Origin of the sequence: Streptomyces sp. NPDC001544, assembly GCF_042894285.1 — a bacterium.
In the GTDB taxonomy this organism is placed as follows: Bacteria; Actinomycetota; Actinomycetes; order Streptomycetales; family Streptomycetaceae; genus Streptomyces.
On record NZ_JBIAVN010000001.1, the window covers coordinates 855252 to 910863 of the forward strand.

General features: G+C 71.0%; 57 protein-coding genes, 1 pseudogene and 2 riboswitches (1 of these 60 running past the window's edge). Of the genes and pseudogenes, 39 read left to right on the forward strand and 19 right to left on the reverse strand.

All coding sequences use genetic code 11. The features are described 5' to 3' along the window. Positions 1-482: pseudogene (locus ACFY0F_RS03890) on the reverse strand (hypothetical protein); the annotation flags it as partial. 101 nt (positions 483-583) lie between these two features. Further along, positions 584-793, reverse strand: coding sequence for a hypothetical protein (locus ACFY0F_RS03895; RefSeq protein ID WP_388788389.1), 210 nt, complete (start codon positions 791-793; stop codon positions 584-586). Between the two features lie 133 nt (positions 794-926). On the opposite strand from ACFY0F_RS03895, the gene ACFY0F_RS03900 reads away from it, so the two are divergent. Continuing rightward, on the forward strand, positions 927-1901 hold the full coding sequence (locus ACFY0F_RS03900; protein ID WP_388788392.1) for a carbohydrate kinase family protein: 975 nt from the start codon (positions 927-929) through the stop codon (positions 1899-1901). Position 1902: 1 nt separating this feature from the next. Here ACFY0F_RS03900 and ACFY0F_RS03905 read toward each other — a convergent pair whose 3' ends face one another. Then, on the reverse strand, positions 1903-3282 hold the full coding sequence (locus ACFY0F_RS03905) for a cysteine desulfurase/sulfurtransferase TusA family protein (protein ID WP_388788395.1): 1380 nt from the start codon (positions 3280-3282) through the stop codon (positions 1903-1905). 283 nt (positions 3283-3565) lie between these two features. Between ACFY0F_RS03905 and coxB the strand changes: the two genes are divergently transcribed. From coxB to ACFY0F_RS03925, 4 genes are all read left to right on the forward strand, one after another. Beyond that, the gene (gene coxB, locus ACFY0F_RS03910) at positions 3566-4525 is read left to right on the forward strand and encodes a cytochrome c oxidase subunit II (RefSeq protein WP_388788397.1); all 960 of its coding nucleotides are present in this window, start codon (positions 3566-3568) and stop codon (positions 4523-4525) included. Next, the gene (gene ctaD / locus ACFY0F_RS03915; RefSeq protein ID WP_388788399.1) at positions 4522-6258 is read left to right on the forward strand and encodes a cytochrome c oxidase subunit I; all 1737 of its coding nucleotides are present in this window, start codon (positions 4522-4524) and stop codon (positions 6256-6258) included. The genes coxB and ctaD overlap by 4 nt, the downstream gene beginning before the upstream one ends. Beyond that, positions 6255-6653: a cytochrome c oxidase subunit 4 gene (locus ACFY0F_RS03920; protein ID WP_388788402.1), complete on the forward strand. Its 399-nt coding sequence runs from the start codon at positions 6255-6257 to the stop codon at positions 6651-6653. The genes ctaD and ACFY0F_RS03920 overlap by 4 nt, the downstream gene beginning before the upstream one ends. A 145-nt stretch (positions 6654-6798) precedes the next feature. Continuing rightward, on the forward strand, positions 6799-8058 hold the full coding sequence (locus ACFY0F_RS03925; protein ID WP_388788405.1) for an Ig-like domain-containing protein: 1260 nt from the start codon (positions 6799-6801) through the stop codon (positions 8056-8058). A gap of 40 nt (positions 8059-8098) precedes the next feature. Here the strand turns inward: ACFY0F_RS03925 and ACFY0F_RS03930 are convergent, their stop codons facing one another. Then, positions 8099-8500: a hypothetical protein gene (locus ACFY0F_RS03930; protein ID WP_388788409.1), complete on the reverse strand. Its 402-nt coding sequence runs from the start codon at positions 8498-8500 to the stop codon at positions 8099-8101. A gap of 199 nt (positions 8501-8699) precedes the next feature. Between ACFY0F_RS03930 and ACFY0F_RS03935 the strand changes: the two genes are divergently transcribed. From ACFY0F_RS03935 to ACFY0F_RS03970, 8 genes are all read left to right on the forward strand, one after another. After that, positions 8700-9320, forward strand: a complete 621-nt coding sequence (locus ACFY0F_RS03935; protein ID WP_388788411.1) for a heme-copper oxidase subunit III — start codon at positions 8700-8702, stop codon at positions 9318-9320. Between the two features lie 63 nt (positions 9321-9383). Next, positions 9384-10196, forward strand: coding sequence for a c-type cytochrome (locus ACFY0F_RS03940; protein WP_388788414.1), 813 nt, complete (start codon positions 9384-9386; stop codon positions 10194-10196). After that, on the forward strand, positions 10193-11251 hold the full coding sequence (locus ACFY0F_RS03945; RefSeq protein ID WP_388788416.1) for a Rieske 2Fe-2S domain-containing protein: 1059 nt from the start codon (positions 10193-10195) through the stop codon (positions 11249-11251). Before ACFY0F_RS03940 ends, ACFY0F_RS03945 begins: the two co-directional genes overlap by 4 nt. Beyond that, on the forward strand, positions 11248-12885 hold the full coding sequence (locus ACFY0F_RS03950; protein WP_388788419.1) for a cytochrome bc complex cytochrome b subunit: 1638 nt from the start codon (positions 11248-11250) through the stop codon (positions 12883-12885). The genes ACFY0F_RS03945 and ACFY0F_RS03950 overlap by 4 nt, the downstream gene beginning before the upstream one ends. A gap of 131 nt (positions 12886-13016) precedes the next feature. Further along, a complete protein-coding gene (gene trpD / locus ACFY0F_RS03955) occupies positions 13017-14081 on the forward strand; it encodes an anthranilate phosphoribosyltransferase (RefSeq protein WP_388788422.1) in 1065 nt (354 codons plus the stop codon). A 104-nt stretch (positions 14082-14185) separates the two neighbouring features. Next, positions 14186-14542, forward strand: a complete 357-nt coding sequence (locus tag ACFY0F_RS03960; RefSeq protein ID WP_388788425.1) for a PRC-barrel domain-containing protein — start codon at positions 14186-14188, stop codon at positions 14540-14542. Positions 14543-14569: 27 nt separating this feature from the next. Beyond that, positions 14570-14740, forward strand: a complete 171-nt coding sequence (locus tag ACFY0F_RS03965) for a hypothetical protein (protein ID WP_388788428.1) — start codon at positions 14570-14572, stop codon at positions 14738-14740. A gap of 76 nt (positions 14741-14816) precedes the next feature. Beyond that, positions 14817-14933, forward strand: a riboswitch (SAM riboswitch). A gap of 162 nt (positions 14934-15095) precedes the next feature. Further along, positions 15096-16457 carry an aminotransferase class V-fold PLP-dependent enzyme gene (locus tag ACFY0F_RS03970; RefSeq protein WP_388788431.1) on the forward strand — a complete coding sequence of 454 codons (1362 nt, stop codon included), beginning with the start codon at positions 15096-15098 and terminating at the stop codon, positions 16455-16457. Positions 16458-16464: 7 nt separating this feature from the next. Here the strand turns inward: ACFY0F_RS03970 and ACFY0F_RS03975 are convergent, their stop codons facing one another. Further along, positions 16465-16746 (reverse strand): Lrp/AsnC family transcriptional regulator, encoded by a 282-nt coding sequence (locus ACFY0F_RS03975; protein WP_388788433.1) that lies wholly within the window; start codon positions 16744-16746, stop codon positions 16465-16467. Beyond that, positions 16743-17453 (reverse strand): rhomboid family intramembrane serine protease, encoded by a 711-nt coding sequence (locus ACFY0F_RS03980; protein ID WP_388788436.1) that lies wholly within the window; start codon positions 17451-17453, stop codon positions 16743-16745. Before ACFY0F_RS03980 ends, ACFY0F_RS03975 begins: the two co-directional genes overlap by 4 nt. A 162-nt stretch (positions 17454-17615) precedes the next feature. Here ACFY0F_RS03980 and ACFY0F_RS03985 point away from each other — a divergent pair, with 162 nt between their 5' ends. From ACFY0F_RS03985 to ACFY0F_RS04005, 5 genes are all read left to right on the forward strand, one after another. Beyond that, complete coding sequence (locus ACFY0F_RS03985) at positions 17616-17855, forward strand: hypothetical protein (RefSeq protein ID WP_388788438.1); 240 nt, start codon at positions 17616-17618, stop codon at positions 17853-17855. A gap of 33 nt (positions 17856-17888) precedes the next feature. After that, entirely contained in the window at positions 17889-19232 is a 1344-nt protein-coding gene (locus tag ACFY0F_RS03990) for an NYN domain-containing protein (protein WP_388788441.1), read from the forward strand. Positions 19233-19445: 213 nt separating this feature from the next. Further along, positions 19446-20480, forward strand: a complete 1035-nt coding sequence (locus ACFY0F_RS03995) for an NlpC/P60 family protein (protein ID WP_388788443.1) — start codon at positions 19446-19448, stop codon at positions 20478-20480. Positions 20481-20678: 198 nt separating this feature from the next. After that, a complete protein-coding gene (locus ACFY0F_RS04000; protein WP_388788446.1) occupies positions 20679-21692 on the forward strand; it encodes an NlpC/P60 family protein in 1014 nt (337 codons plus the stop codon). A gap of 30 nt (positions 21693-21722) precedes the next feature. Next, positions 21723-22913, forward strand: coding sequence for a hypothetical protein (locus tag ACFY0F_RS04005; RefSeq protein WP_388788448.1), 1191 nt, complete (start codon positions 21723-21725; stop codon positions 22911-22913). Between the two features lie 20 nt (positions 22914-22933). Here the strand turns inward: ACFY0F_RS04005 and ACFY0F_RS04010 are convergent, their stop codons facing one another. Further along, the gene (locus ACFY0F_RS04010) at positions 22934-24178 is read right to left on the reverse strand and encodes a glycosyltransferase 87 family protein (RefSeq protein ID WP_388788451.1); all 1245 of its coding nucleotides are present in this window, start codon (positions 24176-24178) and stop codon (positions 22934-22936) included. A 120-nt stretch (positions 24179-24298) separates the two neighbouring features. On the opposite strand from ACFY0F_RS04010, the gene ACFY0F_RS04015 reads away from it, so the two are divergent. Then, positions 24299-25441: a glycosyltransferase family 4 protein gene (locus ACFY0F_RS04015; protein WP_388788454.1), complete on the forward strand. Its 1143-nt coding sequence runs from the start codon at positions 24299-24301 to the stop codon at positions 25439-25441. 83 nt (positions 25442-25524) lie between these two features. Then, a complete protein-coding gene (locus ACFY0F_RS04020; RefSeq protein WP_388788456.1) occupies positions 25525-27111 on the forward strand; it encodes a GMC oxidoreductase in 1587 nt (528 codons plus the stop codon). 43 nt (positions 27112-27154) lie between these two features. Here the strand turns inward: ACFY0F_RS04020 and ACFY0F_RS04025 are convergent, their stop codons facing one another. Next, positions 27155-28951: an AMP-dependent synthetase/ligase gene (locus tag ACFY0F_RS04025; protein ID WP_388788458.1), complete on the reverse strand. Its 1797-nt coding sequence runs from the start codon at positions 28949-28951 to the stop codon at positions 27155-27157. A 296-nt stretch (positions 28952-29247) separates the two neighbouring features. On the opposite strand from ACFY0F_RS04025, the gene ACFY0F_RS04030 reads away from it, so the two are divergent. The 6 genes from ACFY0F_RS04030 (at position 29248) to ACFY0F_RS04055 (ending at position 34352) form a co-directional block, all read left to right on the forward strand. After that, on the forward strand, positions 29248-30054 hold the full coding sequence (locus tag ACFY0F_RS04030) for a metallophosphoesterase (RefSeq protein WP_388788460.1): 807 nt from the start codon (positions 29248-29250) through the stop codon (positions 30052-30054). A gap of 154 nt (positions 30055-30208) precedes the next feature. Beyond that, complete coding sequence (locus ACFY0F_RS04035; protein ID WP_388788463.1) at positions 30209-30652, forward strand: SRPBCC family protein; 444 nt, start codon at positions 30209-30211, stop codon at positions 30650-30652. Between the two features lie 42 nt (positions 30653-30694). Then, entirely contained in the window at positions 30695-31864 is a 1170-nt protein-coding gene (locus ACFY0F_RS04040; RefSeq protein WP_388788466.1) for an ArsA family ATPase, read from the forward strand. Positions 31865-31948: 84 nt separating this feature from the next. Next, a complete protein-coding gene (locus tag ACFY0F_RS04045; protein WP_388788469.1) occupies positions 31949-32458 on the forward strand; it encodes a DUF5304 domain-containing protein in 510 nt (169 codons plus the stop codon). Between the two features lie 124 nt (positions 32459-32582). Continuing rightward, entirely contained in the window at positions 32583-33536 is a 954-nt protein-coding gene (locus ACFY0F_RS04050; RefSeq protein ID WP_388788471.1) for an ROK family glucokinase, read from the forward strand. 69 nt (positions 33537-33605) lie between these two features. Next, the gene (locus ACFY0F_RS04055; protein ID WP_388788473.1) at positions 33606-34352 is read left to right on the forward strand and encodes an endonuclease/exonuclease/phosphatase family protein; all 747 of its coding nucleotides are present in this window, start codon (positions 33606-33608) and stop codon (positions 34350-34352) included. An 87-nt stretch (positions 34353-34439) separates the two neighbouring features. On the opposite strand, the gene ACFY0F_RS04060 is transcribed toward ACFY0F_RS04055, so the two are convergent. Then, complete coding sequence (locus tag ACFY0F_RS04060) at positions 34440-35075, reverse strand: hypothetical protein (protein WP_388788476.1); 636 nt, start codon at positions 35073-35075, stop codon at positions 34440-34442. Beyond that, on the reverse strand, positions 35068-35847 hold the full coding sequence (locus tag ACFY0F_RS04065; protein ID WP_388788478.1) for an alpha/beta hydrolase: 780 nt from the start codon (positions 35845-35847) through the stop codon (positions 35068-35070). The genes ACFY0F_RS04060 and ACFY0F_RS04065 overlap by 8 nt, the downstream gene beginning before the upstream one ends. Before the next feature lie 160 nt (positions 35848-36007). Between ACFY0F_RS04065 and ACFY0F_RS04070 the strand changes: the two genes are divergently transcribed. The 4 genes from ACFY0F_RS04070 to ACFY0F_RS04085 all read left to right on the forward strand — a co-directional run bounded on the left by ACFY0F_RS04070 (position 36008) and on the right by ACFY0F_RS04085 (position 39808). After that, positions 36008-36718 carry a lysophospholipid acyltransferase family protein gene (locus ACFY0F_RS04070; protein WP_388789188.1) on the forward strand — a complete coding sequence of 237 codons (711 nt, stop codon included), beginning with the start codon at positions 36008-36010 and terminating at the stop codon, positions 36716-36718. A 50-nt stretch (positions 36719-36768) separates the two neighbouring features. Further along, a complete protein-coding gene (gene macS / locus ACFY0F_RS04075; RefSeq protein ID WP_388788480.1) occupies positions 36769-37995 on the forward strand; it encodes a MacS family sensor histidine kinase in 1227 nt (408 codons plus the stop codon). Continuing rightward, the gene (locus tag ACFY0F_RS04080) at positions 37992-38669 is read left to right on the forward strand and encodes a response regulator (RefSeq protein ID WP_388788483.1); all 678 of its coding nucleotides are present in this window, start codon (positions 37992-37994) and stop codon (positions 38667-38669) included. The genes macS and ACFY0F_RS04080 overlap by 4 nt, the downstream gene beginning before the upstream one ends. A gap of 110 nt (positions 38670-38779) precedes the next feature. Further along, positions 38780-39808, forward strand: a complete 1029-nt coding sequence (locus ACFY0F_RS04085) for a 6-phosphofructokinase (RefSeq protein WP_388788485.1) — start codon at positions 38780-38782, stop codon at positions 39806-39808. A gap of 47 nt (positions 39809-39855) precedes the next feature. Here ACFY0F_RS04085 and ACFY0F_RS04090 read toward each other — a convergent pair whose 3' ends face one another. Together ACFY0F_RS04090 and ACFY0F_RS04095 are read right to left on the reverse strand one after the other, a co-directional pair. Next, positions 39856-41718, reverse strand: a complete 1863-nt coding sequence (locus ACFY0F_RS04090; RefSeq protein ID WP_388788488.1) for an anthranilate synthase family protein — start codon at positions 41716-41718, stop codon at positions 39856-39858. A 106-nt stretch (positions 41719-41824) separates the two neighbouring features. Beyond that, entirely contained in the window at positions 41825-41935 is a 111-nt protein-coding gene (locus ACFY0F_RS04095) for a trp operon leader peptide (protein ID WP_388789191.1), read from the reverse strand. A gap of 50 nt (positions 41936-41985) precedes the next feature. Here ACFY0F_RS04095 and ACFY0F_RS04100 point away from each other — a divergent pair, with 50 nt between their 5' ends. Continuing rightward, positions 41986-43338, forward strand: a complete 1353-nt coding sequence (locus tag ACFY0F_RS04100) for a class II 3-deoxy-7-phosphoheptulonate synthase (RefSeq protein ID WP_388788491.1) — start codon at positions 41986-41988, stop codon at positions 43336-43338. A 150-nt stretch (positions 43339-43488) separates the two neighbouring features. After that, positions 43489-43701 carry a bacterioferritin-associated ferredoxin gene (locus ACFY0F_RS04105; RefSeq protein WP_388788494.1) on the forward strand — a complete coding sequence of 71 codons (213 nt, stop codon included), beginning with the start codon at positions 43489-43491 and terminating at the stop codon, positions 43699-43701. A gap of 15 nt (positions 43702-43716) precedes the next feature. On the opposite strand, the gene bfr is transcribed toward ACFY0F_RS04105, so the two are convergent. Next, positions 43717-44196, reverse strand: coding sequence for a bacterioferritin (gene bfr / locus ACFY0F_RS04110; RefSeq protein WP_388788497.1), 480 nt, complete (start codon positions 44194-44196; stop codon positions 43717-43719). Positions 44197-44373: 177 nt separating this feature from the next. Here bfr and ACFY0F_RS04115 point away from each other — a divergent pair, with 177 nt between their 5' ends. Beyond that, positions 44374-45015 (forward strand): sulfite oxidase-like oxidoreductase, encoded by a 642-nt coding sequence (locus ACFY0F_RS04115; protein WP_388788500.1) that lies wholly within the window; start codon positions 44374-44376, stop codon positions 45013-45015. Between the two features lie 11 nt (positions 45016-45026). On the opposite strand, the gene ACFY0F_RS04120 is transcribed toward ACFY0F_RS04115, so the two are convergent. The 5 genes from ACFY0F_RS04120 to thiO all read right to left on the reverse strand — a co-directional run bounded on the left by ACFY0F_RS04120 (position 45027) and on the right by thiO (position 50254). Beyond that, complete coding sequence (locus tag ACFY0F_RS04120) at positions 45027-45926, reverse strand: deoxyribonuclease IV (protein ID WP_388788503.1); 900 nt, start codon at positions 45924-45926, stop codon at positions 45027-45029. A 34-nt stretch (positions 45927-45960) separates the two neighbouring features. Then, positions 45961-47898 carry a Stk1 family PASTA domain-containing Ser/Thr kinase gene (gene pknB / locus ACFY0F_RS04125; protein ID WP_388788506.1) on the reverse strand — a complete coding sequence of 646 codons (1938 nt, stop codon included), beginning with the start codon at positions 47896-47898 and terminating at the stop codon, positions 45961-45963. Between the two features lie 198 nt (positions 47899-48096). Continuing rightward, entirely contained in the window at positions 48097-48894 is a 798-nt protein-coding gene (locus ACFY0F_RS04130; RefSeq protein ID WP_388788510.1) for a thiazole synthase, read from the reverse strand. 2 nt (positions 48895-48896) lie between these two features. Beyond that, positions 48897-49097: a sulfur carrier protein ThiS gene (gene thiS, locus ACFY0F_RS04135; RefSeq protein ID WP_388788513.1), complete on the reverse strand. Its 201-nt coding sequence runs from the start codon at positions 49095-49097 to the stop codon at positions 48897-48899. Next, positions 49094-50254 carry a glycine oxidase ThiO gene (gene thiO, locus ACFY0F_RS04140; RefSeq protein WP_388788516.1) on the reverse strand — a complete coding sequence of 387 codons (1161 nt, stop codon included), beginning with the start codon at positions 50252-50254 and terminating at the stop codon, positions 49094-49096. The genes thiS and thiO overlap by 4 nt, the downstream gene beginning before the upstream one ends. Beyond that, positions 50252-50363: riboswitch (TPP riboswitch) on the reverse strand. Its footprint overlaps the gene before it by 3 nt. A gap of 52 nt (positions 50364-50415) precedes the next feature. Here thiO and ACFY0F_RS04145 point away from each other — a divergent pair. From ACFY0F_RS04145 to ACFY0F_RS04170, 6 genes are all read left to right on the forward strand, one after another. Then, positions 50416-50766, forward strand: a complete 351-nt coding sequence (locus tag ACFY0F_RS04145; protein WP_388788518.1) for a hypothetical protein — start codon at positions 50416-50418, stop codon at positions 50764-50766. 32 nt (positions 50767-50798) lie between these two features. Next, positions 50799-52037, forward strand: a complete 1239-nt coding sequence (locus tag ACFY0F_RS04150) for an NAD(P)/FAD-dependent oxidoreductase (protein WP_388788521.1) — start codon at positions 50799-50801, stop codon at positions 52035-52037. 77 nt (positions 52038-52114) lie between these two features. Continuing rightward, positions 52115-52480, forward strand: coding sequence for an Rv2175c family DNA-binding protein (locus ACFY0F_RS04155; RefSeq protein WP_053671919.1), 366 nt, complete (start codon positions 52115-52117; stop codon positions 52478-52480). Positions 52481-52609: 129 nt separating this feature from the next. Further along, positions 52610-53281 (forward strand): thiamine phosphate synthase, encoded by a 672-nt coding sequence (gene thiE, locus ACFY0F_RS04160; protein WP_388788524.1) that lies wholly within the window; start codon positions 52610-52612, stop codon positions 53279-53281. A 114-nt stretch (positions 53282-53395) separates the two neighbouring features. After that, on the forward strand, positions 53396-54319 hold the full coding sequence (metF, locus tag ACFY0F_RS04165; RefSeq protein ID WP_388788527.1) for a methylenetetrahydrofolate reductase [NAD(P)H]: 924 nt from the start codon (positions 53396-53398) through the stop codon (positions 54317-54319). Positions 54320-54375: 56 nt separating this feature from the next. Beyond that, positions 54376-55314, forward strand: coding sequence for a hypothetical protein (locus tag ACFY0F_RS04170; protein WP_388788529.1), 939 nt, complete (start codon positions 54376-54378; stop codon positions 55312-55314). Positions 55315-55345: 31 nt separating this feature from the next. On the opposite strand, the gene ACFY0F_RS04175 is transcribed toward ACFY0F_RS04170, so the two are convergent. Then, on the reverse strand, positions 55346-55612 hold the final stretch of the coding sequence (locus ACFY0F_RS04175; protein WP_388788532.1) for a phytoene desaturase family protein. It continues 1245 nt past the right edge of the window; 267 of the gene's 1512 nt are visible here — the last part of the coding sequence; the start codon falls outside the window, past its right edge; it ends in the stop codon at positions 55346-55348.

Genomic DNA, 55612 nt, shown 5'->3' on the forward strand with positions numbered 1-55612 from the left:
GAAGGCTCCGCTTCGGATGCGGCTCGGCGCTCGGCCGTGGCTTCTTCCCCGGACTCGGCTTCCTGCCGGGACGCGCTCCCGGGTTCGGGCGCGGCTACCGGCTCCGCCGAAGGCTCCGCTTCGGATGCGGCTCGGCGCTCGGCCGTGGCTTCTTCCCCGGACTCGGCTTCCTGCCGGGACGCGCTCCCGGGTTCGGGCGCGGCTTCCCGCTCGACCGCAGCTCCCTGTTCCGGCGCGGCTGCGCCCCCCGGTTCCGGGTCCGCTCCCGGCTCGGGCGCGGCTTCGCCCTCGGCTGCCGCTGTGACCTCGGGCGTGGCATCCGGCTCGGGCACACCCCCGCCGTCCGGCGCGCTCCCGCGTTCCGACTCCGCTCCGCGTTCCGGCGCGGCGGCCTCCCCGGGCTCTGGAAGCCCCTTGTCCGCCGAGGTTCCTCCGGCGAAGCCCGCGGCCGCGTCGTCGTTGTCGGGTCGCTCGGTGTTCACCGCATCGCTCCTTGCTGGGTCGTATCCCGCATCCCCTCCTCGGGGGACGGCGATGAGACGCGGCGGGTGAGCGAGCGGTTCCCTGAGCCGGACCGGACGAATCAGTCGCCGTAGTCCGACATGGCGTCCAGCAGCCGCGCCGAGGCCACGGGAACGGTCACGCCGTGGATGAGCGAAGGGGGCACCGGAACGGACGAGTCCCGTTCCGGTACCGCCCAGTGCGGGGCCATCCGGGCGCAGTCACCGCGCAGCACCGCCAGACCGCCGTCGACCTCGACCGGAACGGGCGCGTAGACCTTGATGTTCGTCATGACGGCACCGTAGGCACGCCCGGGGCGGCGAATAAAGATCTACTATCGGGTAGTTTTCCCGCTCCTGGGCCCGGCGCCGACCGGGTAGCGTGAAGTGTCAACTGCCCTCCCGTCCAGCAGGAGAGTCCTCGCCGTGCGCATCGCAGTCACCGGCTCCATCGCCACCGACCATCTCATGACCTTCCCCGGCCGCTTCGCCGACCAGCTGGTCGCGGACCAGTTGCACACGGTCTCCCTCTCCTTCCTGGTGGACAACCTCGACGTCCGCCGCGGTGGCGTCGGCGCGAACATCGCCTTCGGCATGGGCCAGCTCGGCACCCGCCCCGTCCTGGTCGGCGCCGCGGGCTTCGACTTCGACGAGTACCGGGCCTGGCTGGAGCGGCACGGCGTGGACACCGAGTCGGTCCGTATCTCGGAGACGCTGCACACCGCTCGCTTCGTGTGCACCACCGACACCGACCACAACCAGATCGGCTCCTTCTACACCGGCGCCATGAGCGAGGCCCGGCTGATCGAGCTGAAGACCGTCGCCGACCGCGTCGGCGGCCTGGACCTGGTGCTGATCGGCGCCGACGACCCGGAGGCGATGCTCCGCCACACCGAGGAGTGCCGCACGCGCGGCATCCCGTTCGCCGCCGACTTCTCCCAGCAGATCGCCCGTATGGACGGCGAGGAGATCCGGATACTGCTGGACGGCGCGACGTACCTGTTCTCGAACGAGTACGAGAAGGGCCTCATCGAGTCCAAGACGGGCTGGACCGACGAGGAGATCCTCGGCAAGGTCGGCAAGCGGGTCACCACCCTGGGCTCACGAGGTGTCCGCATCGAGCAGGAGGGTGAGGACCCGGTCGAGGTCGGCTGCCCGGAGGAGGAGCGCAAGGCCGACCCCACCGGCGTCGGCGACGCCTTCCGCGCCGGCTTCCTCTCCGGCCTCGCCTGGGGTGTCACCCCGGAGCGGGCCGCGCAGGTCGGCTGCATGCTCGCCACCCTGGTCATCGAGACCGTCGGCACCCAGGAGTACCAGCTGCGCCGCGCCCACTTCATGGACCGCTTCACCAAGGCCTACGGCCACGAGGCCGCCGCCGAGGTCCAGCAGCACCTCGCCTGAGTCACGCGGTGCGGCGGACCACGTAGGCCGAGCCGTGGTCCGCCGGCTCCTCACCGACGTACTCCTGCCCGCGCATCTCGCACCACGCCGGAATGTCCAGGCGGGCCGCCTCGTCGTCGGAGAGGACCCGGACCGTACCGCCCACCGGCACGTCCCCGATGACCTTCGCCAGCTCGATGACCGGGATCGGGCAGCGCTTGCCCAGCGAGTCGACGACCACCTCGTCCGCCCGTACGGCCGCCGCCGCGGGCACCGGCGCACCCAGCTTCTCCCGCACCCCCGCCACCAGGTCGGGCAGCACCGACAGGAACCGCTCCACGTCCTCCCCGGGCGTCCCCGGCGGCAGCGACACCCGCACGTTGCCCTCGCTCAGCACCCCCATCGCCTTCAGCACATGGCTGGGCGTCAGCGTGCTGCTCGTGCACGACGACCCGGAGGAGACGGAGAAGCCGCTCCGGTCCAGCTCGTGCAGCAGCGTCTCCCCGTCGACATAGAGACACGAGAACGTGACGATCCCGGGCAGCCGCCGCTCCGGATCGCCCACCACCTCCACGTCCGGCACCGAGTGAGCCACCCGTTCGCGGATCCGCCGCGTCAGCTCCCGCAGCCGCACCGCCTCACGGTCGGCCTCCGCCCGCACCGCCCGCAGTGAGGCGGCAGCAGCCACGATCGCCGGGATGTTCTCGAAGCCCGCCGCCCGCCCCGACTCCCGCTCGTCCACCGGGCTCCGTGGCGCGAACCGCACCCCCTTGCGCACCACCAGCAGCCCGACCCCGGACGGCCCGCCCCACTTGTGGGCGCTGGCCGTCAGCAGCGACCAGTCACCCCCGACCCGCCCCCAGCCCAGCGACTGCGCCGCGTCCACCAGCAGCGGCACGCCCGCCGCCCGGCACACCTCGGCCACCTCGGCCACCGGCTGGAGGGTCCCGACCTCGTGGTTGGCCGACTGCAGACAGGCGAGCGCGGTGTCGGGCCGCAGAGCGGTCGCGTACGACTCCGGGGTCACCGCGCCCGTACGGCCCACCGGTACCCGCGTCACCGACCCGCCGTCCGCCTCGAACGCCTCCGCCGAATGGAGGACCGAGGAGTGTTCGACGGATGACACGATCAGGTGGCGCCCGACCCGCCGCCGACCCGCCAGCGCCCCCGCGATCCCGCTGTGCGCGGCCCGGGTCCCCGACGAGGTGAACACCAGTTCGTCAACCCGACACCCCACGGCCTCCGCGGCCGCCTCCCGCGCGGCATCCAGCAACATCCGGGCCCGCCGCCCCTCCCGATAGAGCCGAGCAGGATCAGCCCACCCCTCATCCAGCGCGGCCACGAGAGCCTGCCGGGCAACGGGATGCAGAGGAGCGGAGGATGCGGCGTCGAAATAGGACATGCGTAAACGCTATGACGCCCTGTGGGGCAGCCCCCCGAAGGGGCGCGAGACTGCACCGATATGCGGCTCCGCCGCGTGGGCGCGATCGGCCACGAACAACCCGCAGCCGCCAAACAAGCTAACCACCCCTCTCACTAGGCACCCCTCCCCGCAACCCGCCGGGAGGCGTCCAGTAGGGTTTGGTCCGCATAAACATCAAACCCCTGCCCGACGCAGGGCGGCGACCGGACCAGCGAGAAGGCCGCAGCCAACAGCGCGGGCGAGACTCTCGGGAAGGCGCTACGTGAGTCCCAACGGCTCCGACCGCTCGCCGCGGCGCCCGATGCGGCGGAAGCTGCTGCAGGCAATGACCGCGGGCCTGGTCCTGGCGACCGCGACCGGTTGCACATACAAGGACTTCCCCCGCCTTGGTATGCCCACCCCGACCACGGAAGAGGCTCCGCGGATCCTCTCCCTGTGGCAGGGCTCCTGGGCTGCCGCGCTCGCCGTCGGCGTGCTGGTGTGGGGCCTGATCCTGTGGAGCGCCATGTTCCACCGGCGCAGCCGCACCAAGGTCGAGGTACCTCCGCAGACCCGGTACAACATGCCCATCGAGGCGCTGTACACGGTGGTCCCGATCATCATCATCTCGGTCCTGTTCTACTTCACGGCCCGGGACGAGTCGAAGCTCCTGGATCTCTCCAAGAAGCCCGACGTCACGATCAACGTCGTCGGCTTCCAGTGGAGCTGGGGCTTCAACTACATCGAGAACGTTCCCGGTTCCACCGGCAACGCGAAGACCGACCCGCAGCTGAACGCGATCCCGGACCGGTACAAGGAGGCGTTCCCGGCGAACGCCGGCGGTGTCTACGACGTCGGCACGCCGGGCACCCGCAACCCGGAGACCCACAACCCGGGCCCGACGCTGTGGCTGCCCAAGGGCAAGACGGTCCGCTTCGTCCTGACCTCGCGTGACGTCATCCACTCCTTCTGGGTGCTGCCGTTCCTGATGAAGCAGGACGTCATCCCGGGTCACACCAACGCCTTCCAGGTGACTCCCAACGCGTACGGCACCTTCCGGGGCAAGTGCGCCGAGCTCTGCGGCGTCGACCACTCCCGGATGCTGTTCAACGTGAAGGTCGTCTCCCCGGCAGCGTACGAGCAGCACCTCAAGGACCTCGTCAAGAAGGGGCAGACCGGTTACATTCCCGCCGGCATCGCGCAGACGAGCCACGAGAAGAACCGGGAGACGAACAACCTGTGAGCATCCTCAACGAACCCCAGGGTGCCGCGGCGGCTGACTCTTACGAGAACGAGCTGCCGGTCAGGCGCAAGCAGCCCGGCAATGTCGTGGTGAAGTGGCTGACGACCACCGACCACAAGACGATCGGGACGCTCTACCTCGTCACGTCGTTCGCGTTCTTCCTGATCGGCGGCGTGATGGCACTGCTCATGCGTGCCGAGCTGGCCCGTCCGGGCCTGCAGATCATGTCGAACGAGCAGTTCAACCAGGCGTTCACGATGCACGGCACGATCATGCTGCTGATGTTCGCGACGCCGCTGTTCGCCGGCTTCACGAACTGGATCATGCCGCTGCAGATCGGCGCTCCGGACGTGGCCTTCCCCCGGCTGAACATGTTCGCCTACTGGCTGTACCTGTTCGGCTCGCTGATCGCGGTGGCCGGCTTCCTCACCCCGCAGGGTGCGGCCGACTTCGGCTGGTTCGCCTACGCCCCGCTGTCGGACGCCATCCGCAGCCCCGGCATCGGCGCCGACATGTGGATCATGGGTCTGGCCTTCTCCGGCTTCGGCACGATCCTCGGCTCCGTCAACTTCATCACCACGATCATCTGCATGCGCGCCCCGGGCATGACCATGTTCCGCATGCCGATCTTCACCTGGAACGTGCTGCTGACCGGTGTCCTGGTCCTGCTGGCCTTCCCGGTCCTGGCCGCCGCGCTGTTCGCCCTGGAGGCCGACCGCAAGTTCGGCGCCCATGTGTTCGACGCCGCCAACGGCGGATCGCTCCTGTGGCAACACCTCTTCTGGTTCTTCGGCCATCCAGAGGTGTACATCATCGCGCTACCGTTCTTCGGCATCATCTCCGAGGTCATCCCGGTCTTCTCCCGCAAGCCGATGTTCGGCTACATGGGCCTGATCGCCGCCACGATCTCGATCGCCGGTCTGTCCGTGACGGTGTGGGCGCACCACATGTACGTCACCGGTGGCGTGCTCCTGCCGTTCTTCTCCTTCATGACCTTCCTGATCGCGGTCCCGACCGGTGTGAAGTTCTTCAACTGGATCGGCACCATGTGGAAGGGCTCGCTGAGTTTCGAGACCCCGATGCTCTGGGCGACCGGCTTCCTGATCACCTTCACGTTCGGTGGTCTGACCGGTGTCATCCTGGCCTCGCCGCCGATGGACTTCCACGTCTCGGACTCGTACTTCGTGGTGGCGCACTTCCACTACGTCGTGTTCGGCACCGTCGTGTTCGCGATGTTCTCCGGCTTCCACTTCTGGTGGCCGAAGTTCACCGGCAAGATGCTGGACGAGCGCCTCGGCAAGATCACCTTCTGGACGCTGTTCGTCGGCTTCCACGGCACCTTCCTGGTCCAGCACTGGCTGGGTGCCGAGGGCATGCCGCGCCGTTACGCGGACTACCTGGCCGCCGACGGCTTCACCGCCCTGAACACGGTGTCGACGATCAGCTCGTTCGTGCTCGGCCTGTCGATCCTGCCGTTCCTCTACAACGTGTGGAAGACGGCCAAGTACGGCAAGCCGGTCGGCGTGGACGACCCGTGGGGCTACGGCCGCTCGCTGGAGTGGGCGACGTCCTGCCCGCCGCCCCGGCACAACTTCCTCACCCTGCCGCGGATCCGCAGCGAATCCCCGGCGTTCGACCTGCACCACCCCGAGATCGCCGCTCTTGAGCAGCTCGAGCACGCCGGTCACGGCAGCGGCAGCGCCATCGCGGGCAGCAAGGAGGCCGGCAAGTGAAGATCCAGGGCCGGATGTTCATCTGGCTGAGCTTCTTCATCCTGATCATGGCCGTGGTGTACGGCGTGTGGTCGAAGGAGCCGGCCGGTACCACGGCACTCTTCCTGGCCTTCGGCCTGAGCGTCATGATCGGCTTCTACCTGAGCTTCACCGCTCAGCGGGTCGACGCGGGTGCCCAGGACAACAAGGAGGCCGACGTCGCGGACGACGCGGGCGAGCTGGGCTTCTTCAGCCCGCACAGCTGGCAGCCGCTCGCCCTCGGCACCGGTGGCGCGATCGCCTTCCTCGGTGTCGCGGTCGGCTGGTGGCTGATCTACTTCGCGGCACCGATCATCATGGTCGGCCTGTTCGGCTGGGTGTTCGAGTACTACCGCGGTGAGAACCGCACCCAGTAGTACGTACATGCTGTAGCAGCGCCGAGCGCACCGGGAGCCCGGACACTCCGTCAGGAGGTCCGGGCTCCCCCCTTTGCCGCACGGCCCTTCCCCCGTAGGGGTGACTCAGCGCGCCGAGGCTGACGACGCTCCTTAGCGTGAGTTCATGAGCACCTCTGCGCACACCCGCACCGTCATCAGCTGCGCCCTGCTGGTGGCCGCCCTCGGCGCGGGCGTCACCGCCTGCGGATCACATGGCAGCCCCCTGGCGGACGAGCCGTACGACGCGGCGGACCAGATCTCCTTCAGCGGCCTCCCCGACGACGGTAAGAAGGCCGACCCGGACAAGCCCATCGAGGTCACCGCACAGGGCGACGGGCGCATCACGGACGTCACCGCCGTGGACGCCACGGGACGCCATGTGGCGGGCGAGCTCGCCGCCGACGGCAGCCGCTGGCACAGCACCGCTCCGCTGGCCGCCAACGCCCACTACACGGTGCGGGTCAGCACGGAGGACGAGGACGGGGCCCCCGGCCGCCGCACCGTCACCTTCGACACCAGCAAGCCGAAGATCACCCAGCGCCTGGGCGTCACCTTCGGACCCGGCTCGGGCGTGTTCGGGGTCGGCCAGCCCATCACGGCGAAGCTGAACCAGGAGATCAAGGACAAGGCCCAGCGGGCCGTCGTCGAGCGCGCCCTGAGGGTCGACTCCTTCCCGGCCGTGATCGGCTCCTGGTACTGGGTGGACGGCAAGGAGCTCCACTACCGCCCCAGGGAGTACTGGCCCGCGCACGCCAGCATCCAGGTGCACAGCAACCTGGACGGCGTCAGGATCAGCGACCGCCTCTGGGGCGGCACCGCCAAGCCCCTGAAGATCACCACCGGCGACCGGATCGAGGCCGTCACGGACGCGTCGTCGCACCAGATGACCGTCTACAAGAACGGAGCGGTGATCAACGAGATCCCCGTCACCACCGGAAAGCCCGGCTTCGAGACCCGCAACGGCGTCAAGGTCGTCCTGGAGAAGCAGAGTTTCGTCCGCATGCGCGGCACCACCGTCGGCATCGCGGAGGGCAGCTCCGACTCCTACGACCTGCCGGTCTACTACGCGACCCGCGTCACCTGGTCCGGCGAGTACGTGCACGCCGCCCCCTGGTCGGTCGGCTCCCAGGGCTCCGCGAACGTCAGCCACGGCTGCACCGGTATGAGCACGTCCAACGCCGAATGGTTCTTCGACACCATCCATCAGGGTGACATCGTCAAGGTCGTCAACTCCAACGGCGACCCGATGGAACCGTTCGGCAACGGCTTCGGCGACTGGAACGTCGACTGGAACAAGTGGCGCACCGGCAGCGCGCTGGCTGGCGGCACCCCGGACGCCGCCGAGCCCCAGGAGACGCCGCGCCTCCAGCCGGCGGCCGTGTAGGCCCTCCCCGGGGCGCGGAGAACCCGCGCCCCGGGGTCTCCTACGCGCTCAGCAGCCGCTTCTTCTGCAGCAGGGAAGCGAGAGCGGCGGCGAACTCCACCGGGTCCACCGGCAGCGTCACGGCCGCGTCGGCCCGGCTCCAGGTGGCCAGCCAGGCGTCCTGGGGCCGCCCGATCAGCAGCAGCACCGGCGGGCAGTTGAAGATCTCGTCCTTGATCTGCCGGCACACCCCCATGCCCCCCATGGGCACGGCCTCGCCGTCCAGCACACAGACGTCGATCCCGCCCCTGTCCAGCTCCCGCAGGACGGCACCGGGGGTCGCGCACTCCACGAACTCCACCACCGGCGCGTCCGGAGCCGGCCGGCGTCCGGTGGCCAGCCGCACCTGCTCGCGGGTGCCCGAGTCGTCGCTGTAGACCAGCACCGTTGCGGTCGGCTGCATAGTTCCTCCGATACACAGGGACGTACACCGTCGTACGAACAGGACCGATGCGGCGGATGCTACCCCCTCGCACACCCCGTCAACACGGGGCCGGACAGGACTCGCGGGAACCGTTCGGTGAGCCGTCCGGCCCCCGCGCGGGCTGCGAACACTCCGAACGGCACCCCCGGGGGTGAGGGCGGGATAAGCGACCGACATAATGTCGGTCGTGGCGACAGCAACGACAGTAGAAACCGGGCACGCGCACCCGTCGGTCAACCGGCCGAACCTCACCAGCGTCGGAACCATCATCTGGCTGAGTTCCGAGCTGATGTTCTTCGCGGCCCTCTTCGCGATGTACTTCACCCTGCGATCGGTGACGGGACCGGATCACTGGAAGGAGATGGCGGGCTCCCTCAACGTGCCCTTCTCCTCGGTGAACACCACGGTCCTGGTGCTCTCCTCCCTCACCTGCCAGCTCGGCGTGTTCGCCGCCGAGCGCGGTGACGTGAAGAAGCTCCGGGGCTGGTTCATCATCACCTTCGTGATGGGCGCGATCTTCATCGGCGGCCAGATCTTCGAGTACACGGAGCTGGTGAAGAAGGACGGGCTCTCGCTCTCCTCCGACCCGTACGGCTCGGTGTTCTACCTGACCACCGGCTTCCACGGCCTGCACGTGACGGGAGGTCTGATCGCGTTCCTGCTGGTCCTCGGCCGCACCTACGCGGCGAAGAGGTTCACGCACGAGCAGGCGACCGCCGCGATCGTCGTGTCCTACTACTGGCACTTCGTCGATGTCGTCTGGATCGGCCTCTTCGCCACGATCTATCTGATCAAGTAGCCGGGACCGCTCCCGAATATCACCGAAGCATCGACGCAGAAGATCCTGACACCGGGGTAATCCGTGAAAAAGCTCTCCGCACGACGACGCCATCCGCTGGCGGCAGTCGTCGTCCTACTCCTCGCGCTGGCGGCCACTGGGGGGCTGTACGCCGCGTTCGCGCCCGCGAGCAAGGCGCAGGCCGATGAAGCCTCCCAGTCCCTGACCATCGAAGAGGGCAAGAAGCTCTACGAGGTCGGTTGCGCCAGCTGCCACGGCACCGGTGGCCAGGGCTCCTCGGACGGGCCGAGCCTCGTGGGCGTGGGCGCCGCGGCCGTCGACTTCCAGGTCGGCACCGGCCGTATGCCCGCCGCCACCTCGCAGGGCGCGCAGGTCCCGAGGAAGAAGAACATCTACACCCAGGCCCAGATCGACCAGCTCGCGGCGTACATCTCCTCGCTGGGTGCCGGTCCGAACGTGCCGACCAAGTCGCAGTACGACCCGAGCGACGGGGACATCGCCAAGGGTGGCGAGCTGTTCCGCACCAACTGCGCGCAGTGCCACAACTTCACCGGCAAGGGTGGTGCGCTCACCAAGGGCAAGTTCGCCCCGTCCCTGGAGGGCGTCGACCCGAAGCACATCTACGAGGCCATGCAGACCGGCCCGCAGAACATGCCGTCCTTCCCCGACACCACGATGACGGAGAAGAACAAGAAGGACATCATCGCGTACCTGCACGCGGTCAACGGCGATGAGACGGAGAACCCCGGTGGTCTGGAGCTGGGCGGCCTCGGGCCGGTCAGCGAGGGCCTCTTCGCGTGGATCTTCGGTCTCGGCGTGCTCATCGCAGTCGCCGTCTGGGTCGCCGCTCGGACCGCAAAGGCCAAGAAGTCATGAGTAGCCAAGACATTCCAGAAGAGAACCTGCCCGCCGAGCAGGACACCACGCACGGCGCCGTCGGCGTCGCGGACGAGCAGAACCCGTTCGCCGACCCGGGGCTGCCCCCGCACGAGCACCGGATCCAGGACATCGACGAGCGGGCCGCCAAGCGGTCCGAGCGTGTCGTCGCCCTGCTGTTCACGGTCTCGATGCTGGCCACCATCGGCTTCATCGCCTCGTACGTGACGGTGCCGGCCGACAAGTCGATCTTCGTCTTCCCGATCGGGCACGTCAGCGCGCTCAACTTCGCGCTGGGCCTGTGCCTCGGCACGGCGCTGTTCTGCATCGGCGCGGGCGCGGTCCACTGGGCCCGCACCCTGATGTCCGACGTGGAGGTCGCCGACGAGCGTCACCCGATCGAGGCCTCGCCCGAGGTCCGCGCGAAGGTCCACGCGGACTTCAAGCAGGGCGCCAGGGAGTCGGTGATCGGCCGCCGCAAGCTGATCCGCAACACCATGCTCGGCGCGCTGACGCTGGTGCCGCTCTCCGGCGTGCTCCTGCTGCGCGACCTCGGTCCGCTGCCCCAGACCAAGCTCCGCCACACGCTGTGGTCCAAGGGCAAGCTGCTGGTCAACATGAACACCAACCAGCCGCTGCGTCCCGAGGACGTGCAGGTCGGTTCCCTCACCTTCGCCAAGCCCGACGGGCTGGAGGAGGCGCAGGAGGACTTCCAGACGGAGATCGCCAAGGCGGCCCTCATGATCGTCCGGCTCCAGCCGGACAACATCAAGGACAAGCGCGAGCTCGAATGGTCGCACGAGGGCATCGTCGCGTACTCGAAGATCTGCACCCACGTGGGTTGCCCGATCTCGCTGTACGAGCAGCAGACGCACCATGTGCTGTGCCCGTGCCACCAGTCCACCTTCGACCTCTCCGACGGTGCCCGAGTGATCTTCGGTCCCGCCGGTCACGCCCTGCCGCAACTCCGCATCGGCGTGAACGGAGACGGTTACCTCCAGGCGCTCGGCGACTTCGAGGAGCCCGTCGGTCCTGCATTCTGGGAGCGCGGATGAGTACTGCAGCCAACGACCAGCCCCGCCCCCGCGGGAAGGCACCGGCCGGCGAGCGCGTCGCCGACTGGGCCGACGGCCGGCTCGGGATCTACTCCCTGGCCAAGGCCAACATGCGCAAGATCTTCCCCGACCACTGGTCGTTCATGTTGGGTGAGGTCTGCCTCTACAGCTTCATCATCATCATCCTCACGGGTGTGTACCTGACGCTGTTCTTCCACCCGTCGATGACCGAGGTGGAGTACCACGGCAGCTACGTCCCGCTGCAGGGACAGCTGATGTCCGAGGCGTTCAGCTCGACCCTGCACATCTCCTTCGACGTGCGCGGTGGTCTGCTCATCCGGCAGATCCACCACTGGGCCGCGCTGATCTTCCTCGCCGGCATGTTCGTGCACATGATGCGCGTGTTCTTCACCGGCGCGTTCCGCAAGCCGCGTGAGGTCAACTGGCTGTTCGGCTTCCTGCTGTTCGTCCTGGGCATGTTCACCGGCTTCACCGGTTACTCGCTCCCGGACGACCTGCTCTCCGGCACCGGTGTCCGCTTCATGGAGGGCGCGATCCTGTCCGTGCCGATCGTCGGCACGTACCTGTCGTTCTTCCTGTTCGGCGGCGAGTTCCCCGGCCACGACTTCGTGGCCCGGTTCTACTCGATCCACATCCTGCTGCTGCCGGGCATCATGCTCGGCCTGGTGGTGGGCCACCTGATCCTGGTCTTCTACCACAAGCACACGCAGTTCGCGGGTCCCGGCAAGACGAACAACAACGTCGTCGGCATGCCGCTGCTGCCGGTCTACATGGCCAAGGCCGGAGGCTTCTTCTTTCTGGTCTTCGGTGTCATCGCGGCCATCGCGGCGATCGCCCAGATCAACCCGATCTGGGCGATGGGCCCCTACCGTCCGGACCAGGTGTCCACCGGCGCCCAGCCCGACTGGTACATGGGCTTCTCCGAGGGCCTGATCCGCTTCATGCCGGGCTGGGAGATCAACCTCTGGGGCCACACGCTCGTGCTGGGCGTGTTCATCCCGCTGATGATCTTCCCGCTGGTCCTGGTCGCGATCGCGATCTACCCGTTCATCGAGTCCTGGGTCACCGGCGACAAGAGCGAGCACCACATCCTGGACCGCCCGCGCAACGTCCCGACCCGTACGGGCGTCGGCGTCGCCTGGATGACGATGTACCTGACCCTGCTGATCGGCGGCGGCAACGACCTGTGGGCCACGCACTTCCACCTGTCGATCAACGCGGTCACCTGGTTCGTCCGGATCTTCTTCTTCGTCGGACCGGTCCTCGCGTTCCTCATCACCAAGCGGATCTGCCTCGGTCTGCAGCGCCGCGACCGCGACAAGGTGCTGCACGGTCGTGAGACCGGCATCATCAAGCGCCTGCCGCACGGTGAGTTCATCGAGGTGCACGAGCCGCTCAGCCAGGAGCAGCTGCACACCCTCACGGCCCACAGCCAGTACGAGCCGGCCCAGGTCGGCCCGGCGGTCGACGACAACGGCGTCGAGCGCAAGGTGACGGGTTCGGAGAAGCTGCGCGCCAAGCTCAGCAACGCCTACTACGGCGAGGACAACCAGATCCCGAAGCCGACCGTCGAGGAGTACAAGGAGATCACGAGCGGCCACGGCCACCACTGATCGCTGCGCACGCCACGCCACGCGCGAAGGGCCTCGTCCGGTGTCCGGACGGGGCCCTTCGCCGTGCCCGCGCCTGGATAGGGTGGCACCACACCGGGACGACACCCTTCTACGACCATCAGGAGCGGCTCATGAGCGCTGTGACCCCCGCTGGAGGCGACACCACGGCGGGCCGTTCCTGGCCCGAGGTGCTGAACGCCCTGCTGTACGGCCGTGACCAGAGTGCCGACGCGACGGCCTGGGCGATGGACCAGATCATGCGCGGCGAGGCGACCGACGCGCAGATCGCCGGCTTCGTGGTGGCGCTGCGCGCCAAGGGCGAGACCGTCGAGGAGATCACCGGTGTGGTCCGGGCGATGTACGAGCACGCCAACGTGATCGAGGTGTCGGGCCGCACGGTCGACATCGTCGGCACCGGTGGCGACGGCGCGAAGACGGTGAACATCTCCACGATGTCGGCGCTCGTGGTGGCCGGCACCGGCGCGAAGGTCGTCAAGCACGGCAACCGGGCCGCCTCGTCGGCGTCGGGCTCCTCGGACGTACTGGAGAAGCTGGGCGTCAATCTCGACCTGACGCCACAGCGGGTGGCCGAGGTCGCGGAGGAGGCGGGCATCACCTTCTGCTTCGCGGTGAAGTTCCACCCGGCACTGCGCCATGTCGCCGCCGCGCGCGGCCAGTTGGGTATCCGGACGGTCTTCAACGCTCTCGGGCCGCTGACCAACCCGGCGAAGGTGAAGGCGCAGGCGGTCGGGGTCGCCGACCCCCGCCTGGCGCCGATGATCGCGGGCGTGCTGGCCGGCCGCGGCAACTCCTCCCTCGTCTTCCGCGGTGACGACGGCCTCGACGAGCTGACCACGACGTCCACCTCCCACGTCTGGGTGGTCAGGGACGGCAAGGTCACCGAGGAGACCTTCGACCCGCGGGACGTCGGCATCGAGCTGGTGCCGGTGGAGGCGCTGCGCGGCGGCGACCCGTCGTACAACGCCGATGTGGCGCTGCGCCTGCTCGACGGCGAGACGGGCCCCGTCCGCGACGCCGTCCTGCTGAACTCGGCGGCGGCACTGGTGGCCCTGGACCCGACGGAGGAGCCGCTGGCCGAACAGTTGCGTGCCGGGATGCGCAAGGCGGCCCAGTCGATCGACTCGGGATCGGCCAGGCGGACCCTGGAGCGCTGGGTGGCGGCGAGCAACGAGTAACGCCGGGCGGCCGCGGGAGTACAGTGAAAACGTGACAACGCGGCCCCGCGGCCGCTCCGTCTCGGCGTGGGGTGCCCGGGGACACGGTCCGCAAGGAGCGAGGCATGATCCACTCAGCCGACATCCGCGAGTGGCGCAACCGCGACGTGATCGATCCCAGGGGCCGCAAGATCGGCGCCCTGGAAGCGGTCTACGTGGACACCACCACCGACACGCCTGCCATGGTCACCGTCCGCACCGGACTGCCGACCCGGCACCGGCTCGTCTTCGTCCCCCTCGACGAGGCGACCCTCGGACCCGGGTACGTGAAGGTGGCCCACCCCAGGGGGCAGGTGAAGAAGGCACCGTCCATCGGCATGGACGACGTCCTGCCGGTCGAGCGGGAGCACGAGATCTACGAACACTACGACAGGCCCTACGAGGCCGCCGCCGAACGCGGGCGCCGTCTCGCGCGCGGCTGACCGGCCCGTCGGAGGATGTGGTCAACCATGGCGCTCTTCCTGTTCCTGATCCTCGTGGCGATCATCCTGGGACTGATCGGCGTGGCGGCGAAGGGGCTGTTCTGGCTCCTGGTCATCGGTGCCGTGGTCCTGGTGGCCGACCTGGTGCTGTTCGGCGTGCGCTGGTCCCGGCACCACGGACACCACGTCGTGCGCTGACCCCGGCCCAAGGGCCCGTCCCGCCATCCGGACACGAGTTGCGGGCGGTGATCGGCCCACGTAACTTTTCCGACCAGGTCATGAGTGACAGTCATTCGGCCCCGGCCGACTGTCCGGCAACCCTCCGTCCGTGGCGGGGTGCCCCGGGTGAAGACCAGGCCGTAGGCAGCGAGGTCTACGGCAAGCGCGGACCCCTCGCACACCAGGGGTCCTGGTCGACGAGGGAGCCTTCCGTGAGCAAGCGAATGCGCTAGGGCGTCGAGCCCCGCCTCCGCATCCCCCTTTTCACCTCATCCGTACTCGAGCGCCGTCCGCTCGTGCGGTGAGTTCCGCCTGCCTTCACGGGAGTACACCCATGTCCGTCTCCACCGTTGCCGCCGCTCCGTCCGTCTGTGCCCCGCTGCCCGTGCTGGGCCGGGACGTCACCGTTCCGCTCGTCACCGGTGGCGAGGTCACCTACGCCGCGCTCGACTACGCGGCCAGCGCCCCCGCGCTCCAGCGGGTCTGGGACGACGTCGCCGCGTACGCCCCGTACTACGGCAGCGTGCACCGGGGCGCCGGATACCTCTCGCAGCTCTCCACCGACCTCTTCGAGAACGCCCGGAAGACCGTCGCCGGCTTCCTCGGCTGCCGGGCGGACGACCAGGTCGTCTTCACCCGGTCGACCACGGACTCCCTGAACCTGCTCGCCCGCGCGCTCCCCGCCGACTGCCAGGTCTTCGTCTTCGAGACCGAGCACCACGCCTCCCTGCTGCCCTGGCAGGACGCACGGGTCACCTGCCTCGACGCCCCCCGCACCCCGCGGCAGGCCGTCGACACGCTGGAGCGGGCCCTCGCCGAGCGGGACCCCTACGGCCCGGCCCTGGTCTGCGTCACCGGCGCCTCCAACGTCACCGGCGAACTGTGGCCGGTCCGCGAGCTGGCCGCCGCCGCCCACGCGCACGGCGCCCGGATCGTCCTGGACGCCGCCCAGCTCGCCCCCCACCACCCGGTGAGCCTCAGGGAGCTGGACGTCGACTGGGTCGCCTTCTCCGGGCACAAGCTGTACGCCCCGTTCGGCTCGGGTGTGCTGGCCGGCCGCGCCGACTGGCTGCGCGCGGCCGAGCCGTACCTCGCGGGCGGCGGCGCCAGCCGCAAGGTCACCCGGCGTGCCGACGGGGGAGTGGACGTGGAGTGGCACGACAGCGCCGCCCGCCACGAGGCAGGCTCCCCGAACGTCATCGGCGCCTACTCCATCGCCTCGGCCTGCAAGGCGCTCACCGAGGCCGGCTTCGACACCCTGGTCGCCCGCGAGCAGCACCTGATCGCGAAGGTCCGCGCGGGCCTCGCCGGACTCCCCGAGGTGCGGATCCTGTCCCTCTTCGGTGACGACGCCCCGCGCGTCGGCGTCATCTCCTTCGTCGTCGAGGGCTGGAACAGCTCCCACTTCGCCGCCGCGCTCTCCGCCGAGTACGGCATCGGCGTCCGCGACGGCCTGTTCTGCGCCCACCCCCTCGTCCGCACCCTGCTGGGCAGCGACCCGCAGACACAGGGCGAGTGCGGCGCCCCCGAGGCCGCGCCCGGCGAGAAGTCCCTCAACGCCATCCGGGTCAGCTTCGGCGCGGGAACGCCGGACGAGCACGTGGAGCGGTTCGTGAACGCGGTGCGGGAACTGGTCCGGGACGGCGCCAAGTGGCGCTACCGCACCGAGGACGGCCGCTGCGTTCCGGCCGTCTGAAACCGGTCTAGCTGTCCAGCCCGATCGCGAAGGCCGCCTCCAGGTCGTGCTGGGAGTAGGTGCGGAAGGCCACGTGCGTGTCGGTGGCCTCCACGCCGGGGATCTTGCTGATCCGGCCGGGGATGACGTCCGCCAGGTCCTCGTGCTGCCGCACTCGGACCATGGCGATCAGGTCGTAGGTGCCGGTGACCGAGAAGACCTCGCTGACGCTGTCGAGCGCGGCGATCCGCTCCGCGATCTCGGGGATCCGGTCCACGCTGGTCTTGATGAGCACGATCGCGGTGATCACGGCAGGTTCTCTCCCTCGGGGGCCGGGGCTGGGGCGGCCTCAACTCTAGGGCAGCCCCTGTTCACCCGCCCGAACAGCATCCACGCGACGACGAAGCCCAGGCCGAAGCCCACCAGGTGGGCCAGGTACGCCACCCCCGGGCCCTGGGGGGCGCGGCCCGCCGCCAGCCACTGCAGGGCCGCCCAGAAGGGCAGGACGACCCAGGCGGGGAAGCGCAGCGGAAGGAAGAACAGGAAGGGGAGGAGACTGGTGACGCGGGCGCCGGGGAACAGGTAGAGGAACGCGCCGAGGACCGCCGAGATCGCCCCGGAGGCTCCCACCAGGGACTGTTCGGAGGCGGCGTTGGCGGCGGCGTAGCCGAGCAGCGCCAGGTAGCCGCAGCCCACGTAGAACAGGGTGAACTGCACGCGGCCCATCCGTTCCTCGGTCATCGCCCCGAAGACGTAGAGGAAGAGCATGTTGCCCAGCAGATGCACCCAGCTGCCGTGCACGAACAGCGCCGTGGCCGGGGTGAGGGCCGCCCGGGCCGGGCCGTCGAACAGCTCGGCCGGGATCACGCCCCAGCGCCGGAAGTAGGCCCGCTGGGCGGCGAGCAGGGCGTCGCCGGAGCCGTAGGCCGGATTCAGCCCGCCCGCCGGACCCAGCAGGAACAGCAGACAGCACAGGACGATCAGGGCGTACGTCATCGGCGTCGACTTGCTGATCATGGCTACAGAGCATGACGTAACGGGACGCAAGTGCAGGAACCGCCTCGCCGCCGTGGACGGACGGGCGGCGAGTCCCCGCCAGGCCGTAGGGTTACGAGCCACACGCGTCGTGGAGACGATGTGTCACGGACCACGGACACTAGAAGGAAGCGAACAGTCACGATGCCGGTTCCCCTGCCGACCGCCGAGACCCGGTGGCGCTGCACCCTCTGCGGCAACCTCACCCGTTTCGACGTGACCCGCTCGTCGAAGGTCGTCGAGTACGTCCACCTCGACCTCGCCGGTGAGCCGAAGGTCGAGGAGCGGGAGGTGGTCAGTGAGACCATCGAGTCGGTGCGCTGCCGCTGGTGCAACGCGGTGGACCAGGTGGAACTCGTGGACAGGCCGGGCACCGACTCCTAATCGGAGCGATGCACACGGGATGGGGTGTGACGGATGGTGGAGACCACGGGCGGGGGGCCGGGCGACGGCACCGCCGAGGTGCTTGACCGTCCGCTGCCCGACGGCGTGCGGCGGCGGGTCGTGCAGATCGTCTCGGACGGCTTCGGCGGGCTGACGGTCGCCGAACTGCCCGCACAGCTCAGGCAGTACGCCCGTTTCACCCCCACTCGCCGTACGAAGTTCGCGGGCAACGCGATGGCGGCGGCGCTGGAGACCGACCCGCTGTTCCGGCAGCGCATCGGCGAGAAACTCAGAGAGGCCCAGCCGGAACTCACCGGCGCCCTCGACTCCGGCTCCCCGCCTCCGGCCGCGGACCCGCTCGACGTGGCGGCCGCGGCCTACGTACTGCGCCCCACGGGCTGGGTGAAGCTGGTGGCCGCGGCCGGCGAGGAGGCCCAGCGGGCGGACGCCGAACGCGCCGACGAGGAGAGCCGCGCCGAGCTGGAGCGGCTGCGCGAGGAACTCGACCGGGCCCGCGAGCAGACCCGGGCCGAGACCGAGCGGCTGCGCGCCGAGCTGGATGCGGCCAGGAAGGAAGCGGAATCGCTTCACCGCAAGCTCCGCGCGGCCCTCAGCGACGTCAAGCGCGGTGAGGCGGCCCTGCGCAGGGTGCAGGGGGACATCGAGGCCGTACGCGCCGAGGGGCAGGCCCAGGTGTCCGCCGCGGAGAGCGAGACCCGGCGGCTCAAGTCCCGCCTGAGCGAGGCCGAGGCCGCGCTGGAGGCCACGCGCAGGGCAGCGCGCGAGGGGCGCAGTGTCGAGGACATGCGCGTCCGGCTGCTTCTTGACACCCTTCTGGACGCGACGCAGGGGCTGCGCCGGGAACTGGCCCTGCCGCCGGTGTCGGTGCGGCCGGCGGAGACGGTGGACGCGGTCGAACCAGGACGGATGACCCCGAAGGACATCGCCGCGCGGGCGTTGTCCGAGAACGACCCCGCGATCCTCGACCAGCTCCTCGCCCTGCCGCAGGCGCATCTGGTGGTCGACGGCTACAACGTCACCAAGACCGGCTATCCGCAGATGCCGCTGGAGAAGCAGCGGCTGCGGCTGCTCGGCCAGCTCTCCCAGCTCGCCGCCCAGACCGGGGCCGAGGTGACGTGCGTCTTCGACGGGGCCGAACTGGCCGCGCCGGTGCTGCTCGCCCCGCCGCGCGGGGTGCGCGTGCTGTTCTCCAAGCCGGGCGTCACCGCCGACGAGCTCATCCGCCAACTGGTGCGCGCGGAGCCGCCGGGCCGCCCGGTCATCGTCGCCTCGACCGACCGCGAGGTGGCCGACGGGATCGCCAGGGCGGGGGCGCGGCCGGTGGCTTCTGCGGTGCTTCTCAAGCGCCTGTCCTGAAAGCGGCAACGTAGAGGTTTAATGCCCGAATTGGCGGTTCTGTCACGCAACGTAGTGTCAACCGCGCATCACTCCTTGTGGGTTGAGTGCAAAGAATGCATTGCGTGACGAGGTTTTTTGGTGTGAGGATTTGATCTGATCACAAGAGGGTCACTAGGGTCTGGGCTCGAACCTCCGAGCGGGTGATCACTCACAAGAAGGAGTTCGCCTGTCGTGGCGTCCCACCGTCGACCCAAGCAGCCCAGTCGCACGCGTGTCACCGTGCTGACCACCGCAGCAGCCGCCGCCGTCGCGTTCAGCGCGAACGCCGCCAACGCCGCTCCCAGCGCGAAGCTGAGCAAGAGCGAGGTCAAGGCGAAGGTCGACAAGCTCTACGAGGAAGCGGAGCAGGCCACCGAGAAGTACGACGGGGCCAAGGAGAAGCAGGAGAAGCTCCAGAAGGAGATCTCCACCATCCAGGACAACGTCGCCCGCGGCCAGCAGGACCTCAACAAGCTCCGCGACGGCCTCGGTTCGATGGCCACCGCGCAGTACCGCTCCGGCGGCATCGACCCCTCGGTCCAGCTCTTCCTGTCCTCCGACCCGGACGACTACCTCGACAAGGCCTCCACCCTCGACCAGTTGAGCAGCCAGCAGGTCGAGGCCCTGAAGGAGATCCAGGACAAACAGCGCGAACTCGCCCAGGAGCGCGCCGAGGCCACCGAGAAGCTCAAGGACCTCGCCTCCACCCGCACCGCACTGGGCAAGAAGAAGCAGGAAGTCCAGGACAAGCTCGCCGAGGCGCGGAAGCTGTACAACACGCTGACCGCCAAGGAGAAGCAGGCCCTCGCCGCGGAGCAGAACCGCGCCAGCCGCTCCTCCACCGAGCGCGTCAACCTCGGCGACGCCCCGGCCGGCTCCAGCCGCGCCGCCGCGGCCTTCGCCGCCGCCCAGACCAGGATCGGCTCGCCCTACTCCTGGGGTGCCACCGGCCCGTCCACCTTCGACTGCTCGGGCCTGACCTCCTGGGCCTACGCCCAGGCCGGCCAGACCATTCCGCGCACCTCCGAGGCGCAGGCCAACGCCGGTACGCGCATCTACAACCAGTCGGACCTCAAGGTCGGCGACCTCGTCATCTTCTTCGGCGACTTCCACCACGTCGGTCTGTACGCGGGCAACGGGCAGGTGCTGCACGCCCCGCACACCGGTGCCGTGGTGCGCTACGAGGCGATGAGCAATATGACGTTCGAGTTCGGCGTCCGCGTCTGACCCCGTGGGTGCGCCCGAACGGGCGATTCACGACAACCGCAAACTGACTCCACGCCCCGCCGGTGACCTGCGTCAGTGGCGGGGTGTCGGCTTGTCGGACCCCGGACCTGCTTGGACGCCGCGTGTCCGCGCGGCTACTGTCTGCCGAGCTCTGTCAGCTCTGTCAGACATTCGCCAGCGGAAGGAGTGCGGCTTCCCGTGGGGTCCCATCGCCGTCTTGCACCGTCCGGGTTCGACCGGGGCGCCGGCGCCGCCCTGAGCGTGTTGTCCGTCGCGACCGCCGCGCTCGGCGCCGTACCGTCGAGTGCCGCTCCGCACGCGGACATCCGCGCCGAGGTGGACCGGCTCTACCGGGAGGCCGAGCAGGCGACCGAGGCCTACGACAAGGCCGCCGAGCGCACCGACAGGCTGCGCCATGAGGCCGGCGACGCCCGGGACCGGATCGCCCGGCAGCAGGAGCGCATCAACTCCATGCGGGACTCGCTCGGTTCGGTTGCCGGCGCCCAGTACCGCTCCGGCGGCCTCGCCCCGGCCGTCGCCCTGCTGCTCTCCGACGACCCGGACGACTATCTCGACCGGGCCACCACGCTCGACCGGATCGGCGCCCGCCAGTCCGACCGGCTCACCCGGCTGCAGTCGGCGATGCGCGAACTGTCCAGGGAACGCGCCAGGACCGCGGAGAAACTCGCCGAACTGGAGAAGAGCCGCAAGGAGGTCGCCGCCCGCAAGCGGACCGTGGAGAACAAGCTCGCCAGGGCCCGGCAGTTGCTCAACTCCCTGCCCGCCGCCGAGCGCGCCGCCTACGCACGGGCCTCCCGCTCGGGCCGAGGCGGCATCTCCGACCTCTTCGGTGCCACCGCCCCGAACGCCCGCGCCGCCGCGGCCGTCGCCGCCGCCCGTTCCGCCCTCGGCCGCCCCTACGTCTGGGGAGCCAACGGCCCCTCGGCCTTCGACTGTTCGGGCCTGACCCAGTGGGCCTACGCACAGGCGGGCGTCCATCTGCCGCGCACCTCGCAGGAGCAGCGGTACGCCGGCCGGCAGATCCCCCTCTCCGAGGCCCGGCCCGGCGACCTGGTCGTCTACCGCTCCGACGCCGGCCATGTCGGCATGTACGCGGGCAACGGCCAGGTGATCCACGCGCCCTATCCCGGCGCCCCGGTGCGCTACGACCCGGTCGGCATGATGCCGATCTCCTCGGTCACCCGGCCCTGACTTTCCCGCTCCGGGCCGTACCATCGGCGAGTGGCTGGACGCGGACGGGCGTGGCACGCCCCCTTGGTGGGGCTCTGTGTGCTGCTCACCTCCCTGACGGGGTGCCGCGGACAGTCCGGTACCGACGCGGCGAAGACCGAGGTGCAGCAGGTCCTCGACCGCCGGGCGGCGGCCCTGCTGCGGCACGACGAAGCGGCGTACGACGCCACCGGCAGCCCCGCGCAGTACGGGCACCTGCGCGCGGTGCCGCTGGTGTCCTGGTCCTATCGGCTGACCGCCCTGCACCGGGACGGCACCGGCGCCACCGCGGACGCCCGACTGCGCTACCGCATCCGGGACTACGACAAGGCGCCCGTCACCACCGACCGCAGGCTCACCCTCGGGCGCACCGCCGACGGACACTGGTACGTCGCCGCCGACCGGCCCGCCAGGAAGGCCGGGCAGCAGTTGTGGGACGAGGGCACCGTCGTGGCCGCGCGGGGAGCGCGCAGTCTGGTGCTCGGGGTCGGGCAGTCCGGTGCCGAGCTGCGCGGCTACGCCCGGCTCGCCGACCGGGCCGTCCCCGCGGTGTCACGGGAATGGGGCACGGACTGGACCCGGCGGGTCGTCCTGCTCGTACCTCAGGACCTGGCCGGGATGGCCCGGCTGCTCGGCTCGCCCGCCTCCTCCTACCGGGGCATCGCCGCGGTCACCACCGGCGAGGTGGGAGGCTCCGGCAACGCGCCCGCCGACAGGGTCATCGTCAACCCCGAGGCGTACGCCATCCTCGGCGACGTCGGCAAACAGGTCGTACTCACCCACGAGACGACCCACGTGGCCACCCGCGCCCACACCGACGCCGCCACCCCGCTGTGGCTCTCCGAGGGCTACGCCGACTGGATCGGCTACCTGGGCACGGGCCGCACGGCGCCCCAGGCGGCGCCGGAGCTGGCCCGGGCGGTCCAGGAGGGGCAGGTGCCGGTCCACCTGCCCGCCGACAAGGACTTCGCCTTCAGCACGGACGCCGTCGCCCTGGCCAGGGCGTACGAGAGCGGCTGGCTGGCCTGCCGGATGATCGCCGACCGCTGGGGCGAGGTCCGGCTCGGCGAGTTCTACCGGGCCGTCGGCACGCACGAGAAGCGAGCGGGCGCCGTCGAGGACGCGCTGAAGAAGGTCCTCGGCACCACGCCGGAGGAGTTCACCACGCAGTGGCAGGACTACGTCCGGGCCCAGCTCGGCTGAGCCGGCGCGGCGCACCGGGATCAGGGGGACACCGGGGTCTCCGTCGAGGGCGAGCTCTGGCTCGGCAGCGCGGGCAGAGGGGACGGGAGGACCGTGGAGCGCCACAGGCGGCGGGCCGCGGTGACCGAGGCGGCGACCAGCAGGGCGTTGCGCAGGAACAGCAGGCCGGTGCCGTACCAGTCGCTGGCCATGACGTGCGTGAAGTTGGTGGGGAACTCCCAGACCGTGACCGCGGTCGCCGCCAGCACCAGCAGCGTGGGCACGCCCATCCGGCCGGCCGGGAAACACAGGCAGACCGCGGCCAGGCCGACCAGCCACACCATGTACTGCGGACTGATCACCCGGCTCGTCACGGTGAACATCAGCACCGCCGTGAACGCCGCTTCGGCGAGCGTGTGCGGCTCGAACCGGTCCGCGTTCGTCGCGCGCATCCGCCACAGCAGCAGCCACGCGAAGCAGACCACGGTCAGCGTCAGGGACGCGGTGCTCACGACGCCGACGTACGGGCCGAGGAACTCGATCGAGCCGTAGTTCAGCAGCACCTTGCCCTGCCAGCCGAAGTGCCGCGCCACATGGAAGACCAGGGCGCCCAGGGACTCCACCTCGGTGCCGCGGTCACGCTGGAAGGTGAGGAAGGCGAAGGGGCCGGGCATGGTGACCGAGAACAGCGCGGCCAGGCCGGCCGCGGTCGCCGCCGCCGCGCCCCACGCCCGGCGCCGCACGCACCCCACCAGCAGCAGCGCCGGCCACACCTTGAGCATGGCCCCGAAGCCCGCCAGCGCACCCATCACCCGGGGGCGCCCGGCACCCGCGAGCAGCGCGGCCACCGCGACCGCGGTCACCATCACGTCGTAGCGGGCGTACAGGGTCGGGCCGAGCAGCGGGGCGCCCACCACCCACACCAGGGCACCGCGCAGCGACCTGCCGGGCCGCCGGCCGGCGTACAGCAGCAGGCCCAGCACGGCCAGGTCGGCGAGGACGGCCAGGACGAAGAAGGCGTGGGTGTAGGTGAGGAAGGGCAGGGCGGCGGGGGAGAGGATCGCCAGCGCGGCCGCGGGCGGGTACTGCCAGGTCACGTCGTCCAGCGGGAAGGTGCCGGTGCGCAGCACCTCGTACCAGCCCCGGTAGGTCACGGACACGTCGGACGTGACGTCCGCACCCGGGAGGACGAGCACCCGCAGGACGTAGAGCAGCACCACCAGCCGGGTCGCCGCCCAGGTCACCGACAGTCCTGCCAGGGACCACCCGGCGCCCTTGCTCTCCACACGATCCCCTGCCGTTCGATTCACCACCTGAGGGGGACATGATGTCCTGCCCGTCCATGGGCGCGCCACAGACTCGGCCGCTCCGGGCCGGACACGGCCCGTTCGATAGGGTCGGCGGCGATGCACAAGACCCTCATCGTCACCAACGACTTCCCGCCCCGGCCGGGCGGCATCCAGGCGTTCCTGCACAACATGGCGCTGCGCCTGGAACCGGAGCGGCTGGTCGTCTACGCCTCCACCTGGAAGCGGAGCCGGGAGGGCGCCCGGGCCACGGCCGCGTTCGACGCCGAGCAGCCGTTCACCGTCGTACGCGACCGCACCACCATGCTGCTGCCCACCCCGCAGGCCACCCGGCGGGCCGTCGGGCTGCTCGACGAGCACGGGTGCACCTCGGTGTGGTTCGGGGCGGCGGCCCCGCTCGGGCTGATGGCCCCGGCCCTCAGGAAGGCGGGCGCGCGGCGGCTGGTGGCCACCACGCACGGGCACGAGGCCGGCTGGGCCCAGCTGCCCGCGGCACGGCAACTGCTGCGCCGGATCGGCGAGTCGACGGACACCCTCACCTACCTCGGCGAGTACACGCGCTCGCGGATCGCCGCCGCGCTCAGCCCCGGGGCGGCCGGACGGATGGTGCAGCTTCCGCCCGGCGTGGACGAGAAGATCTTCCATCCCGGGTCGGGCGGCGCCGAGGTGCGGGCGCGGCTCGGACTGACCGAGCGGCCCGTGGTGGTGTGCGTCTCCCGGCTGGTGCCGAGGAAGGGCCAGGACACGCTGATCCGGGCCATGCCCCGGATCCTCGCGGCCGAGCCGGACGCCGTCCTGCTGATCGTCGGTGGCGGCCCCTATGAGAAGGACCTGCGCCGCCTCGCCGACGAGACCGGGGTGGCCGCGTCGGTGCGCTTCACCGGCGCCGTGCCCTGGTCCGAGCTGCCCGCGCACTACGGCGCCGGGGACGTCTTCGCCATGCCGTGCCGGACCCGGCGGGGCGGTCTGGACGTCGAGGGCCTCGGCATCGTCTACCTGGAGGCCTCCGCCACCGGGCTGCCCGTCGTCGCCGGTGACTCCGGCGGCGCCCCGGACGCGGTGCTGGACGGCGAGACCGGCTGGGTGGTCCGGGGCGGCTCCCCGGCCGACGCCGCCGAGCGGATCGTCGCCCTCCTCGGCGACGCCGAACTGCGCCGCCGGATGGGGGAGCGCGGACGGAGCTGGGTCGAGGAGAAGTGGCGCTGGGACCTTTTGGCCGAGAAGTTGAAAGCAGTCCTCTAGCCGGAGGCCAATAATCCGCCGATGCTGCGCGCATGACAGCCAAACTGATGCAGCGTCAGCTGACGAGACGTCATATCCTTGGTATGGCCGCCCTGCAGACGGCGTCCACCCTCGGCTTCACCCGTGCCGGCCTGCAGTCGGCCCACGCGGTGGAGCCCGCAGCGGTCGAGTCCGCCCCGGCCATCGTGATCGGCTCCGGCTACGGAGGTGCCGTCGCCGCTCTCCGTCTCGGCCAGGCCGGGATCCGCACCGTCGTCCTGGAGATGGGCCGCCTGTGGAACACCACGGGCTCCGACGGCAAGGTGTTCTGCACCACCACCGCCCCGGACCAGCGGTCCATGTGGTTCCGCACCCGCACCGAGGCACCGCTGGCCACCTTCCTGTGGCTGGACCTCGTCAACAGGGACATCACCCCCTACCCCGGGGCCCTGGACCGCGTGCACTACGACGCCATGTCCGTCTACGTCGGCCGGGGTGTCGGCGGTGGCTCGCTGGTCAACGGCGGGATGGCGGTCACCCCGCTCCAGTCGTACTTCGCCGAGCTGTTCCCGACCGTCGACGTGAACGAGATGTACGGCACCTGGTTCCCGCGCGCCCGCGCCATGCTCGGCGTCAACAGCATCGACCCGGCCTGGTTCGAGTCGACCGAGTGGTACCAGTTCACCCGCACCTCCCGGAAGGCCGCCACCACCGCCGGCCTGAAGACCACCTTCGTGCCGAACGTCTACGACTTCGGCTACATGCAGCGCGAGGCGGCCGGCACCGCCACCAAGTCCGCACTCGCCGGGGAGGTCATCTACGGCAACAACCACGGCAAGCGCAGCCTCGACAAGACGTACCTCGCCGCCGCGCTCGGCACCGGCAACGTCACCGTCCACAGCCTGGAGAAGGTGCGGTCCATCAGCCGGGCGGGCGACGGAAGCTACGTCCTGACCGCCGACCGCATCGACAACACGGGCAAGGTCGTCGAGACCAGGAGCTACAGCTGCACGTACCTCTTCCTCGGCGGCGGAAGCCTCGGCACCAGCGAACTCCTCGTCCGCGCCCGGGACACCGGCACCCTGCCCGACCTGGACGCGAGCGTCGGCGCCGGCTGGGGCACCAACGGCAACACCATGGTCGGCCGCGCCAACCACGTCTGGGACACCGTCGGCGCCAACCAGGCCACCATGCCGGTGATGGGCATCGACGACTGGGCCAACGCCGACAACCCGGTCTTCGCCGAGATCGCCCCGCTGCCCATGGGCATCGAGCACTGGGTCAGCATGTACCTCGCCATCACCAAGAACCCGCAACGGGCGAGATTCACCTACGACTCCGCCTCGGGCGCGGTGAAACTGGGCTGGACGGCGGCCCAGAGCGCGGTGTCGGTCGCCATGGCCAAGAAGCTGTTCGACCGGATCAACTCGGCGAACGCCACCATCTACCGCTACGACCTGTTCGGCTCGACAGCCAAGGTCTTCGCCGACGACTTCACCTACCACCCGCTGGGCGGCTGCGTCCTCGGCAAGGCCACCGACGACTACGGCCGGGTCAAGGGCTACTCGAAGCTCTACGTCACCGACGGCTCGCTCGTGCCCGGCTCGACCGGGGTCAACCCCTTCGTGACGATCACCGCGCTCGCCGAACGCATCATGGCGCGGGTCCTCGCCGAGGACATCGCGCCATGAGCCGTCGCGGAAGGGGGGTGGCCGCCGGGGCGGCCACGGGCGACTACTTCGCGTAGATCGCCTCGACCTCGGCCGCGTAGTCCTTCGCCACCACGTTCCGCTTCAGCTTCAGCGAGGGCGTGAGATGGCCCGACTCCTCCGTGAACTGGGAGGGCAGAATGCGGAACTTCCGCACCGATTCCGCCTTCGACACCGCGGCGTTGCCGTCGTCGACCGCGGCCTGGACCGCCGCCAGCAGATCCGGGTCCTCGCACAGCGACGCCGCGGTGGAGCCGGCCGGCTTGCCGTGCTCGGCGCACCACCGGCCGAGGAACTCCTCGTCGATGGTGATCAGCGCGCCCACGAACGGCCGCCCGTCGCCCACCACCATGCACTCCGCCACCAGCGCGTGCGCCCGGATGCGGTCCTCTATCACGGCCGGGGCGACGTTCTTGCCGCCCGCGGTGACGATGATCTCCTTCTTGCGGCCGGTGATCCGCAGATAGCCGTCCTCGTCGAGGGTGCCGATGTCACCGGTGTGGAACCAGCCGTCCGCCAGCGCCTCGGCGGTCGCCGCCTCGTTGTTCCAGTAGCCCTTGAACAGGTGCTCACCGTGCAGCAGCACCTCGCCGTCGTCGGCGATACGGACCACCGAGCCCGGCAGCGGCTGCCCGACCGTGCCGATCTTCTGCCGGTCCCAGGGGTTGAACGCGGTGGCCGCGCAGGACTCGGTCAGACCGTAGCCCTCCAGGACCGTGAAGCCGATGCCGCGGAAGAAGTGGCCGAGCCGCTCGCCCAGCGGGGCGCCACCGGAGATGGCGTACTCGCCGCGCCCGCCGAGCACCGCGCGCAGCTTGCTGTAGACCAGCTTGTCGAAGACCTTGTGCTTGATCTTCAGGCCCACGGACGGGCCCGACGGCGTGCCGAGCGCCTTGCTGTACGCGATGGCCGTGTCGGCCGCCTTGTCGAAGATCGCGCCCTTGCCGTCCGCCTGCGCCTTGGCCCGCGCGGTGTTGTACACCTTCTCGAACACCCGCGGCACACCGAGGATCAGCGTCGGGCGGAACGCGGCCAGTTCGTCGGTGAGGTTCTTGATGTCCGGGACGTTGCCCAGCTTGATCGGCGCCATCATCGGGGCGATCTGCACCAGACGGCCGAAGACATGCGCGAGCGGCAGGAACAGCAGGACCGAACACTCACCCGTGCGGAACAGCGGGCGCAGCCGCTCCACGACGTTCCCGCACTCGGCGAAGAAGCTGCGGTGGGTCAGGACGCAGCCCTTGGGGCGGCCCGTGGTGCCCGAGGTGTAGACGATCGTCGCCGGGTCGTCGGCCTTCGCCAGCGAGCTGCGCTCCTCGACGGTCGCGTCCGCGACGTCCTGGCCCAGCCGGCCCAGCTCCTCCACGCCCCCGGCGTCGATCTGCCAGACGTGCTTGAGCCCGGGCAGCGACTCGCGCACCGACTCCACGGCGGCGGCGTGAGCCGGCTGCTCCACGATGCAGGCGGTGGCGCCCGAGTCGGAGAGGATCCACTGCACCTGCTCGGGCGAGCTGGTCTCGTACACCGGCACCGTGACCGCGCCCGCGCTCCAGATCGCGAAGTCCAGCAGCGTCCACTCGTACCGGGTACGGGACATCAGGCCCACCCGGTCGCCCGGCTGGACGCCGGCGGCGATCAGGCCCTTGGCGGCGGCGCGCACCTCGGCCAGGAACGCCGTGGCCGTCACGTCCTGCCACACACCGCCCACCTTGCGGGCGATGACGGCGACGTCAGGATGCTGCGCGGCGTTTCTGCGGACGATGTCGGTCAGGTTTCCGTCCGCAGGGACCTCGTACAAAGCCGGAAGGCTGAACTCGCGCAAGACTGCTGCTCCTCATAGGGCGCCGGCGCCACGACGTTGTGTGATGCGACGGTCGGTCCAAGGCTCGGGCAAGTGCTCGGAAGTTCAGCTGTCGAAATCCTGAGCACGACTGGACTGCCCGGACGTTACCCGCCGGTATGGCTTCTTCGACAGGGGGGCCCGGCGAGATGTTCGCTGCGTCACACGGGTTGATGTTCCTGAGCGCACAGTAGTCGACGCACTAACTGACTAGCCAGTAACCGCAGGCCCGGCCGCCACTGTTCACAAGTGCACCGCGCCGCCTACTCTTGATCACCATGGCCCCCACATCAGCCGCCCGCTCCCGAACCCGCGTCACCCGCGTCCATGTGGTCAGCGACGTGCACGGCAACGCCCGTGACCTGGCCGCAGCCGGTGAGGGGGCCGACGCGCTGATCTGTCTCGGCGATCTGGTGCTCTTCCTCGACTACGCCGACCACGCGCGCGGCATCTTCCCCGACCTGTTCGGCAAGGAGAACGCCGACCGCATCGTCGAACTGCGCACCGCGCGCCGCTTCGAGGAGGCGCGGGAGTTCGGGGCCAGGCTGTGGGCGGGCATCGCCGCCGACCGGGCCACCGCCATCGAGAAGGCGGTACGCAAGCAGTATGCCGAGATGTTCGCCGCGTTCCCGGCACCGACGTACGCCACCTACGGCAATGTCGACATGCCGCACTTGTGGCGGGAGTACGCCGGGCCCGGCACCACCGTGCTCGACGGCGAACGGGTGGAGATCGGCGGCCGGGTCTTCGGCTTCGTGGGCGGCGGACTGCGCACCCCGATGCGCACCCCGTACGAGATCAGCGACGAGGAGTACGCGGCCAAGATCGAGGCCGTCGGCGAGGTGGACGTGCTGTGCACACACATCCCGCCGGAGGTGCCCGAGCTGGTCTACGACACGGTCGCGCGCCGCTTCGAACGGGGCAGCCGCGCCCTGCTCGACGCCATCCGCCGCACCCGGCCCCGCTACTCCCTCTTCGGACACGTCCACCAGCCGCTGGTCCGGCGCATGCGGATCGGGGCGACCGAGTGCGTGAACGTGGGGCACTTCGCGGGCACCGGAAAGCCCTGGGCGCTGGAATGGTGAGGGGCCGCGGGGTACGGGGTGAAGTCGGCTGGTGGCGGGCGCGGTAGCCTTCCGCTGCACACCCGTGCGCATGACCACGACGCACGACGGCCACGCACGACCACGACGCACGACGACCACACGACTACCGGCCGCATCCGGAGGAGCCACGGCGATGGCGGAACACACCAGCTCGAGCATCACCATCGAGGCGGCACCGGCCGATGTCATGGGGGTGATCGCCGACTTCGCCCGCTACCCGGACTGGACCGGCGAGGTGAAGGAGGCCGAGGTCCTCCAGACCGACGACGCGGGCCGCGCCGAGCAGGTCCGCCTGGTCATGGACGCGGGCGCCATCAAGGACGACCAGACCCTCGCCTACACCTGGACCGGCCAGAACGAGGTCTCCTGGACCCTGGTGAAGTCCCAGATGCTGCGCTCCCTCGACGGCTCGTACATCCTCAGGCCCGCCGGCGCCGGCGCGACCGAGGTCACCTACCGGCTGACCGTGGACGTCAAGATCCCGATGCTCGGCATGATCAAGCGCAAGGCCGAGAAGGTCATCATCGACCGGGCGCTGGCCGGACTGAAGAAGCGCGTGGAGTCGGGCGAGAAGTAGGTTGCCCGGAACGTCCGCGAAGCGCGGGTAGCGTTCAGCCCCATGCGCACCATCCTGATCACGGGCCCCGGCGGCTGCGGACGTACGACCGTCGCCGCTGCCGCCGCCCTGCGTGCCGCGGGCCACGGCACCCGCACCCTCGTGCTGAGCGCCGACCGCACCGACACCCTCGGGGCGGCCCTGGGCACGGCCACGGGCGCCGCCCCGGTCCAGGTCACGCCCGAGCTCACCGCCTGGCGGCCCGACGCGGCCGAGCGCTTCCGGGGCGACCTCACCGCCTTCCAGAGCCGCGCCGCGAGCGTCCTCGACCTGCTCGGCGCCGCCCGGCTGGACGCCGAGGAGGTCACCCCGCTGCCCGGCGCCGAGGAACTGTCCTTCCTGCGCGCCCTGCGGGACGCCGCCCTCTCCGAGCGGTACGAACTGCTCGTCGTCGACCTGCCGCCCGCCCCGCAGGCCCTCACCCTGCTCGCCCTCCCGGAGGAACTGCGCCGGTACCTGCGCCGCCTCCTGCCCCCCGAGCGCCAGGCGGCCCGCGCCCTGCGCCCCGTCCTCGGCCGGCTCGCCGGGGTCCCCATGCCCGCGGACTGGCTGTACGAGACGGCCGCCCGCTGGGACGTCGAACTCGCCGCCGTGGAAGCGGTCGTCGCCGACCGGCACACCGCCGTCCACCTGGTCGCCGAGCCCGGACCGGCCGCCGCCGACGCCGTGCGCACCGCCCGCCTGGGCCTCGCCCTGCGCGGCCTGCGCACCGAGGCCCTGATCGCCAACCGCGTCCTTCCGGACACCGCGGACGACCCCTGGTCGGCGGGCCTCGTCACCCAGCAGGGCAAGACCCTGGCCGAGTGGCGCGCGTCGTTCGACGTCCACGCCGTCGCCCACTTGGGCCGGGACCCGCGCGGCGCGGACGACCTCGCCGCGCTCGCCGTGCCCGGGGCCGACCCGGCGCCCGCCCCGGTCGAGTGGCCCGTGACCGACCGGATCGCCGAGGACGGCGTCCTGGTCTGGCACATTCCGCTGCCCGGCGCCATACGGGACGAACTGGACCTGGTCCGGCGCGGCGACGAGATCGTGATCACGGTCGGCCCGTTCCGCCGGATCGTCCCGCTGCCCTCCGCGCTGCGCCGGTGCACCGTCGCGGGGGCCGCCCTGCGCGACGGCGAGCTGCGCATCCGCTTCGCGCCGGACCCCGGCCTGTGGCCGCGCGAGCAGTGACATTCGGCCGCGGCCCCGGAGCGGTGAACCGAGTACGCCCGTTCGGGTAACGTCGTAAGAGCGAACCGTAGTCAGGAGTCCGTCATGAGCGAAGAGCGCCCCACGCCCGACGCCCCGGAACCGGAGGCCGTCGACGAGGTGCGGGCGACCGACGCCGACGCCTGGGCCACGGCCTGTGCCGAGGACCTCGCGGCGGAGAAGGCCCGCCGACGCGCCGAACAGGGTCCGCCTCCGGGCGCGGCCGCCGAGGAACTGCGCAAGCTGGTCGACGCGGTCGCCGACAAACTCTCCGGCATCCAGTCCCCGCTGTTCGGCGCGGTCGCCGGACCCGCCGCCCAGCAGGTGGTGCGGCAGGTCGTACAGCAGGCGAAGGCCGCCGTGGAACCCGTCCTGGAGCGCAACCCCGACGTCTTCGACCACCTGGCGGCAGCCGGGAACGAACTGCTGGCCGCCTACCGCTCGGCCGTCCAGTCCCAGGAGCGGCGCTGGACGTCCGATCCCGGCGGCCTCGAGGACGACCTGAGGAAAGGCTGGAACGACCGCGACGACCCGGGCGAGGGCACCGGCCCGGGGCAACGCATCGACCTGGACTGAGAGCCCCCTGCAGAGCCTGCTGTCGGCTTTCCGTCGTCCACCTTGCGGGCGGACGACGGGAAGCCGACAGCAGGGCCTCGGGTACGGTTGGCGGTAGCGGGGCTCGACCGAAACTGAGGGATTCATGGGACTCACCATCGGCGTCGACATCGGCGGCACGAAGATCGCGGCCGGCGTGGTCGATGAGGAAGGCAACATCCTCTCGACCTTCAAGGTGCCGACCCCGGGCACGCCCGAGGGCATCGTGGACGCCATCGCCTCGGCGGTGGAGGGCGCCCGCGCCGGGCACGAGATCGTCGGCGTGGGCATCGGCGCCGCCGGATACGTCAACCGCCAGCGCTCCACGGTCTACTTCGCGCCCAACATCGACTGGCGCCAGGAACCGCTGAAGGAAGAGGTCGAGGCCCGCGTGGGCCTCCCGGTCGTCGTGGAGAACGACGCGAACGCCGCCGCCTGGGGCGAGTACAAGTTCGGTGCCGGCAAGGGCCACCGCAACGTCATCTGCATCACCCTCGGCACCGGCCTCGGCGGCGGCATCATCATCGGCAACAAGCTGCGCCGCGGCCACTTCGGCGTGGCCGCCGAGTTCGGGCACATCCGCATGGTCCCGGACGGGCTCCTGTGCGGCTGCGGCTCGCAGGGCTGCTGGGAGCAGTACGCCTCCGGACGCGCCCTCGTCCGCTACGCCAAGCAGCGCGCCAACGCCACCCCCGAGAACGCCGAGATCCTGCTCGGCCTCGGCGACGGCACCCCCGACGGCATCGAGGGCAAGCACATCTCCATGGCCGCCCGCCAGGGCGACCCGGTCGCCGTCGACTCCTACCGCGAGCTGGCCCGCTGGGCCGGCGCCGGCCTCGCCGACCTCGCCTCCCTCTTCGACCCCTCTGCGTTCATCGTGGGCGGCGGCCTGTCCGACGAGGGCGAACTGGTCCTCGACCCCATCCGCAAGTCCTACAAGCGCTGGCTGGTCGGCGGCAACTGGCGCCCGGTGGCCGACGTCATCGCGGCCCAGCTCGGCAACAAGGCCGGACTCGTCGGCGCGGCGGACCTGGCCCGCGAGCCCGACCCGATCATGTAGCGGACCCGTGCTGTACGGGGGCGCGAGGCGGGAGTCTCGCGCCCCTGTCGTGGGGCGTACATTGATCGCATGGCGCTGCTTCCGAACTCCCGGACCGAGCCCGACGGTTCAGCCGTCATCCGCGTCCTCGGCTACAACATCCGCTCGATGCGCGACGACACCGACGCCCTCGCCCGGGTGATCACCGCCTGCGACCCCGACCTGGTCCTCGTCCAGGAAGCCCCGCTCTTCTTCCGCTGGCGCAAGAAGCTGGCCCGCCTGGCCGCCGCCTCCGGCCAGGTCATCCTCACGGGCGGCGCGACGGCCGCGGGCCCGGCGATCCTCTGCAACCTGCGGGCCACCGTCGAGCGGACGCAAGACGTACTCCTCCCGCTCACCCCCGGCCTCCACAGGCGCGGCTTCGCCACGGCCGTGGTCCGCTTCGGCGGCGCCCGCCTCGGCGTCCTGAGCTGTCACCTCAGCCTCCGCAAGGACGAGCGGTACGAGCAGGGCGGCATGCTCCTCGACCGTCTGGCGGGCCTCGGCACCCCGCACGCGATCGCGGGCGGCGACCTCAACGAGCGCCCCGACGGCCCGACCTTCCGGCGCCTCGCCGACGGCCTCCAGGACTGCCGGGCCACCGCCCCCTGGGGCGGCGAACACACCTGGACCCGCGACGAGCCCCACCGCCGTATCGACGCGATCTTCGCCACCAAGGGCATCGAGGTCCTCGGCTGCGGAGTACCCCTCGGCCATCCCGGTGTGACCGAGGCGGACCTCATGAGGGCGACGGACCACCTCCCCGTGCTGGCCGCACTTCGGGTGCCCGCGGCCTGAACTCCGGGAGGCGACCGCGTCGAGGGCGGCCAGGACCGTCTTCCCGGTCCCGGCCGCCCTCTGGATCCCGGCAGGCTGACGCGTCGCTCAGACGACCGCGCCCCGCCCCGGATCGTCGTCCTCGTCCTCGTCCGTCCGCATCCGCACCACCAGCGCGGTGAACCCGCCCAGGAAGCCGCCGATGCCCAGGGTCGCCAGCCACCAGGTCATCTCCCAGCCGAACACCACGGCGAGCAGGAGCAGGACCGGGCCGCCGACCACCCCCAGCCAGGCGAACCTGGCGGTGGTGTCGGTGTCGGGCAGCGGGGGCGGCTCGGGCGGCACGAAGTGGCCCTCGTCGTCCTCGTCGAAGTCGTCCTCGGACGGCTCCCGCGCCGTGTAGTCACGCGGGCCGACGCCGGGCGCGAAGGAGACCGAGCTGCCCAGCGACCCGGCAGGCGGCCGCTGCCGCTCCTCCGCGTCGTCGTCCGTCTTCTTCTCGGCGTTCCCGTTCTTCTTCTCGACGTTCCCGTTCTTCTTCTCGGGCTTCCCGTTGAGGTTCTGCCCGAGATCCGTCTCGGGCAGCGCGAGATCCTCGACCGGCAGATACGGCTTGGTGCCCGGTGGGTCCTCGGGCTCCTCCCCGTACCCGGCGACGATCGCCGCCCAGGCGGCCTCCTCGTCGAAGGGAACGCCCTTCTCGTCCGGCTCGCGGTCCTCGCGGTCGGAGTCGTGCTCAGCCAACTGCGGCCGTCCCTTCCTTGCCGACACTGGGTGCGAGCCGGCCGATGAAGGCAAGGCTCTCCTCGAAGATCCGGTTCGCATCATGGTCCAACGTCGCCACGTGGTAGCTGTGTTCCAGCACGACCTCCGTTACGTCGACCGAGGACACCCGGCTCAGCACGCGGGCGGAATCGGCCGCGGGCACCACATGGTCCCGCGCGCTGCGCAGGAGCAGCAGCGGCTGGGTGACCTGCGGCAACTCGCCGTCCACCAGCCGGAAGAAGTTCCGCAGGGAATGGGCCGCGTGCAACGGCACCCGGTCATAGCCCAGCTCCGAGGCGCCCTCCTTCGCGATGTCGCTCGCGATGCCCCTCGTCGTACGGACGAGGTGCCGGGCCACCGGAAGGGCGTACGCGGACAGGCCGTGCACCTTGTTCGCCGGGTTGACGAGTACGACGCCCTGCACCCTCTCCCCGTGTTTCGCGGCGAGCCGCAACGCCAGCGCCCCGCCCATCGACAGGCCCGCCACGAACACCCGCGCGCAGCGCCGGCGCAGCAGACGCAGCTCCCGGTCGACCTCCGCGTACCAGTCCTGCCAGCCGGTGACCTGCATGTCCTCCCAACTCGTACCGTGACCGGGCAGCAGCGGCAACGACACGGTCAGGCCGTGCGCGGCATGGTGCTCCGCCCAGGGGCGCAGCGACTGCGGCGCTCCGGTGAACCCGTGGCACAGGACGACACCCACCGGACCGCCCTCGTGACGGTACGGCTCGGCTCCAGGGAGAACCGGCATTTCGGTCTCCTGTTCATGAGAGGGGCGTGAACGACTCCAGGTGTTGCTTCACCGTACGCGACCCCACTGACACCGACCAGGGCCGTCGGCGCCATTGACGGCGGACCGGGTTAAGGTCTGATCGACGGGAACAGGAGGCACTCGGTTGTTGTACGGCACGATGAAGGTCGCCATCGGGGGACCGCTGAAGGTCGCCTTCAGGCCCTGGGTGGAAGGCCTGGAGAACATTCCGGCCGAGGGCGCCGCCATCCTGGCGAGCAACCACCTCTCGTTCTCGGACTCGTTCTTCCTGCCCGCGGTCCTCGACCGCAAGGTCACCTTCATCGCGAAGGCGGAGTACTTCACCACGCCCGGCGTGAAGGGGCGGCTCACCGCGGCCTTCTTCAAGGGCGTCGGCCAGCTCCCGGTGGACCGCTCCGGCGCGCGGGGCGCGGGCGAGGCGGCCATCAAGAGCGGGATAGAGGTCCTGGAGCGCGGTGAGCTGTTCGGCATCTACCCCGAGGGCACCCGCTCGCCCGACGGGCGCCTCTACCGGGGCAAGCCCGGTGGCCTCGCGCGCGTGGCCCTCGCCACCGGCGCTCCGGTCATCCCCGTCGCGATGATCGACACGGAGAAGATCCAGCCGCCCGGGAAGGTGATGCCGAAGCTGATGCGGCCCGGCATCCGCATCGGCAGGCCCCTGGACTTCAGCCGCTACCAGGGCATGGAGCACGACCGGTTCGTGCTGCGGGCGGTGACCGACGAGGTCATGTACGAGATCATGAAGCTCTCCGGCCAGGAGTACGTCGACATCTACGCCACCGCCGCCAAGCGCCAGATAGCGGAGGCCGCGAAGGCGGAGAAGGCCGGGAAGAAGAACGCCGAGTCCTAGCCGGGAGTCGGTGGCGTCGGGGGAGTCGGGGATCCGGGGGCGTGGGGGACATGGCCAGGCGCGAGCGAGTCATGCGGATGTCGGTGGAGCTGCCGCTGTGGCGGGCGCTGGCCGGTTACCGCGTGCTGACGATGCTGTACGCGGTCGGCCTGTTCGCCTCCGCCTACGACGAGTACGACCGCCCCGGCGTCGCCATCGCCTACTACGCCGTCCTGTTCGTCTGGACGCTGGCCACGCTGCCCCGCGTGCAGAACGCGGCTGTCTGCACCAGGCGCTTCCTCGCCGTCGACCTCGCGGTCGCGCTCGCCGGCATCGTCCTCACCCCGTGGGTGGCCACCGCCCAGCACATCGACCGCGGCGGCCCCACCCTGCCGTCGATATGGACGGCGGGGTCGGTCCTCGCCTTCGCCGTCAAGGGCGGCTGGCGCTGGGCCGCGTTCGCCTCCACTCCCGTCGCCGTCGCCAATCTGATCGAGCGCGGCAGCCCGGCCAGGGACACCGTGCACAACGTGATCCTCGTGTGGGTCGCGTCCATCGCCATCGGCTACGTCGTCGAGGTGGCCCGCGCCTCCGAGCGCACGCTCGCCCGCGCCCTGGAGATCGAGGCCGCGACCCGGGAACGGGAGCGGCTCGCCCGGGACATCCACGACAGCGTGCTGCAGGTGCTGGCCATGGTGCAGCGGCGCGGTGCGGTCATCGGGGGCGAGGCGGCCGAGCTGGGCCGGATGGCGGGGGAGCAGGAGGTGGCGCTGCGCACGCTGGTCTCCGGCGGCCTGGTGCCCGTCCCGCGCGTCTCCCAGGACCCGGCCGAGGGAGCGGTCGTACGGGCCGTGGAGGAGCCGGACGTCCCCTCCGGTCCCGTCGACCTGCGTGCACTGCTCGCCCCGTTCGCCGGCGCCCTCGTCAGCCTCGCCGAGCCCGGCGCCCCCGTGTTCCTCCCGCCCGGCGCCGCACGGGAGCTGGCCGCGGCGGTCGGCGCCGCCCTGGACAACGTCCGGCGGCACGCGGGCGAGGGCGCGCGGGCCTGGATCCTGGTCGAGGACGAGCCGGACGAGGTCGTGGTGACCGTACGGGACGACGGACCCGGCATCCCGGAAGGGCGGCTGGACCAGGCCGAGGGCGAGGGGCGGCTCGGGGTGGCCCTGTCCATCCGGGGGCGGCTGCGCGACCTGGGCGGCAGCGCCGAGCTGGTCTCGACTCCGGGGCAGGGCACGGAAGTCGAACTGAAGGTACCGAAGGACCACAAGGTCTCCCGGGGGAAGGCGGACAGGCGATGACACGGCAACAGGACCCGATCCGGGTCATGGTGGTCGACGACCACCCGATGTGGCGCGACGCGGTCGCCCGGGACCTGGCCGAGTCCGGCCTGGAGGTGGTGGCCACCGCGGGCGACGGCGAGCAGGCGGTGCGCCGCGCGAAGGCCGCGGCCCCCGACGTCCTCGTGCTGGACCTCAACCTGCCGGTCAAGCCGGGCGTCCAGGTCTGCAAGGAGCTGGTGGCCGCCGATCCGGCGCTGCGCGTGCTGGTGCTGTCGGCGAGCGGTGAGCACGCCGACGTGCTGGAGGCGGTGAAGTCCGGCGCGACCGGCTACCTGCTGAAGTCGGCGTCCACGGAGGAACTGCTGGACGCGGTGCGCCGTACGGCGGTCGGCGACCCGGTGTTCACGCCCGGCCTCGCCGGACTGGTGCTCGGCGAGTACCGCCGGCTCGCCTCCGAGCCCGCCCCCGCGCCGGACACCGACGAGCCGAAGGCGCCCCGGCTGACCGACCGCGAGACCGAGGTGCTGCGGCTGGTCGCCAAGGGCCTGAGTTACAAGCAGATCGCCGAACGCCTGGTCATCTCGCACCGCACGGTGCAGAACCACGTGCAGAACACCCTCGGCAAGCTCCAGTTGCACAACCGGGTGGAACTCGTGCGGTACGCCATAGAACGCGGACTTGACGACGAGTAAAGCAAATTCCCGGCGGTTCACCGGAATTGCCCTTCCCGCCTCTCGCTGTGTGACGTGAATCACCACTACCGTTACTCTCCGTCAGGCAACCGCTGCGAAGGGACAATTCCATGCGGGTCGGAGTACTGACCGGAGGCGGCGACTGCCCCGGGCTCAACGCCGTCATCCGGGGCATCGTGCGCAAGGGCGTACAGGAGTACGGCTACGACTTCGTCGGCTTCCGGGACGGCTGGCGAGGGCCCCTGGAGGGCGACACCATCCGCCTCGACATCCCCGCGGTGCGCGGCATCCTGCCCCGCGGCGGCACGATCCTCGGCTCCTCGCGGACCAACCCCCTCAAACAGGAGGACGGCGTCCGCCGGATCAAGGACAACCTCGCCAAGCAGGAGGTCGAGGCGCTGATCGCGATCGGCGGCGAGGACACCCTCGGGGTCGCCGCGCGGCTGTCGGACGAGTACGGCGTGCCCTGCGTGGGCGTGCCGAAGACCATCGACAACGACCTCTCCGCCACCGACTACACCTTCGGCTTCGACACCGCGGTCGGCATCGCCACCGAGGCCATCGACCGGCTGCACACCACCGCCGAGTCCCACATGCGGGTCCTGGTCTGCGAGGTGATGGGCCGTCACGCCGGCTGGATCGCCCTGCACTCCGGGCTCGCGGGCGGCGCGAACGTCATCCTCATCCCCGAGCAGCGCTTCGACCTCGACCAGGTCTGCGCCTGGATCACCTCCCGTTTCAAGGCCTCCTACGCCCCGATCGTCGTCGTGGCGGAAGGCGCCATGCCGAAGGACGGCGACATGGTCCTCAAGGACGGGTCGCTCGACTCCTTCGGCCACGTCCGCCTGTCCGGGGTCGGCGAGTGGCTGGCCAAGGAGATCGAGAAGCGCACCGGCAAGGAGGCCCGCACCACCGTGCTGGGGCACATCCAGCGCGGCGGCACCCCCAGCGCCTTCGACCGCTGGCTCGCCACCCGCTTCGGCCTGCACGCCATCGACTGCGTCCGCGACGGCGACTTCGGCAGGATGGTCGCCCTGCGCGGCACCGACATCGTCCGCGTCCCGATCGCGGAGGCCACGGCGAAGCTGAAGACGGTGGATCCCGCGCTGTACGCCGAGGTCGGCGTCTTCTTCGGCTGACCCCCCCCTTCCGGGCCCGGGAACCGCGATCCCCGGGCCCGGAACGCTCAGTTCCTGCTGCCCGCCGGGCGGAGCCGGCCGATCAGCTCGCGCACGATCGCCGCCCCGTTCAGGGACAGCACCGACTCCGGGTGGAACTGCACCCCGGCGAACCCCGGACCCCGTACGGCGTGCACCTCGCCGTTCTCCGCGCGGCTCACCTCGATCCGGTGCGCGGCCAGCTCCCGGGCGGTCTCCTCGTCGCAGTGCGCGGTGAAGCTGTTGTAGAAGCCGACCGTCTCCGGGCGCCCGAAGAGGTCGATCGTCGTCTGCGCCCCCTGGTGGGGCACCTCCTTGCGGACGATGTCCAGCCCGAGCTCCGCCGCGATCAGCTCGTGCCCGAGGCAGACCCCGAGCAGGCCGTGCCGGTGCTCCCGGACCACCTCGGCGGTCAGCTCGCGCAGCAGCCGCATCTTCGGGTCGGCCGGGTCCGAGGGGTCGCCCGGCCCGGGCCCGAGCACGACGGGCCCCTCGTGTGCGAGCACCGCCCCCCGCAGACCGGGCTCGTCGTACCGCCGGACGGTCACGTCGAGGCCGGCCGAGCGCAGCACGTGCGCCAGCATCGCGGTGAAGGTGTCCTCCCCGTCGACGACCAGGGCGTGACCGTCCAGGGCGGTGGACCGCTCCTGCATCCGCAGCCAGAAGGGGGCCAGCGAGGCCCGGCGGCCGTCCAGCGCGGCCCGGACCCGCGGGTCGTCGGCGAGTCGGGGGCGTCCCCGCTCGTCGCGTGGCCGGGCGGGCCGCACCCCGAGGGCCGCCAGCACGCCCGCCGCCTTCGCGTGGGTCTCGGCCACCTCGCCCGCCGGGTCCGAGCCGCGGACCAGCGTCGCGCCGACCGGGACGCGCAGACGGCCGCCGCGGGAGATGTCGGCGGTGCGGATCAGGATCGGGGAGTCCAGGGTCTGGGCGCCCCCGCAGTCCCGGCCGAGCAGGGCCAGGGCGCCCGCGTAGTAACCCCGTCCGCCGACCTCGTGGCGCTCGATCACCCGGCACGCGTTCTGCACCGGGGATCCGGTGACCGTCGCCGCGAACATGGTCTCCCTCAGCACCTCGCGCACGTCCAGGGAGGACTTCCCGCGCAGCTCGTACTCGGTGTGCGCGAGATGGGCCATCTCCTTCAGCCGGGGGCCGATGACGACCCCGCCCATGTCCCCGACGGTGCACATCATCTTGAGCTCCTCGTCGACCACCATCGACAGCTCCTCGATCTCCTTGCCGTCGGCGAGGAAGCCGAGCAGATGACCGGCGGTGGGCCCCTCGTCCGGATAGCGGTACGTCCCGCTGATCGGGTTCATGACGACGGTCCCGCCGGCCATCCGCACGTGCACCTCCGGGCTGGCGCCGACCAGCGTCCGGTCCCCGGTGTGCACGACGAACGTCCAGTACGCCCCCCGCTCGCCCTCCAGCAGCCGCCGGAACAGCGCGAGCGCGTCGGCCCTGGAGAACCCGGGGATCTCGCCCTGGTACGTCCGCCGGATCACGAAGTTGGCGCCCTCGCCCCGCCCGATCTCCTCGCGCAGCACCCGCCCGACGATCTCGCCGTACTCCTCGTCGCCGACGTCGAAGCCACCGCCCTCGACCCGCACCCGGTGGGAGGGCAGCGCCGCCAGCGCGTCGGCGAGCGGGACCTCGTACGACTCCTCGGGCGTCAGCGCCGCCAGCGGCGTGCCGTCGTCGCGGACGTCGAAGCCGCGCTCGCGGATCTGCCGGAAGGGGACCAGCGCGAGGCCCTCGTCGGGCAGGTCGGCGAGACGGTCGCGGGTGACGACCGGGCCGACGAGGACCTCGACCGTGCTCTCGTCGCGGCCGGGGGTGCGGCGGCGCAGCAGGGCGAAGGGTCGGGGGTCGGCAAGGAGCTGTGCCAGGTCCATGGGTTCCTCTTCCGTCGAACTGACGTCGATGTCGGTGAGGAACGACCCCGGGAAACGCCGAAGGCCGCCCCTCGGGCGGCCTTCGCGAAGTCTTGCGTACGCGCAGTCAGTGGGCCGCCGGATGAGCGGTCCACCACCAGTTCTGGATCGAAAGCGCGAACATGCCGGGAACCCTACCGCACAGCCGGCTGTCCGTACCGTGATCGCCCCGTCTCATTTTTCGGGCAGGAGGAAAATCCGTCGACACGACCCCGTAGTGTTTACCGGGTGACCGTGAACGCTAAGACCAGCCCGAGCGCTGGCAACACCTGGCGAAACCTGCCCGCGGCGCAGCAGCCCGAGTACCCCGACGCCGAGGCTCTGCGCGCAGTGATCGCGGACCTCGAGTCGTATCCGCCGCTCGTCTTCGCGGGCGAGTGCGACCAGCTGCGCGCCCGGATGGCGGCCGTCGCCAAGGGAGAGGCGTTCCTCCTCCAGGGCGGCGACTGCGCCGAGGCCTTCGACGCGGTGTCCGCGGACCACATCCGCAACAAGCTCAAGACGCTGCTCCAGATGGGCGCCGTGCTGACGTACGCCGCGTCGGTGCCGGTGGTGAAGGTCGGCCGGATCGCCGGCCAGTACTCCAAGCCGCGCTCCAAGCCCACCGAGACCCGCGACGGCGTGACGCTCCCGACCTACCGGGGCGACTCCGTCAACGGCTTCGACTTCACCGAGGCCGCCCGCGTCCCGGACCCGGAGCGGCTGAAGCGGATGTACCACGCGTCCGCCTCGACGCTGAACCTGGTGCGCGCCTTCACCACCGGCGGCTACGCCGACCTGCGCCAGGTGCACGCCTGGAACCAGGACTTCGTGCGGTCCTCCCCGTCCGGCCAGCGCTACGAGCAGCTCGCCCGGGAGATCGACAACGCGCTGCACTTCATGCACGCGTGCGGGGCCGACCCGGAGGAGTTCAAGACCGTCGAGTTCTACTCCTCGCACGAGGCGCTGCTGCTCGACTACGAGTCGGCGCTCACCCGTGTCGACTCCCGCACCGGGCAGCTCTACGACGTCTCCGGGCACATGGTGTGGATCGGTGAGCGCACCCGGCAGCTGGACCACGCGCACATCGAGTTCGCCTCGAAGATCCGCAACCCGATCGGCGTCAAGCTCGGCCCGACGACGACGCCCGAAGAGGCGCTGCAGTACATCGACCGCCTCGACCCCGACCGGGAGCCGGGCCGGCTCACCTTCATCGTCCGCATGGGCGCCGACAAGATCCGGGACCGGCTCCCGCACCTGGTCGAGAAGGTCACGGCGTCCGGGGCGACGGTGGCCTGGGTGACCGACCCGATGCACGGCAACACCTTCGAGGCGGCCTCCGGGCACAAAACCCGCCGCTTCGACGACGTACTCGACGAGGTCAAGGGCTTCTTCGAGGTGCACAAGGAGCTGGGCACCCACCCGGGCGGCATCCATGTCGAGCTCACCGGTGACGACGTCACCGAGTGCGTGGGCGGCGGCGACGAGATCTTCGTCGACGACCTGCACCAGCGCTACGAGACGGCCTGCGACCCGCGCCTGAACCGCAGCCAGTCCCTGGACCTCGCGTTCCTCGTGGCGGAGATGTACCGGGACCAGTAGCCGTCGTGCTTCTTCCGGTGGGGCGCGGATCACATACGATCCGCGCCCCGCTCCGCTTTTGCGGGCCCGGCCCGACGGGTAAGGTTAGGTTTGCCTCACCGAGGAATCGGGACGGCAAGACTGATCGATCCCGTCGGGAGGTGAATCCGCGTGTACGTCTGCAGCTGCTTCGGTGTCACCGAGGCACAGGTGAAGAAGCACGCGGAGGGCGGCGCCTGCACGCCCCGCCAGATCGCCTCCGCCTGCAAGGCCGGCACCGACTGCGGTTCCTGCGTCCGCCGCATCCAGGCCATCCTCGGCCGTGGCGCCTGCCCCACCCGCGAGCCGGCCGGCCGACTGCCGGCCCTGGACGAGGCGGCCTAGGGTTTTCCAGGGGCTCTAGCTCTCCGGCTGTTCGATCAGCTGGGCGATGTACAGGGCCTCGCCGAGCTTGTCCAGCAGTTCGAGCTGGGTGTCCAGGTAGTCGATGTGGTGCTCCTCGTCGGCGAGGATGTCCTCGAAGATGTTCGCGGACGTGATGTCGCCCTTCTCGCGCATCACCTTGACGCCACGCCTGAGCCGGTCGATCGCCTCCACCTCGATCTGCCTGTCCGCCTCGAACATCTCCCTGACCGTCTGCCCCACCCGGACATGGAACAGCCGCTGGTAGTTCGGCAGCCCCTCCAGGAACAGGATCCGGTCGGTGAGCACCTCCGCGTGCTTCATCTCGTCGAAGGACTCGCGCCGCGTGTACGTGGCGAGCTTCGTCCAGCCGAAGTTCTCCTGCATCTTCGCGTGCAGGAAGTACTGGTTGATCGCGGTGAGCTCGGCGGTGAGCTGCTCGTTCAGGAACTCGATTACCTCGGGATCGCCCTGCATCGCAGCGGCTCCTTCCACATGGGGAACGGGGGAGGTTGCGGCGGCATGATTTCATCGGCGTCGAAGATCGTCCAGTAAGCGCGTACTCAGTAAGTTAGTGCATGCTTACTCATGGTTTGCCCGTTTTGGCCGCCTCCCTGGTCATGTGCACTGCCCGGGGTCTGTCAGGATGGAGTCATGGGTCAGCCGGTGGAGCGCGAGTCGGGAGAGTCAGGAGAGGCCGCACGGCCCGGACTTCCGCCGGGGCAGCGACTCCAGCGCGGCTGGCCGGTCACGCACTACGGTCCGGTGCCCAAGTTCCGGCCCGAGCGCTGGGAGTTCCGGGTCTTCGGCGCCACCGCCGACGGCGAGAAGCACTGCTGGAACCACGAGGAGTTCACGGCCCTGCCGTACACCACCGTCGTGGGCGATCTGCACTGCGTCACGAAGTTCAGCATGCTCGGCGCCGAATGGGGCGGCATCCCGGCCCGGACGATCCTGGAGATCGCGCCGCCCGCGCCCGACGTCACCCATGTGATGGTCTGGGCGGAGTACGGGTTCAGCTCCAACCTCCGCCTGCCGGACTTCGCCTCCGAGCGCACCCTCTTCGCCACCCACAAGGACGGCGAACTCCTCACCGCCGAGCACGGCTTCCCGCTGCGCCTCGTCGTCCCCCATCTGTACGCCTGGAAGGGCCCCAAATGGGTCCGCGGGGTCGAGTACATGACCACCGACCGCCGCGGCTTCTGGGAGGAGCGCGGCTACCACAACATCGGCGACCCCTGGAAGGAACAGCGCTACTCCTACCAGGAGGAACCGGGGGACGGCCCGGAGCTGTGAAGCGGTGACCCTCAGGAGTCCCTGAGCTTCTTCAGGCGCTCCACGTCGGCCGCGTGGCCCTCCTTGCCGCCCGGGGTCTCGATGACCAGCGGCACTCCCGCGGTCGCCGGGTGGGTCATCAGGGCGCGGAAGGGGTCCTCGCCGATGTGACCGGCGCCGATGTTCTCGTGGCGGTCCTTGTGGGCGCCCACCACGTCCTTGGAGTCGTTGGCGTGGATCAGTTTCAGCCGGCCCTCGCCGACCGCGTCCACCAGCAGGTCCAGCGTCCGGTGCATTCCGTCGGGGCCGGCCAGGTCGTGGCCGGCGGCGAACACGTGGCAGGTGTCCAGGCAGACGCCCAGCTTCGGATGGGCGTCCAAGGCCTCGAAGTAGGGCCCGAAGTCCCAGGTGCGGGAGCACAGCGAGGCCCCCTGCCCGGCCGTGGACTCCAGCAGCAGGTACGGATCGTCGTCGTGGGTGAGCTCGTCCAGCAGCGGCAGCAGATGCTCCCGTACCTGCTTCAGCGCCACGGACCGCTCCCGGCCGCCGGTCGCGCTCCCCGTGTGCACCACGACCCCGAGCGCACCGATCTCCCGGCCCCGCCGCAGCGAGTGCCGCAGGGACTCCACCGACCGCTCCACGGTCGCCTCGGTGTGCGACCCGAAGTTGATCAGGTACGGCGCGTGCACATACGCCGGTATCGCGCCCTCCGCGCACGCCTGACGGAAGGCCTCGTCCTGCCGCGGATTCCCGGCGGGCGTCGCCCACCCGCGCGGGTTGGCGACGAAGACCTGCACGGTCTCGGCCGCCAGCTCGCGGGCGTACGACAGCCCCACGGAGTGCAGACCACCGGCCACGGGCACGTGCCCGCCGACGGGATTGCGGGCGGGACCGGGGACGGGGACGGCGGAAGCGGGGTGCTGCGGTGTCACCCCTTCAGGGTGTCATGGTCCGGGCGGGCCCCCGTCACCGGATGGTGATCGTGATCGTGGACCCCTTGGGCGCCTTGTCGCCGCCCTCCACGGACTGCTTCTTCACGGTGTCGCCGAACAGCCCGAGCAGCCCGCGGTCCTCCTCGACCTGGAAGCCGGCGTCCTCCAGCTGCTGATGCGCGTCGTCCACACTGTCGCCCACCACGTCCGGCACCTCGACCATCACCGGGCCCTTGGACACGGTCAGCGTCACCGTGTCGCCCTCGGCGGCCCGGCTGTCGCCCGCCGGGGTCTGCCGGGCGACCTTGCCCTTGTCGTACTCGGAGTTGACCTGCTGCGCGGACACCCTCACCTTCAGACCGGCGCCCTGGAGCTCCTGCTTCGCGCTGTCCAGGTCGTCGCCCGTGACGTCCGGCACGTCGATCGGGCTGCCCTTGCTGACGGTCAGCGCGATCGCCGAGCCCGCGTGCCGCACGGTGCCGGCCGCCGGGGTCGTGCCGATCACGGAACCCCTGGGCACGTCCTCGCTGAACTCCTGGGTCACCATGCCCGGCGCCAGCCCCTCGTCCTTCAGCCGCGCCCTGGCCTTCGCCAGCTCCTGGCCCGACAGGTCGGGCACCTTCACCGTCTTCGGTCCGTCGGAGATCGTCAGCGTCACCGAGTCGTTGCTGCGGATGCGGGCGCCGCTCGACGGGTCGCTGCTGATCACCGTGCCCTTCTTCACCGTGTCGCTGTAGGCGTGCTCGACCTTCCCCAGCTCCAGCCCGGCCTTGTCCAGCCGCTCCCTGGCCTGGTCCTCGGTCCTGGTCATGAGCGGCGGGACCCTCGTGAACTGGCCGGAGTTGATGTACCAGACCCCCGCACCGGCCCCGAGGACCAGCAGCACGGCCGCGACGACCGTGACGAGCCCGCGCCGGGGCCGCCTCAGCCGGCGCCGCGGCGGCTCGGGGGGCGGGGTCCGGAGCACGCTGGTCCGGTTGAGGGCCGCCTCGGCGTCCGGGCGGTCGTCCTCGTCGACCGGGAGCGGGCGCGGCACCGTCAGTGCGCGCGGGATCACGCTGGTGCGGTCCTCCGCGTTGTCGTGCGCCGCCGAGACCGCCTGCGGCGGCACCGCGTCCAGCTGCTCGTCACGGAGCGCCGCGTGGGCCTCCCGCACCTGGGCGAGGAGGGCCACGGCGTCCTGCGGCCTGAGCTCGGGGGAGCGGGCGGTGGCGGCGGCGACCAGCTCGTCCAGCTCGTACGCCAGCCCCGGTACGACGGCCGAGGGCGGCGGGACGTCCTCGTGGATGTGCTTGTAGAGCACCTGGGCGGGGGTGTCCCCGGCGTGCGGCTTGCCGCCGGTGAGCATCTCGTAGAGCACGACACCGCACGCGTACACGTCGACGCGCGGATCGGCCGTGCCGTGCTCTATCTGCTCGGGCGCCAGGTACGAGACCGTGCCGAGCACGGTCCCCGTCGTGCTGGTCACCGTGTCCACGGACCGCACGAGCCCGAAGTCGGCCACCTTGACCCGCCCGTCGTCCCCTATCAGGACGTTCTCCGGTTTCATGTCCCGGTGCACGAACCCGGCCCGGTGCGCGGCACCGAGCGCGGCCAGCACCGGCTCCAGGATGTCCAGCGCGGCCCGCGGCTGCAGCGCGCCCCGCTCGCGCAGCACGTCCCGCAGGGTGCACCCCGCGACGTACTCCATCGCCAGGTAGACGTACGCCCCTTCAGCCCCCTGATCGAACACCTGAACGACATTGGGGTGGGCGAGCCGGGCCACCGACTTAGCCTCCCGGATGAACCGCTCCACGAACGACACGTCCGCCGCGAGCGTCGGGTGCATCACCTTGAGCGCGAGGACCCGGTCCAGGCGGGTGTCCAGGGCCCGGTAGACCGTGGCCATCCCGCCGACCGCGATCCGCGCGTCGACACGGTAACGGCCGTCGAGCACCTGCCCGACGAGGGCGTCCTGAAGGGTCGTATCCACGCAGGCGAGTGTACGAGCCGCGACCGACACCCCCACGGTTTCGGCCAGGATCGGACCGGTACTGAAGCGCACCTGTGACGCTTCCCACGCACGGAAAGCCGCCAGCGGCGACCGAGTCCCACGGCAGACGTCCACCCCTCGATCGGCAGTAACGGGTGGTGCGTGGGTGGGAGACAAAAACGGGACTGGCTCCCCGGGTCACCAAAAAGCAGGCCGCTCCGGATCCAGCACGGCCAAGCCCTCCGCGGGAGAAGACGCCGAAGCGAAGTACCGCCGGGGAATCCGCCCCGCCAGCCGGGCCAACCGCCCCGCCTCCACCGCGTGCCGCATGGCGGCAGCCATCCGCGCGGGCGCCTGCGCCCGGGTGACGGCCGAGGCCAGCATCACCCCCGCACACCCCAGCTCCATCGCCAGCGCCGCGTCCGACGCCGTCCCGGCCCCCGCGTCCAGAATCACCGGCACGCGCGCGTGCTCGACGATCAGCTGGAAGTTGTGCGGATTGCGGATCCCCAGCCCGGATCCGATCGGCGACCCCAGCGGCATGATCGCGGCGCAGCCGACGTCCTCCAGCTTCCGCGCCAGCACGGGATCGTCATTGGTGTACGGCAGCACCGTGAAGCCGTCGTCGACCAGCGTCTCCGCCGCGTCCAGCAGCTCGACGGGATCCGGCAGCAGCGTGCGCTCGTCGGCGATGACCTCCAGCTTCACCAGGGAGGTGCCCAGCGCTTCCCGGGCCAGCCGGGCGGTGAGTACGGCCTCCCCGGCGGTGAAGCACCCCGCGGTGTTCGGCAGCACCCGGATGCCGAGCCGCTCCAGCACCGACAGCACCGACCCGTGCACGCCGGGATCCACCCGCCGCATCGCCACGGTCGTCAGCTCCGTGCCGGAGGCGACCAGCGCCCGCTCCAGCACCTCGAGGCTGGGCGCACCGCCCGTACCCATGATCAGACGGGACGTGAAGGACGTACCGCCGATGACGAAGGGATCGTCTGCCATGGTCAGCCTCCCTGCACGGCGGTCAGGACTTCGACGCGGTCGCCCTCGGCCAGGGCCGTGGCCGGCCACTGCGCGCGCGGGACGACGGTTTCGTTCAGCGCGGCGGCCACTCCGCGCGGCGCCGCCGTGAGGGACTTCACCAGGGTGTCGAGAGCGGTACCCGGGGCGACCTCCCGGCGCACCCCGTTGACGGAGATGTTCATGCGGGCTGCTCCATGAGTGCCGTGCTGAAGCGTTTCGGGGTGAACGGGCGCGCCTCCTCGGGCAGTTCGCCGGTGGTCAGGGCCTGCGCCAGGGCGTCGCCGGTGACCGGGGTGAGCAGCACGCCGTTGCGGTGGTGTCCGGTGGCCAGCAGCAGCCCGTCCAGACCGGTCGGGCCGAGCAGCGGCGCGTTGTCGGGGGAGCCGGGACGCAGTCCGGCCCGGGTCTCGGTGAGCGGCAGTTCGGTGATGCCGGGCACCAACTCGTGCGCGTCGCGCAGCAACTGGTACACCCCGCCGGCGGTCACCGTCGTGTCCCAGCCCACTTCCTCGCTGGTCGCCCCGACGACCAGCTCGCCGTTCTCCCGGGGCACCAGGTACACCTGGCTGCCGCGCACCACGGCCCGTACGGTCCGGCTCAGGAACGGCGCGTACCGCTCGGGCACGGTCAGCCGCACCACCTGCCCCTTCACCGGCCGTACCGGCGGCAGCAGGTCACCCGGCAGGCCTGCGAGCCGCCCGCTGAGGCTGCCCGCCGCGAGCACCACCTGGCCCGCGCCCAGCTCGTCGCCGTCCGAGGTGGTGACACCGGCCGCCCGGTCCCGTACGACGTCGAAGCGCTCGGCCCACCGCCGGTGGAAGACCACCCCGGTCCGCTCGCACGCGGCGACCAGCGCGGCCGCCAGCCGACGCGGGTCGATCTGGTGGTCGCGGTCCACCCGCAGCCCGCCGCGAACGCCCGGCGCGAGCAGCGGCTCCAGGCGCCGGCACTCCCGGCCGGACAGCCACTGCGACCCCAGTCCCGAGCGCTGCTGCAGGGCGTGCAGTTCGCGCAGGTGGGCGCGGTCGTCGGCATCCAGTGCGACGGCCAGCGTGCCGCATCTGCGGTAGCCGAGGTCCAGGCCGGTGAGGTCGGTCAGCTCGGCCGCGAAGTCCGGATAGCGGCGGGCCGAGGCCAGGTTCAGGCCGAGCAGTGTCTGCTCGCCGTGGTGCAGTTCCGTGACGGCGGCCAGCATCCCCGCCGCCACCTGCGCGGCCCCGCCGCCCGGCTCCGGGTCCACCACGGCCGTGGCCAGTCCGCGTTGCGCGGCGCGCCAGGCCGTGACCAGTCCGATGATCCCGCCCCCGATGACGAGGACGTCCGACGTACGTGACGACATGGGCGTCGAGCCCCTCCCTTCGCCGGCATGACCCGGATCAGGTTCGTACGGTCGGAGGCCGCCAGCCTCCCTCTCAGCCCGGTGCGTCCGGGCTCCCGCGAGTGCTTTACGGTGGCCACCCTAGCCCGCAGGGCACCCGACTCGTAAGGAGGCCTCCGTCCATGGCCCGTTCACTCGACGGCCTCGTCCTCGCGCCCGTCGCCGACCAGGCCCCCGGTCAGGTGGGCACGCGCACCCGCTTCTCCTACCACGAGAAGAACGGCGAGATCTGGGCCGAGTACGCGGGTGGAGACGTCGTACGCGGGTACCTGGTGGGCACCCGCGAGGGCGACCGGCTGGACTTCAGGTACGTGCAGCTCAAACGGGACGGAACCACCTCCTCCGGACACTGCGGGTCGACCGTGGCCGAGTTGCCCGACGGACGGGTACGGCTGGAGGAGACCTGGGAATGGGAGTCGCAGTCGGGAGCAGGGACGAGCGTTGTGGAGCAGGTCACTGAGCACGCCCCCTGACTGACGCACAGTCAGTTGACTATGGTGATCGAGTGAGCGAGCAGACGCGGGAGACGCGGGAACAGGGCACGTCACAGGCGCGGCGAGTGGTCGTGGTCGGCGCGGGCATGGCCGGGGTGCAGACCGCGGTCGCCCTGCGCGAACAGGGGCTGAAGGGCACCGTGACGCTGATCGGCGCCGAACCCCACCAGCCGTACGACCGGCCCCCGCTGTCCAAGGCCGTGCTGCTCGGCAAGGCCGAGGGTTCCGCCTTCGACGTGGACTTCGAGGCGCTCGGCATCGAACTCCGCCTCGGTCGCGAGGCGTTGGGCGTGCGCCCCGCCGACCACGAGCTGGACACCGAGGCCGGGCCCGTGCCGTACGACGTCCTGGTGCTGGCCACCGGCGCCGAACCGGTCCGGCTGCCCGGCGCGGAGGGCGTGCCCGGCGTGCACCTGCTGCGCACCCTCGACGACGCCGAGCGGCTGCGGCCGGTGCTCGCCCGGCAGCACGACATCGTGGTCGTCGGCGCCGGCTGGATCGGCGCCGAGTTCGCCACGGCGGCCCGTGAGGCGGGGTGCGCGGTGACGGTCGTGGAGGCGGCGGACCGCCCGCTCGCCGGCGCGCTCCCGGCCGAGGTGGCGGCGCCGATGGCGTCCTGGTACGCCGACAGCGGCGCGGTGCTGCGCACGCGCGCGCGCGTGGAGCGCGTCGAGCCGGGCGCGGTGGTGCTCGACGACGGCTCGCGGCTGCCCGCGGGCGCCGTCGTCGTCGGCATCGGCGCCCGTCCCGCCACGGCGTGGCTGGCCGGCTCCGGCATCGAGCTCGGCACGCACCAGGAGGTGGTGACCGACGAACACCTGCGGACCTCGGCCCCCGACGTGTACGCGGTCGGCGACTGCGCCTCCTTCCCCTCCCGCCGGTACGGGGAGCGGCTGCTCGTCCACCACTGGGACAACGCCCTCCAGGGCCCTCGCACGGTCGCCGCGAACATCATCGGCGAGACCCCCGCGGCCTACGACCCCGTGCCCTACTTCTGGTCCGAGCAGTTCGGTCGCTTCGTCCAGTACGCCGGTCACCACGGCGCCGCCGACCGCACCCTCTGGCGGGGCGACCCCGCCGGCCCGGCCTGGACGGTCTGCTGGCTGAAGGAGGACCGGCTGGTGGCCCTGCTCGCCGTCGGGCGCCCCCGGGACCTGGCCCAGGGCCGGCGCCTGATCGAGGCGGGCGCACCCCTGCACCCCGAGGCGCTGACCGACCCGGCCAGGCCCCTGAAGGACGCCACGGCATAGCGCCGCGACCTGCCGCGTCACCCCGGGTGGACCCGCCCGGCTTCCGACTGTCAGTGGCAGATGGCAGGCTTGTTCCCGTGACCGAGATTGACGCGAAGATCGATGCGCTCGTCCCCGCCTGGCTGACCCTCCCCGACATCGCCGAACAGCTCGGCGTCGAGGTGACACGTGTGCGGCAGCTGGTCAAGGAGGGCCAGCTCATCGCCGTACGCCGTGGTGAGAACCGGGCGCTGCACGTCCCCGCCGCCTTCATCGACGGGGACAAGGTCGTCAAGGGCCTGTCCGGCACCTTGACGCTCCTCAGGGACGACGGCTTCACGGATGAAGAGATGCTGGAGTGGCTCTTCACCCCCGACCCGAGCCTGCCCGGCACCCCCGCGCAGGCACTGAGCGAGAATCGCGGCACGGAGGTGAAGCGCCGCGCCCAGGCGCTCGCCGTCTGAACCAGATCATCCAGAAACGAACACCGTCCGGCGTACGGGCCGCGGCCGCCGGGGCCCGGCCACGGTGGGCCACGGCCCGTACGCCGCCGACAGCGCGCCCGCACCGCGCGACACCGGGGGGACCCACCCATGACCGATACAGCCGCCGGCGCCGCCGCGGGCACCGCACGCGAGCGCCTCGCCGACGCCCGGCTCTACCTGTGCACGGACGCCCGCAGACGGCAGGGCGACCTGGCCGAGTTCCTGGACGCGGTGCTGGCCGGCGGTGTCGACATCGTGCAGCTGCGGGACAAGGGCATGGAGGCGGCCGAGGAGCTGGAGCACCTGGCGGTCCTCGCCGACGCCTGCGCCCGGCACGGCAAGCTGCTGGCGGTCAACGACCGCGCGGACGTGGCCCACGCCGCCGCCGCGGACGTGCTCCACCTCGGCCAGGGCGACCTCCCGGTCCCCGCGGCCCGCGCCATCCTCGGCGCGGACGTCCTGATAGGCCGGTCCACGCACGCCGAGGCCGAGGCGGAGGCCGCCGCCGTGCAGGAGGGCGTGGACTACTTCTGCACGGGCCCGTGCTGGCCCACGCCCACCAAGCCCGGCCGCCACGCCCCCGGCCTGGACCTGGTCCGGCACACCGCCGCCCTGGGCGCCGACCGTCCCTGGTTCGCCATCGGCGGCATCGACCTCGGCAACCTCGACGAGGTCCTCGACGCGGGGGCCCGCCGGGTGGTGGTCGTCCGGGCGATCACCGACGCCCCGGACCCGGGAGCGGCGGCGGCGGAGTTCGCCAAGCGGCTGCGGCAGGCCTGACGCGGCACCCACAGGTGTCCACGTATGTCCAAGTGGTGGACAGCGGGCCGACAAATTCGGGCATATTTCCGGCCCTCGGTTGGGGGACCCGCCGCTCCTGGCTAACCTGCCGTTATGGCCCTCGGAACCGCATCCACCAGGACCGACCGCGCGCGCACGGTGCGTGACATCCTCGGCACCGGAAAAACGACGTACTCCTTCGAGTTCTACGCGCCCAAGACGCCCCAGGGAGAGCGGAACCTCTGGAACGCGCTGCGCCGGGTCGAGGCGGTGGCGCCCGACTTCGTGTCCGTGACCTACGGGGCCGGCGGTTCCACGCGTGCCACCACGGTCAAGGAGACCCAGCAGATCGTCGTCGACACCACGCTGACGCCGGTCGCCCACCTGACCGCGGTCAACCACTCCATCGCCGAGCTGCGCAACATCATCGGCCAGTACGCGGACGCGGGGATCCGCAACATGCTCGCCGTGCGCGGCGACCCGCCCGGCGACCCGATGGGCGAGTGGGTGCCGCACCCGCGGGGCCTGACCTACGCGGCCGAGCTCGTCCGGCTCATCAAGGAGTCGGGTGACTTCTGCGTGGGCGTCGCCGCCTTCCCGGAGATGCATCCGCGCTCCACCGAGTGGGACACCGACGTCGCGCACTTCGTCGACAAGTGCCGGGCCGGCGCCGACTACGCCATCACGCAGATGTTCTTCCAGCCGGAGTCCTACCTGCGCCTGCGCGACCGGGTGGCCGCCGCGGGCTGCGAGACCCCGGTCATCCCCGAGGTCCTGCCGGTGACGAGTGTGAAGATGCTGCAGCGGTTGCCGAAGCTCAGCAACGCGCTCTTCCCGCCCGTCCTGAAAGAGCGGATCCTCACAGCCAAAGACGATCCGGCGGCGGTACGCTCCATTGGTATCGAATTCGCCACGGAGTTCTGCGCACGGCTGCTGTCCGAGGGAGTGCCCGGACTGCACTTCATCACGCTCAACAACTCCACGGCGACGCTGGAAATCTACGAGAACCTGGGCCTGCACCATCCCCCGCAGGCCTAGACCGGCCGCACCGCGATACGCCACACTGCGTAGCGGCCACTGGGAGAGGGGCGTACATGGGCTGGGCGGTCCTCTACATCGCGTTCGGCATCGTCGCGCTGTGGTTGCTCGGTGAGGTGCTGCTGCAGTACAAGGCGCGCCTGCGCTGGCGGCTGCTCGCCTTCGTCGGGTTCCTCGGTGTCGTGGTCGGTGTGCTGATCCCGTCCGTGCCGGTCATCGGTCTGGGCGCGGCCGCCTTCGCGGTCGGGCAGACCTACGTCACGCTGTCGTTCCGCCGTGGCTTCGCCGCGGGCTGGGCGGTCAGCAGGCCTGCCGCCGGTGAATCCGGCCGGAGCAAGCGCCGCCGGGGCGAACCCGAGGACGACGAGCCCGCCCTCGACGTCTCCGGCGTCAAGGCGGCGGAGGCGGCCGGCTACAGCGGCGACTTCGGCCAGGACGGCGCCGCCTACGGCCTCGACGACTACGACCGCGACGACGTCTTCACCCCCGTCGCCCGCTCCGCCGGGCCCACGGCCGCCGAGACCACCGCGGTCTACGAGCCGCAGCCGATGCCCGAGGACACCGGTTCGTACGGCATATACGGCGACCCCTTCGCGGGCTCCGCCCACACCTCCGCCGACCAGCACCAGGAGACCTACGCGACGGCGGCCCCGGGCACCGACCAGTCGTACGCCTACGACTACTCCGGCTACGGCCAGCAGAGTTACGCCTACGACGCCGGCGGCCAGCAGCAGTACAACGGCTACTCCGACCCCTACGGCGGGACCGGGTACGACCAGGGCTACGGCGGTCAGGGGTACGACCAGCAGGGTTACGGCCAGGGCCACTACGGCACCGGGGGCTACGGCGAGATCCCCTCCGACGGCGTCTGGGTGCCGCAGCAGCGCACCGAGGAGCCCCACGCCGGCGACCAACTCCCCACCGAGCAGCCGTACCCCTACCAGTCGGGCGTGCAGCAGCAGGGGCACGGGTTCGACGAGCACTACCGCTTCTGACACCCGGCCCGGCCCGGGCGGCGCGCGGATCTCACTGTGAGCCGCGGAAGTCCGGCCCCTCCACGATCAGTCCCGCGACCAGCGCGCCGGACATGCCGGCGTGGGGGAGCCCCCCGCCGGGGTGTGCCCAGCCGCCCACCCGGTAAAGACCCGGCAGGCGTGTGGTGTTCGCCGGATGCAGGAAACGGCCGTCGGCGGCGGCCAGCGCCGGAGCGGGGACGGCTCCGCCAGCGGCGCCCGTCTCGGCCGCCACATCGCCCGGCGTGCGCACCTCGTGCCACATCAGCCGCTCCCGCAG

Excerpts from the sequence above, each read along its gene's own strand:
- ACFY0F_RS04040 (WP_388788466.1), top strand. The coding sequence starts at position 30,695 with ATGCGCACCATCCTGATCACGGGCCCCGGCGGCTGCGGACGTACGACC.
- ACFY0F_RS03935 (WP_388788411.1), top strand. The coding sequence starts at position 8,700 with ATGTCGGTCGTGGCGACAGCAACGACAGTAGAAACCGGGCACGCGCAC.
- ACFY0F_RS04015 (WP_388788454.1), top strand. The coding sequence starts at position 24,299 with ATGCACAAGACCCTCATCGTCACCAACGACTTCCCGCCCCGGCCGGGC.
- ACFY0F_RS04080 (WP_388788483.1), top strand. The coding sequence starts at position 37,992 with ATGACACGGCAACAGGACCCGATCCGGGTCATGGTGGTCGACGACCAC.
- macS (WP_388788480.1), top strand. The coding sequence starts at position 36,769 with ATGGCCAGGCGCGAGCGAGTCATGCGGATGTCGGTGGAGCTGCCGCTG.
- ACFY0F_RS04095 (WP_388789191.1), bottom strand. The coding sequence starts at position 41,935 with ATGAGACGGGGCGATCACGGTACGGACAGCCGGCTGTGCGGTAGGGTT.
- ACFY0F_RS03980 (WP_388788436.1), bottom strand. The coding sequence starts at position 17,453 with ATGATCAGCAAGTCGACGCCGATGACGTACGCCCTGATCGTCCTGTGC.
- ACFY0F_RS03990 (WP_388788441.1), top strand. The coding sequence starts at position 17,889 with ATGGTGGAGACCACGGGCGGGGGGCCGGGCGACGGCACCGCCGAGGTG.
- trpD (WP_388788422.1), top strand. The coding sequence starts at position 13,017 with ATGAGCGCTGTGACCCCCGCTGGAGGCGACACCACGGCGGGCCGTTCC.
- ACFY0F_RS04030 (WP_388788460.1), top strand. The coding sequence starts at position 29,248 with ATGGCCCCCACATCAGCCGCCCGCTCCCGAACCCGCGTCACCCGCGTC.
- bfr (WP_388788497.1), bottom strand. The coding sequence starts at position 44,196 with ATGCAGGGCGATCCCGAGGTAATCGAGTTCCTGAACGAGCAGCTCACC.
- ACFY0F_RS03945 (WP_388788416.1), top strand. The coding sequence starts at position 10,193 with ATGAGTAGCCAAGACATTCCAGAAGAGAACCTGCCCGCCGAGCAGGAC.
- ACFY0F_RS03965 (WP_388788428.1), top strand. The coding sequence starts at position 14,570 with ATGGCGCTCTTCCTGTTCCTGATCCTCGTGGCGATCATCCTGGGACTG.
- ACFY0F_RS04090 (WP_388788488.1), bottom strand. The coding sequence starts at position 41,718 with ATGGACCTGGCACAGCTCCTTGCCGACCCCCGACCCTTCGCCCTGCTG.
- ACFY0F_RS04020 (WP_388788456.1), top strand. The coding sequence starts at position 25,525 with ATGGCCGCCCTGCAGACGGCGTCCACCCTCGGCTTCACCCGTGCCGGC.
- ACFY0F_RS04145 (WP_388788518.1), top strand. The coding sequence starts at position 50,416 with ATGGCCCGTTCACTCGACGGCCTCGTCCTCGCGCCCGTCGCCGACCAG.
- ACFY0F_RS03925 (WP_388788405.1), top strand. The coding sequence starts at position 6,799 with ATGAGCACCTCTGCGCACACCCGCACCGTCATCAGCTGCGCCCTGCTG.
- ACFY0F_RS04115 (WP_388788500.1), top strand. The coding sequence starts at position 44,374 with ATGGGTCAGCCGGTGGAGCGCGAGTCGGGAGAGTCAGGAGAGGCCGCA.
- ACFY0F_RS03895 (WP_388788389.1), bottom strand. The coding sequence starts at position 793 with ATGACGAACATCAAGGTCTACGCGCCCGTTCCGGTCGAGGTCGACGGC.
- ACFY0F_RS03905 (WP_388788395.1), bottom strand. The coding sequence starts at position 3,282 with ATGTCCTATTTCGACGCCGCATCCTCCGCTCCTCTGCATCCCGTTGCC.
- ACFY0F_RS04045 (WP_388788469.1), top strand. The coding sequence starts at position 31,949 with ATGAGCGAAGAGCGCCCCACGCCCGACGCCCCGGAACCGGAGGCCGTC.
- ACFY0F_RS04050 (WP_388788471.1), top strand. The coding sequence starts at position 32,583 with ATGGGACTCACCATCGGCGTCGACATCGGCGGCACGAAGATCGCGGCC.
- ACFY0F_RS04035 (WP_388788463.1), top strand. The coding sequence starts at position 30,209 with ATGGCGGAACACACCAGCTCGAGCATCACCATCGAGGCGGCACCGGCC.
- ACFY0F_RS04130 (WP_388788510.1), bottom strand. The coding sequence starts at position 48,894 with ATGGCAGACGATCCCTTCGTCATCGGCGGTACGTCCTTCACGTCCCGT.
- ACFY0F_RS03970 (WP_388788431.1), top strand. The coding sequence starts at position 15,096 with ATGTCCGTCTCCACCGTTGCCGCCGCTCCGTCCGTCTGTGCCCCGCTG.
- ACFY0F_RS04070 (WP_388789188.1), top strand. The coding sequence starts at position 36,008 with ATGAAGGTCGCCATCGGGGGACCGCTGAAGGTCGCCTTCAGGCCCTGG.
- thiE (WP_388788524.1), top strand. The coding sequence starts at position 52,610 with ATGACCGATACAGCCGCCGGCGCCGCCGCGGGCACCGCACGCGAGCGC.
- ACFY0F_RS03950 (WP_388788419.1), top strand. The coding sequence starts at position 11,248 with ATGAGTACTGCAGCCAACGACCAGCCCCGCCCCCGCGGGAAGGCACCG.
- ACFY0F_RS03930 (WP_388788409.1), bottom strand. The coding sequence starts at position 8,500 with ATGCAGCCGACCGCAACGGTGCTGGTCTACAGCGACGACTCGGGCACC.
- metF (WP_388788527.1), top strand. The coding sequence starts at position 53,396 with ATGGCCCTCGGAACCGCATCCACCAGGACCGACCGCGCGCGCACGGTG.
- ACFY0F_RS04085 (WP_388788485.1), top strand. The coding sequence starts at position 38,780 with ATGCGGGTCGGAGTACTGACCGGAGGCGGCGACTGCCCCGGGCTCAAC.
- thiO (WP_388788516.1), bottom strand. The coding sequence starts at position 50,254 with ATGTCGTCACGTACGTCGGACGTCCTCGTCATCGGGGGCGGGATCATC.
- ACFY0F_RS04170 (WP_388788529.1), top strand. The coding sequence starts at position 54,376 with ATGGGCTGGGCGGTCCTCTACATCGCGTTCGGCATCGTCGCGCTGTGG.
- ACFY0F_RS03985 (WP_388788438.1), top strand. The coding sequence starts at position 17,616 with ATGCCGGTTCCCCTGCCGACCGCCGAGACCCGGTGGCGCTGCACCCTC.
- ACFY0F_RS03960 (WP_388788425.1), top strand. The coding sequence starts at position 14,186 with ATGATCCACTCAGCCGACATCCGCGAGTGGCGCAACCGCGACGTGATC.
- thiS (WP_388788513.1), bottom strand. The coding sequence starts at position 49,097 with ATGAACATCTCCGTCAACGGGGTGCGCCGGGAGGTCGCCCCGGGTACC.
- ACFY0F_RS04065 (WP_388788478.1), bottom strand. The coding sequence starts at position 35,847 with ATGCCGGTTCTCCCTGGAGCCGAGCCGTACCGTCACGAGGGCGGTCCG.
- ACFY0F_RS04055 (WP_388788473.1), top strand. The coding sequence starts at position 33,606 with ATGGCGCTGCTTCCGAACTCCCGGACCGAGCCCGACGGTTCAGCCGTC.